Genomic DNA, 55828 nt, shown 5'->3' with positions numbered 1-55828 from the left:
AACAAGAAACCGGGTGTCATGTGACTTAAATCGGCGATCTGTCCCCCTAGGTGCGTCGTCTGTACTCGGGGGCGAACCCACCCCGAAAAAGCCCGAAGGCCTTGATGTCCAGCTGCGATGGCGCGCCGCCTATAAACGTGAAGATATTGCGAAGTTACGGAAAATTGCTCGGAATTCCTCATATCGCTCATGGCCCACGGACGGTTGCGCTTGAGCGCGTTGGCGATTGCGAGATCAACATGTTCGAAACGCTTGAAGCCGGTTCAGCTGCGGCGCCCCTGTTCTGGATGGAGCTGTTCGATCTTCGCGTTCACGCCTCGCGCGACAGCCGCGGATGCCGCAACATGAGCGACGCAGTCGCAGCGTTCAACGATTTTGCTTCGCAGGCGAGCCGCCTGGCGGAGGTGCCGCCGTGCGACACCGGCGAAGCCGTAGGCTGACAATTGCCGCGTCCACCGAGAGTATCCCCAGCGGAAAACGCAGCGCTTCTGACGCGCGGCCAGATTCTTGGCTACGACACGGAGCGGATGGCGTTTCTGTTTACGATGACGTATGGCGCCAGCATCGTCGACTGCGAGATAAGCAGCGTCGCGCTGGACGACCTTCACGGCTCGAAGGGCACGCGTCCCGACGAAAGGGAGACCCAATTCAGGTGTCTCCGCGACGCGGTCGAGCGCCTTGCATCATACGCTTTCGAACAGCAGGGCAGGCGGCAGCGCGAGCGGCTCCGCATCTTCTCCAAGCACGTCAAGGCGCTCTGACGACCGCCAAAGCAAGGCCGCCGCCGCAACGGCAACGCATATGCAATTTGTGCCACGTGAGATGCTCGACATCTCCCTCTTAAACATTTCACTCGACCATGGTCTGCAAGACCGGGTTCCGCAGTTGTCGCCGGCTGGGTGTTGCCGCGCCGTGACATCCAGGCACGCTCAGCCGGTATAGACTGGTCGATATCCGGTGCCCCTTCCGTTGCCCGGATGGTGAGTTATCGCGCTCTTGCGTCCAGTTGTGAGTGTTGCCGGTGGTCCGGACGAGTCGCATCAGTGCTCCAGCAGTTTTGTTGGCTTTGTCGATCGCAGCAGTCCTGGGCGGCTGTGCAGGACGTCCGTCGCAGGGCGTGCTTGTTCCGACAGCGCAGGTCGCCCCCGGAAACACAAATGTCCCGATCTACGTCGTCACCAATCGCAAGCGATCCGACGTCGATCCCGGTGAGATGTTCAGCGGGGACCGTTCGGACGAGCTGTCCTTTGCCGAGGTGACTGTCTCGATCCCGCCAGATGCCGCGCGGAAGATCGGCGAAGTGCAGTGGCCCGCGAGCCTGCCCGGCGACCCCCAACGGGATTTCACGACTGTGTCGGCCGACTATCTCGACAAGACGCATTTCGCTGCGTCTGTCGCCGCGGCGATGAAGCAGTCCGGTCGCAACAAGGTGCTTGTCTTCGTCCACGGCTTCAACAACCGCTTCGATGATGCGGTCTATCGCTTCGCGCAGATCGTGCACGACTCCAAAGTGCCGGTCGTTCCCGTGCTTTTCACCTGGCCATCGCGCGGCGAGCTGAGGCTGCGCGCGTATACCTATGACCGGGAAAGCGCCAATTTTTCGCGTGACGCGCTCGACAATCTGTTGAGCACGCTCGACGCCTCGTCTGCCGTCGGCGAAGTTTATCTTCTGGCTCATTCGATGGGCAATTGGATCGCACTGGAAGCACTGCGAACGCGGGCGATCCGCGCCCCGGCTGTCGCGTCGAAGCGCAGCAAGCTGAAGAATGTGATGCTGGTGGCACCCGACGTGGATGTCGATGTCTTCCGCTCGCAACTGAACCGGATGAGCGGCGCGCGGCCCCCCATCTCGTTGTTCGTCTCGCGTGACGACGGCGCGCTCTCGCTGTCGAAGACGATCTGGGGAGACGTCGCCCGCCTGGGCGATATCGACCCGACCCAGGAGCCTTATCGAACTGAGCTCGCGCGCGACCGGATCGACGTCTACGACCTGACGAAACTGGCGGTCGCCGGCGACGACGCCCACGACCGGGCTTTCGAGCAGGTAGGCCCGGTTGTCGCAATGATCCGCCAACGCATGGCCCAGGGCCAAGCGCTGGGTGAACAGAAGGCGGCCGCGGGCCCGCTCGCGCGGCTTGCGGAGTAGCGCGAGAGGCAGGCCCTGCCTGGCTTCTTCATGGCGACGTGTCGACGAGGCCGTGACGTCTCAGGCGTAGGCGACCCAGCCGCGGAACGTGAAGCCGATGTAGAACAGGGTTGGGACGGAGAAGCCTGCGTCGCGCAAAATTGCTTCGTCTCGCGCGGGCGCCAGAATGCTCAACTGGCCGTCGACCGCCTTTCGCGCGGCGGCCGCCTTGTCGGGCTCGACTCCGGCTGCGGCGAGAAAGGCGGAATAGCGCGAGAGCCAAAGCGGCCGTTCATCGTCGTCGCCGGGGATGCTGAAATGGGCCGCGACGAACGGCGCGCCGGGCTTGAGGCGGCGGCGGATTTCGGACGCTATTCGCAGCCGTTCCTCGACATCGACGAAGTGCAGGGTCAACAGGCACGTCGCGCCGTCGAACGGCCCCTCCGGTGCATCGTCGATATAGCCTTGGTGCAGACGCGCGCGCGACGCGAGCGGGCCCAGCGTCTGCTTCGCGAGATTCAGCATCGCAGCGGACGGGTCCACGCCGTCGAAGGTCCAGCGCGGCTGCGCTTGCGCAAAGGCATTCAGCTCCAGGCCGCCGCCGGCGCCAAGAACGAGTATTCGCGCATCTTCACGCGCACGCTCGCCCAAAAGGATCGCCGCCATGGACAGCATCGAATTGTAGCCGGGAACAAACCGTGGCGGCCCTTCGGTGTACTTCGCCACCATCTGCGGATCGGAGAACGCGTTTTGAATGTCGGTCACGATGTTGTCCTGCTGAGGGGAATGGGTCACGCGTGATGCGCGCTCATGCTGTGAAGCTTTCGCGCACCCAGGCGCTTGCGCAGATCGTCGCTCAGCATCGCCAGCGTCACTTCGCCAAAGCGCGACAGCAGCAACGCCTCTGCATCGTCAAAGGCCTGATCGAGCGCGGCATTGACGGCCTGCTCGACGAGGCAGCCAGGCGCCTCGGTCCGGTTGCCCATGGCCAGAATCGAGGGGCTGCCGAGCGCGGTGTAGACGTCGCGCAGCGTCACCCTCGACAGATCGCAAGCCAGCGTCCAGCCACCGCCGTGCCCCTTCTCGGAGCGGACGTAACCGAGGTCGCGCAGGCCCGCCATGATGCGGCGGATCACCACCGGGTTGGTGTCCATGGCCTTCGCCAGGGTCTCGGAGGTGAACGGGCCAGGCTGCTGCGCCATGTGCAGCAGGACGTGGAGAACCCCTGATAATCGGCCGTCTCGTTTCATGTAACTTCATATGTGACATGATGGCGCCGAGGTCAACTGGTTTCGGAGCGTGCGTTAAGGAACGCGCGCCTCATCGGCCGGCGCGTCGATTGGATTCGAATCGATGGAAGATGCCGTTTCGAGCATGATCCGCACAGCGCGCGCGGAAAAAGCTTGCGTGCGGGACGCGATGTGAAGCTTTGGGATATCGATACGGAGGAGCGTCGGGGACTTGCTCAGCCAACGCTGCCGAGGATGCCATCCAGCGCCTGTTTTGCCCGACGGGTCAACGTCGCCGCAGACCGCCTAAGCCATTGATCCCGCTCATGCCGTCTACTGTGCATGGGGTTGTTTTCGACATTTTATTTTGGAGCACAACTGCCGCAGGCCGAACCGGACCTCATCCGGCTCTGCCGCTACTTCATCACCCGCAGACCCTTGGTCGTGAACCGCTGCGTCTTGCCGCCGGGGCGCACCGGTCGCCGTGTGCCGGCGGCCTTGCCGGTGCCGGGCGGCTGATGCGCGGGCACGAGCTGGTCGGGACGCGAGCCGATCAGGTCGCGGCGGCCCATCTCGATCAAGGCCTCGCGGAGCACCGGCCAATTGTCGGGGTCGTGATAGCGCAAAAACGCCTTGTGCAGCCTTCGCTGCCGCAGGCCCTTGATCGCCTCGACCTTGTCGCTGCCGCCGCGGCGTACGCCGCGCAGCGGGTTGACGCCGGTGTGGTACATCGCGGTCGCGGTCGCCATCGGCGAGGGCAGGAAGGTCTGCACCTGATCGGCGCGATAGCGGTTCTTCTTGAGCCAGAGCGCGAGGTTCATCATGTCCTCGTCGGTCGTGCCCGGATGCGCCGCGATGAAATACGGGATCAGATAGTATTTCTTGCCGGCCTGCTCGGCCGCGGCATCGAACATCCGCTTGAACTGGTTGTAGGCGCCGATGCCCGGCTTCATCATCTTGTCGAGCGGGCCGCGCTCGGTATGTTCGGGCGCGATCTTCAGGTAACCACCGACGTGATGGGTGACGAGCTCCTTGATGTATTCGGGGCTCTCGACCGCGAGGTCGTAGCGCACGCCCGAAGCGACCATCACCTTCTTGATGCCCTTGGTCTCGCGCACCTTGCGATAGAGCCGGATCAGATCGTCATGCGAGGTGTTGAGGTTCGGGCAGATCTCGGGGAAGACGCAGGACGGCCGGCGGCACGCCGCCTCGACCTTCGGATCCTTGCACGCCATCCGGTACATGTTGGCCGTGGGGCCGCCGATGTCGGAGATCACGCCGGTGAAGCCCGGCGTCTTGTCGCGGATCTTTTCGATCTCGCGCAGAATAGAACCCTCAGAGCGGTTCTGGATGATGCGGCCCTCATGCTCGGTGATCGAGCAGAAGGTGCAGCCGCCAAAGCAGCCGCGCATGATCGTCACCGAGAACTTGATCATGTCCCAGGCGGGGATCTTTGCCTCGCCATAGGACGGATGCGGCGCGCGTGCGTAAGGCAGGTCGTAGACCGCATCCATCTCGTCGCTGGTCAGCGGGATCGGCGGCGGATTGAGCCAGAGGTCGCGGTCGCCATGACGCTGCACCAGCGGCCGTGCATTGCCGGGATTGCTCTCCCGATGCAGCACGCGTGACGCGCGCGCATAGGCTTCCTTGTCCTGCTCGACCTGCTCCAGCGCCGGCAGCCGGATGACGGTCGCACCCTTCTGGCGCGTTGCGCCCTCGTCGGCGGAATCGAGATCGTCGGCGTGCAGTTCGCTGTAGTCCTCCGGGACGCGGCGGAACAGCGCGACGCCTCTGATGTCGTTGAGGTCGCGCGGTGCCTCGCCGTCAGCGAGCCGCTGCGCCACTTCGACGACGGCGCGCTCGGCATTGCCGTAAAGCAAGAGGTCGGCCTTGGCGTCGGCCAGCACCGAGCGGCGCACCTTGTCGGACCAGTAATCGTAATGCGCGATCCGGCGCAGCGAGGCCTCGATGCCGCCGAGCACGATCGGCACGTCCTTGAACGCCTCGCGGCAGCGCTGCGCGTAGACGACGGTGCAGCGGTCGGGCCGCTTGCCGCCTTCGCCGCCGGCCGTATAGGCGTCGTCGCTGCGGATGCGCCGGTCCGCGGTGTAGCGGTTCACCATCGAGTCCATGTTGCCGCCGGTGACGCCGAAAAACACTTTTGGCTTGCCGAGCACCTTGAACGGATCGGCCGAATGCCAGTCGGGCTGGGAGATGATGCCGACCCGAAAGCCCTGCGCCTCCAGCAGCCGGCCGATGATGGCCATGCCAAAGCTCGGATGGTCGACATAGGCATCGCCGGTCACCAGCACGATGTCGCAGGCGTCCCAGCCGAGCGCGTCCATCTCGGCGCGGCTCATGGGAAGGAATGGCGCCGGCTTGCGCGGGCGCGCCTGCGCCATCAGGGGCTTTTCGGCGGTGATGATCTGGATGTCCATGGCGCCTACGCATAGGACTCCGGGCGTACGAATACAACCGACGGACGCGTGAAGATTTGCGGTTCCGCCAGGGGCTATCCGGCTTGCGGGAGTGCGTTAACCGTTCGCGAACCCTTGCCGGACCTCGGCAGTCGTGGCCGGCTCGCCGCCATGCTGGCGGACCATCGGTACGGCGTCCTCGACGAGGCGGAGATTGGTTGCCGTCGAGCCCGGCAACGCCGCTTCGATCCAGACCTTGCGCATGGCGCGCATCGCCTCGCCGCCCGGAACAGTGCGCGTGCCCCATATGCACATGAGCGATCCCTCTTCCGGGTTCTCACCGCGGCCGACATCGGATATCCGATTGCTCCATGGGCAAGGAAACTTCTGACGGCGGTGATGACGCCGGCGCGGCGCCGTCCACCGAGGCCTGGCTCGGTGCGGTTGCGTTGATCGGCTTCATCCTGGTGGCGACCGCGCAGGCCTCAAATCAGATTCTGGCGCGCGGGCTTGCGGGCTCGGTCCCGCCCTTCGCGCTCGCCTTCTTCCGCTGGAGCATCGTTGCCATCGGGCTCGCGCCGATCGCGTTCGCCGAGATCCGCGCCGGCCGCGTGCCACTTGGCAAGAACATCTGGCCGATCCTCGCCGCCGGCTTCATGGGCATGTTCCTCTGCGGCGGCCCGGTCTATGCCGCGGGCATCTCGACGACGGCGATCCACATCGCGTTGATCATGGCGCTGTCGCCGGTCACGGTGCTGATGATCTCTGCGGTGCTCGGCATCGAGCAGGTCGGCCCGCTGCAATGGCTCGGCACGGCGCTTGCGCTCGCCGGCGCCTTGCTCATCATCTCCGGCGGTCATCCGGAGACCTTGTTCGCACTGGAGACGGCAGCGGGCGACGGCCTGGTCGTGATCGCGATGCTCGGCTGGTCCGGCTACACGCTGCTGCAATCGCGCGCGGCGCCCAAGGCGTCGCTGCTGGCGCGCATGAGCCTGTTCGCAGGCGCCGGCGCGCTGTTCTCGCTGCCGCAGGCGCTGATCGAGATGTGGACCACGCCGGCGCAGGTCTTCAGCACGAAAGCGGTGTCGGCTTACGTCTTCGCCGGGATCGTTCCCGGGCTGCTCGCCTATGCCGGCTTTGCCTGGCTCGGCGGCAAATTCGGTTCGGTCCGAACCTCGCTCGTGCTTTATCTCGGACCGATCGCGAGCGCCCTGCTGTCGTTCGCAATTCTCGGTGAACCGCCAAAACTGATCCATCTGTTCGGCGGTGTGCTGATCCTCGGCGGGGTCTGGGCGAGCCTGCGCAAATAGTTCCATCGATCGGAGTTGTGGTTCATTCGCAGGAACCAACCGCCTCCGCGAACATTCTGATCAAGGGACCGGTGCGAGCCATGCTCGCGCGCGCCCCGACCATCCCGGCGCCAGTGCCGTAACCGGATTTTGCCTCGACGTTTCGTTTCGGGGCGATGGGGGACTTGTGAGTACGGTCATAGAGAACTTGTTGTCACGGAAGCAGAAGCTTGTGGAACAGCTCGAGAAGGCGCAGTCGGTCGACGATCGCGACAAGATCGAGCACCAGCTCGAACAGATCAACACCGCGCTGGATTTTCTGGACAGGCCGGGATCGAAGGACGCGGGGTAGAGGCGCTCAGTCCACCTTCAGCGCCTCCACTTTCAAGGCCTCCACTTTCAAGGCCTTGGCGTAGACCAGGCCGGAATTGGTGATGTGCGTCGTCATCAGCGCTTCGAAGGCCGCGAACTCGCCGCGCGCGAACAGATCGAGCAGCTTGCGATGCTCGTCGAAGGACGAGCGGGTGCGCACGTCGATCGGCGACGTCAGGTTGGTGCGCAGCGCGGCGACGCGGCCCGAGACGAGCTGGTAGGATTCGATGAGATAGCGGTTGCCGCAATGCGCGAACAACCCTTCGTGAAAGCTCGCATCGGCGCGGCCATAGGCGATGTTGTCCTTCGCCGCGATCGCCGGCTCCATCGCCGCGATTGCCTCGCTCATCGTCGCAATTGCGCCGTCGCGATCGTGACGAAACGCGAGCTCGGCGGCCTTGGGCTCGAGCGCGATCCGGAAGGTGCAGAGCGCAGTGATGTCGTCCGCGCTCGGCGTGAACACGAAGCTGCCGACCTGCGGCCGGATCACGACCAGGCCCTGCGCCTGCAACTGGCCCATCGCCTCGCGCACCGGCGTGCGGCTGACGCCGAAGGAATTCGCCACCATCTCCTCGGAGATGGCGGCGCCAAGCGCGAACTCGCCGTCGATGATAGCCTGGCGCAGCCGCAGCACCACCCGCTGCGACAGCGATTTCGGCGTATCGAGCTTGAGCGATCGCATCTGCTGTCTCAGATCACCTTGCCGGGATTGAGCAGGTGATCGGGATCGAGCGCGGCCTTCAGCGTCCGCATCAACGCAATCTCGGCTTCGCTCCTGGCATGGCCCAGCCACTTCTTCTTCAGCGTGCCGATGCCGTGCTCGGCGGAGACGCTGCCGCCCAGTTCACGCACCAGACCGTAGATGATCGCGTCCATCTCTTCCTTCGGCTGCTGCGCGACGGAAAGACCGGTGACCCAGGACACGAGATGCAGATTGCCGTCGCCGATATGGCCGTAATAGACGCTCTCGCATCCCTTGATGCCGGAGGCCAACGCGGCCTTGCAGCGGGTGACGAACTCGTCCATCCGCGCCACCGCAAGCCCGATGTCGTAGGAGATGTGCGGACCCAGCACCTGGCCGAACTCGGCGCAGATGTCGCGCACGCGCCAGAACGCCTGCGTCTGCGCCAGCGATTGCGCCACGGCGGCATCTGCGAGCAGCCCGCGCTCCATCAGCTCTTCGAGCCAGGCCTGGAAACGCGGTGCATCCAGGCTCTCGTCGGTGCCTTGGGCCTCGACGAGCACGTAGAGACCGTGGCCTGCGGCGACCGGCGGCTTCACCCCGGCGCGATTCGTGATCACGTCCCAATAGTCCGGCCACATCACCTCGAATGCCGACAGCAGCGGTCCGAGCCCGCTTCGCGCGGCATCGAGCAGGGCGATCACCGCGGCATAGTCCTTCAGCGCGCACAGCGCCGCCATGGTCGAGCGCGGTTTCGGGAACAGCCGCAACACCACGCGGGTGATGATGCCGAGCGTGCCTTCGGAGCCGATGAAGAGATGCTTGAGGTCATAGCCCGCGTTGTTCTTCATCAGCTTGTTGAGGCTGGTGATGATGGTGCCGTCGGGCAGCACCACCTCCAGGCCGAGCACCAGTTCGCGCGTCATGCCGTAGCGGATCACGCGGTTGCCGCCGGCATTGGTGGAGAGATTGCCGCCGATCGCGCAGGAGCCGCGCGAGCCGAGATCGAGCGGAAAGAAGAAACCGGCTTCGTCGGCGGCCTTCTGGATCGTCTCCAGCGGCGTGCCCGATTTCACCGTCATCGTCATTGACGCCCGATCGATCTCCTCGATGCCGGTCATGCGCTCGAGCGAGATCGCGACCCAGCCCGCTTCGGGCGATGCGCCGCGGCACAGCCCGGTCAATCCGCCCTGCGGCACGAAGGGCAGCCGCGCCTGCCGGCAGGCCGCAATCGCATCGGCGACGCCTTGCGCATCGACCGGCCGGATCACCGCAAGCGGCGTTTGCGGCAGGCTCGCGCTCCAGTCGTTGCAATTGCGCGTCGGCACCTCGGTGCCCATCAGCACGGCGGCCGCGCCGAGCTTGTCGCGCAAGGCGCCAAGCAACTGATCGGGACGCTCAATGGGGCTCAACATGTTCATGCGAGACCTCCTCGGAATCTGGCTGCGTCTCATGCGCGCCGTGATGGTGGAAAGGATTTGCGTCCGTCTTGTATGTAAGGTACAACATAAAAAGTAAAGCAAAAACAAGGCTCGGAAGGCCTCCTAAGATCGTTCGAGATCAGGGGCTTAGTCCGGGACCGCAGCTAATGGGTGGTGAGATGACGGAGGCAATTCGCGGGTTCTGGGTGGCGTCGGCGACGCCGCTGGCGACTGATGGCAGCGTGGACTCCGCCAAGCTCGCCGCTCACGCCAGGCAGCTCTTCGGCAAGGGCGTCGACGGCGTTGTGCTGTTCGGTACCACCGGCGAGGGCACCTCCTTCAATGTCACCGAGCGTGTCGCGACCATCGAGGCCGTGCTCAAGGCCGGCGTCGCGCCCGAGCGTATCGGCATCGGCGGCGGCTTTCCCGCCATCACCGACAGCATCGCGCTGACGCGCACCGTGCTCGGCCTCGGCCTGCGCCACCTGCTGTATCTGCCGCCCTATTTCGACCGTGGTGTCACGCCCGAAGGCATCGAGGATGCTTTTGCTGCGATCATCGACGGCGTCGCCGACGATCGCCTGCGCGCCTCGCTCTATCACATCCCGCAGGTCTCCGGCGTTGCGATCCCGACCGGTGTCGCTGCGAACTTGCGCAAGCGTTACGGCAAGGTGGTTGCGGGCCTGAAGGACTCCAGCGGCGACTTCAAGCAGTTCCAGGCATTCCGTGCTGCCGCGCCGGATCTCGCCATCACCGTCGGCAACGAAGCCGACATCACCCGCGCGATCGTCGCCGGCGGCGCCGGCACCATCTGCGGCATGGCCAACGTCGTGCCCGAGCTGGTCAAGGGCATGGTTGACGGCAAGGACGTCGAGGCGCGCATGCAAGCCGCGACCGATGTCGTGCTGAACACGCCGTCGTTCCTCGCGACGCTGAAGGCAATCCTCGCCGCACAGACGGGCGACGCCGGCTGGCTGCGCGTACGCCCGCCGTTCCGTGCTTCGTCCGATGGTGCGGCGCTCAAGCGAAAGATTGACGAGCTGATTGCTCCTGCCATCGCGTGAGATGCGAAACTTTCGTGACACGTTGCCGCGGATTCGCGTGCAGCGTGTTGCGATCCCTGCGACGTCAATCGGTGATTGCCGTTCGGTGCGCCGATGCGCTTAGAACGATTCAACACTAGAGCGATTCAAGCTCGCCTACGGTTCTCTTCGATCCCGCCGACTGTTACAGGCGCACACTTCAATGTTCTTGACTTGAAGTGGAATGAAAGTGCGTGCCCTCGTGGATGGCCAACGCGTCAGCGGCCATCGTCATCATGCCGGCAAGAGCCGTGCAGGTCTTCTCCTCGGCGCAGCGGTGCTGCTCGTCGAATCCCCCTCGAACACGACGACCGCGCAGGCGCAGTCAGCGCTGCCGCCGGTGACAGTGGAAGCGCCGGTGCAGCGACCGAAGCCGGCCCGCGCATCTGAATCGCCCCAGCGCCGGACGCAAGCCGCCGCGCGCCAGCGCAGCCGGAATGCCGCCACACCAGCAGCACCGACAATATCGGAACGTGCTGCAGCCGCGGCCGCCGCGCAGCAAGCTGCCAAGCTCGGTTACCGCGCGATGCCGAGTTCGACCACACTGCGCAGCGGCGCCTCGCCCCTCGATACCTCGCAGGCGGTCAACATCGTGCCTGAACAGGTGTTGAAGGACCAGCTCCCGCGGAACATCGACGATGCGCTCATCAATGTCTCCGGCATCACTCAGACCAACACGCTCGCCGGCAGCCAGGACGCGGTGATCCGCCGCGGCTTCGGCGACAACCGCGACGGTTCGATCATGCGCAACGGCATGCCGCTGGTGCAGGGCCGCAGCTTCAATCCCGCGGTCGAAAGCGTCGAGGTGCTGAAGGGGCCGGCCTCGCTGCTCTACGGCATCATGGATCCCGGCGGCATCGTCAACACGATCAGCAAACGCCCGGAGCTCTATCAGCACGGTTCGGTCACGCTGCTCGGCTCGGCATTCAGTGCCTCGAAAACCGGCGCTGACGGCCTGCTCGACGTTACCGGTCCGATCGGCGATCAGGGCCTTGCCTATCGCTTCATCGGCTACGGCGTCAGCGAAGATTACTGGCGGAATTTCGGCCGTCACCGCGAAATGCTGGTCGCACCGTCGCTGGCCTGGTACGGCCAGGACACGACGGTCCAGCTCAATTACGAGCACCGTGAATTCATCTATCCGTTCGATCGTGGCACGGCGTTCAATCCGGTGACCAAGGCACCGCTCGCAGTGCCGTCCACGCGCCGGCTCGATGAGCCCTTCAACAACACCTGGGGCACCTCGGACTTGATGCAAGCCTCGATCGAGCATCGCTTCAACCAGGACTGGAAGCTTTACGCCGGCTACAGCTACAACACCGAAACCTTCAGCGCCAACCAGCTCCGCATCTCCACCCTCAACTTCACGACGGGCGTCGAGACGCGCAGCAACGACGGCACGCAGGGCTCGCTCAGTAATGCCAGCTATGGAACGTCGTACATTTCCGGCGGCTTCTGGCTCGGCAATATGCGCAACGAGGTGGTATTCGGCGGCGACGGCCAGTATCGCACCATCTATCGCGACAATCTGATACGGCAGGCGACTCCCGCCATCAACGTCTACAATCCAGTCTACGGGCTGGTCGGACCGGGCACGACGGTGTCGAACAGCGATAGCGCACAGACAGACAAGCTCGGCCAATGGTCGCTGTTCTTCCAGGACACCCTGCATCTCACCGAACGGTTCGCGCTGGTCGGCGGCGTCCGTTACATGGACTACGACCAGATCGCCGGGCGCGGGAAACCGTTCGTCACCAATACCAACGTGTCGCAAGACAAGGTGCTTCCCCTCGGCGGCGCCATCTTCAAGCTGACCGACGAGATCTCGCTGTATGCGAGCTACACCGAATCGCTGAAGCCCAACTCGACCATCGCGCCGATCGGCATCGTGATCGATTCCAACGTCGCGCCCGAAGAAGGCGTGTCATATGAGACCGGCGTGAAGTTCGATCTGAACAAGCGTATCTCCGGTACGCTGGCGCTCTACGATCTCGACAAGAAGAACGTGCAGACGACGAAGACGAACAGCGCTGGCGTGGTGGAACTCCATACCGTCGGCCGCGCCCGCTCCCGGGGCGTCGAGCTGGACGTGACCGGCAGGCTTACCGACAGCTGGGCCTTGATCGGCAGCTATGGCTATACCGACGCGCGGGTGACGGCATCCGAAGATCGGTCGCTCTACGGCATGAAGCTGCAGAACGTCGCGCTGAACACGGCCTCGCTCTATCTGGTCTATGATTTCGGTACAGCTTTGCCGGGCCAGCTCCGCCTCGGCGGCGGCGCGCGCTATGTCGGCGACCGTCCCGGTGATGCGATCAACAGCTTCTTCTTGCCGTCCTATGTGGTCGCCGATATTTTCGCGACCTATGAGACGAACTACCAGAACACGCCGGTGATCTATCAGCTCAACGTCAAGAACCTGTTCGACACCGTCTATTATCCCTCCGCCGTCAACAATCTGAACGTCGCGATCGGCGATGCGCGCCGCGTTTCGCTGTCGGCAACGGTGAAGTTCTAGCGATGGCGGTGCGGCACAAAGCCATCGCGGTCCTGATCGCGGCGGCGTCTGCCTGCCTTGCTGCCACAGGTGCGAGCCGCGCCGAGGAGATCACGCTCTATTCGACCAGGGAGGTTGCCCTGGTCGAGCCTGTCGTTGCGGCCTTCACGGAAGCCAGCGGCGTCAAGGTGAAAATCGTCTTCGTCGAGGACAGTCTCGTCAAGCGCTTGGTATCGGAAGGTGACGCGTCGTCTGCCGACCTATTGATGACGATCGGGCTGGACAAGACGACCCAGCTCTCCACCCGCGGTCTGACGCAAGCCTTCACGCCGTCGCGTCTCGACCAGGTGGTCCCTCCAAATCTCCGTGGTAACGGCGCGCAATGGCTTGCGCTTTCCGTCCGCCCGCGCGTTGCCTTTGTGCGCAAGGACAGCGCGCTTGCTTCGATCGACTATGAAGACCTCTCCGATCCCAGATGGCGCGGCAAGCTCTGCATGCGCTCGCCGCTGCATCAGAACAATGTCGCGCTGGTTGCGGCCTATCTCGTCCATCACGGCGAGGCCGCGACGGAGGCCTGGCTCGCCGGGCTGAAGGCCAATCTCGCGCACAAGCCTGATGGCAAGGACAACGACGTGATCCGCGAGATCGCGCAAGGCGCGTGCAAGATCGGCATCGGCAACACCGTGGCATTGGCGCAATTGCGCGACGGACGCGAAGGGGCCGACTGGCGTGCCTGGGCGATGGAGGTCAAGGCGGTGCCATCGACCTTCAAGGGCGGCGGCACGCATGTGAACCTCACCGGCGCGGCCATCGCGAAACAGGCGCCACATCCGGCGTTGGCGCGACAATTCCTCGAATTCCTTGTCACGCCGGCAGCGCAGCGGATCTTTGCCGCTGCCGAGTTGGAATACCCCGTGCTTGCAGCAGCGGAGCGTGCACCGATCGTTGCCGAAATGGGCACGTTCATCGCCGATGCAATTTCGATCGACCAGATCGCCGCACGTCAGCAGGCCGCGATCTCGCTTATCAAGAAGGTTGGCTTCGATGAGTAGGGTGGGGCATCACATCAAGGCCGCTCTGCACCAGATTCACTCGATCGCGGGCCTCGTGCTTGCGCTGCTGCTGGCCTTGATCGCGCTGACCGGCGCGATCATGAGCTTTGAGGACGAGATCGGCGATCATCTGAATAGCGGTATCATGCAGGTCGCGCCGCGCCAGGCGCCGGCGCTGATGCCGGACGAACTGGTGGCCCGGCTGAAGGCGGGGCAGGACCTCGGCAAGGTCTCGGCCGTCACGCTGTCGAGCGATCCGGCCGCGGCGGTGCGTGTCCGCTTCGCGCGTGACGAGCAGGGCGCGCGGCCGACATCGCTCTATGTCGATCCCTACGACGCGCGCGTGCTGGGTGCGCCGCGTGGCGAGGAGTTCTTCGCGACCGTGCGCAGGCTGCATCGATGGCTGTTGATCCCCGGCGATGCCAAGGGGTGGGGACGCCAGATCACCGGCATCGCCGCGCTCGGCCTGATCGTCATGCTCATCTCGGGCCTCGTGCTGCGCTGGCCGCGCCGCGCCGGCAGCGTGAAGATGTGGCTGAAACCCAATCTCGGACTCAGCGGGCGCGGCCTGCACCGCTCGCTGCATGCCGTCATCGGCACCTGGGTACTGCCGGTCTATCTGGTGATGACGCTGACCGGGCTGTGGTACTCGTTCGACTGGTACAAGGACGGGGTGGTCTGGCTGCTGTCGCGTCCAGAGGTCGCTGCTGCGAAGATGCAGCCGAAGATGTCCGCAAAGGTGCCGCGTCCGTCCGCCCGGCCCGAGCCGGCCCAGCCGATCGGATTCGATCAGGCATGGACGACGCTCCAGCATGAGGAGGGGAAACATTTCTCCAGAGCGTTGCTGACGCTGCCCGCCGGACCCGGCACGGTCATCCGGATCCGGTCGTGGCCGAAGGATTCGACGCTCGATACCACGCGCGACGAATTCCGCGTGGATGCGGTCACGGGGCAGGTGATTTCGGCGGAGCGCTATGCCGACAAGACGCTCGGCCAGAAGATCATCGCGAACGTGCTCGACATCCATCGCGGCGCGTTCCTGGGCTGGCCGGGCAAGCTCGCCTTCATGATTGCAGCAGCGTTGATGCCGCTGTTCTCGGTCACCGGCATTTTGCTCTATCTGTCGCGCCGCAGGCTGCGGCGTCCCGCGCAGCCGCCGCTCGGGCGGCTGGTTCCGGGCGAGTGAACGGCCGCGAAGGCTAGCCAAGCGCGCGACAATCGTTCAAAAGCCCTTGGCCGTACTTGCCAGGGTTCACGCCATGAAGCTCTTCACCGTTACCCCCGCCGATATCCGCCGCGCGCTGCTGCTCCGCGAGGAGATCGCGCTGCTCGATCTCAGGTACGAGGCCGGCTTCGCCACCGGGCATCCGCTGTTTGCCGCCAACATGGCCGCGGACCGGATCGCGATCGAGGCCGAGCTGCGGTTGCCGCGCAAGGACGTCGCGATCGTGCTCTACGATGATGGCGAGGGACTTGTTGCAACCGGCGCCGAGCGGCTTGCCGCGCTCGGCTACACCAATGTCAGCGCGCTCGACGGCGGGCTGAAGGCCTGGCGCGATGCGGGCTATCAGGTGTTCGAGGACGTCAATTCCTATTCCAAGGCATTCGGCGAGCTGGTCGAGGCCCGCCGCCACACGCCGTCGTTCAGTGCCGACGAAGTGGCAAAGCTGATCGCGGACAAGGCCGACATCGCCATCCTCGATGTTCGCCGCTTCGACGAATATGCGACCATGAACATTCCGGGCTCGGTCAGCGTGCCCGGCGCTGAGCTGGTGCTGCGCGCAGGACAGGCCGCGCCCGACCCTGAGACCACCATCATCGTGAATTGCGCCGGGCGCACGCGCTCGATCATCGGCACCCAGTCGCTGATCAACGCCGGCGTGCCCAACAAGGTGCGGGCGTTGCGCAACGGCACGATCGGCTGGACGCTGGCGCGGCACACGCTCGATCATGGCGCGGACCGGCGTGGCGCGATCGGGCCATTCGAGGGGGGCCCGGCCAATGCGCGCGACGTCGCCTATCGCGCCGGTGTTCGCCATATCGGCGCGAGCGAGGCGAAGGCGCTCGCAGCTCAGACCGATCGCACGCTCTATCGTTTCGACGTGCGCGACGCAGAGGAGTATGCGGCCGGCCATCTCCCCGGCTTCCGCCATTATCCCGGTGGCCAGCTCGTCCAGGAAACCGACATGGCCGCGCCCGTGCGCGGCGCGCGCATCCTCCTGACCGACGACAAGGGCGTGCGTGCCGACATGACGGCATCCTGGCTCGCGCAGATGGGCTGGGAGGTCTACGTCCTCGAAGGCGGTTACGAGGGTGAGCTCGAGGTCGGCCCGCCGCGCGTGCTGCCGAAGCCCGATCCGGCGCACCGCTACCGCCGGCCCTATGAGGGCACTGACGTCGCCGAGCGCGCGATGCAGGCCTATCTCGACTGGGAATATGGCTTGGTCGAGCAGCTGCGTCTCGACGGCACGCATGGGTTTTACGTCATTTGACCGGGCGGCCACCGTAAACACTTACCGCCCCGCCATCTTCTCCCCATATCCAAACCCTATTGTGCTGCATCTCCCCCGCGGTCTATGAGCTGCGGCAAAGCTGTGACCTACGGAGATTCCATGCCAGCCCCAGGCCAAAGCCCCGAGCGGAACGCGAAGGCGCTGTTGCTCGAAGGCGTCAATGACAGCGCTGTCGACCTGTTCCGGAGCGCGGGCTTCACCAATGTCGAGCGGTTGACCAAGGCGCTGGACGGCGAAGACCTGCGGCGCGCGCTGAAGGGCGTGTCGCTGCTCGGCATCCGCTCGCGCACCCAGATCACCGATGAGGTGCTCGCGGCCGCGGACGGGCTTCTCGCGGTTGGCTGCTTCAGCGTCGGCACCAACCAGGTCGATCTCCTGGCGGCCCGCAAGCGCGGCATTCCCGTGTTCAACGCGCCGTTTTCCAACACGCGCAGCGTCGCCGAGCTCGTGATCGGCGAGATCGTGATGCTGCTGCGGCGCATCTTCCCGCGCTCGGTGTCGGCCCATGAGGGCGGCTGGGACAAGTCGGCGACCGGCAGCCGCGAGGTGCGCGGCCGCACGCTCGGAATCATCGGCTACGGCAATATCGGCTCGCAGCTCTCGACGCTGGCCGAAGCGATCGGCATGCGCGTGATCTATTTCGACCGCACCGACAAGCTCCGCCACGGCAACACCGAGCCGGTCGAGAAGCTGGAAGAGCTGCTGGCGCAGAGCGATGTCGTCAGCCTTCACGTGCCCGAGACGCCGGAGACCGCGGGCATGATCGGCGAGACGGAGGTGCGGGCGATGAAAGCAGGCTCGTTCCTGATCAACAACAGCCGCGGCACCGTGGTTGATCTCGATGCGCTCGCGGGCGCCCTGCGCGACGGCCATCTCGCCGGCGCAGCCATTGACGTGTTTCCGGTCGAGCCGTCCTCGAACTCGGATCGCTTCAAGAGCCCGGTGCAGGGCCTCGAGAACGTCATCCTCACCCCGCATATCGGCGGCTCGACCGAGGAAGCACAAGAGCGCATCGGCGGGGAAGTCGCGCGAAAACTGGTCGACTATTTCATCACGGGATCGACCATGGGCGCGGTGAATTTCCCGGAGGTGCAACTGCACTTGCGTCCCGCCGGTGCGCGCTTCAGCCATGTCCATCGCAACGTGCCGGGCATGCTGCGGCGGCTGAACGAGGTTTTCCTCCAGCGCGACATCAACATCGTCGCGCAATATCTGGAGACCGCCGGCGACCTCGGCTACGTCGTGCTCGACGCCGACCTCGGGGGCGAGGATTCAGGCGCGCTGCTTGCGCAGATCCGCGCGCTTGAGGGCACGGTCGGCGCACGGCTGGTATTCGAGCACTGAACCGCCCTACGTTCCGGTTGCATCTTGCGGTCACAGCTCCCACACTGCTGTCATCCTCGGCGTGCTACAATCACGTCGAATTTGAGCTTCAGTTGCGTGAGTGTCCGCCATGGAACGAGACGCCGTACTGATTGATCTCGCGCTTCAGGGCGGCGGTTCGCACGGCGCCTTCACTTGGGGTGTGCTCGACCGCCTCCTGGAAGAGAGATGGCTAGAGATCGCAGCGATCTCCGGAACCTCCGCAGGCGCGATGAACGCGGCCGTGCTGGCGGACGGCTGGACGGCCGGTGGCGCCGAGGGCGCGCGCGACGCGCTCGAAAAATACTGGCGCCGCGTTTCGAAGGCTGCCGCCTTTAGTCCGCTCCAGCGCTCGCCGCTCGATCGATTGATGGGGCGCTGGACGCTCGATACGTCGCCCTTCTACATTCTCACCGATTTGATGTCGCGCGTGCTGTCGCCCTACGATCTCAATCCGACCGGCTACAATCCGCTGCGCGCCGTGCTGGCCGAGAGTATCGATTTCGAGCGGCTCGCGAACTCGCCAATAAAGCTGTTCGTCACCGCGACGCGGGTGCGCACCGGCCGTGGACGGATCTTCCGCAATGCCGAGATCACGGCGGACGTGCTGCTGGCGTCGGCCTGCCTGCCGACCATGTTCCGCGCGATCGACATCGACGGCGAACCCTATTGGGACGGCGGCTTCGCCGGCAACCCCACGATCACGCCGCTTATTCGCGAAAGCGATGCGCACGACACGATCCTGGTGCAGATCAATCCGACCGAAACGCTCGAAGAGCCGCGGACGGCTGCGGAGATTCTCAATCGATTGAACGAGATTTCGTTCAATTCGCCCCTGATGAAGGAATTGCGCATGATCGCGCTGCTGCGCCAGGCGGCCGACCCCGGCAGCGGCGAGGGCGCGCGCTGGGCAAAGATGCGGACCCACCGCGTCAAGAGCGACATGCTGGCGAAGTTCGGCGCGTCATCCAAGCTCAACGCCGAATGGGAGTTCGTCTCGATGCTGCGCGCCGAGGGGCGCCTGGCCGCGGACGCGTTTCTCGCCGCGCACGGTGCCGACATCGGCCGGCAATCGACCGCCGATCTCGACGTCCTGCTGTCGGAGTGCTGAGGCATGGGTCTTCTCGGCCTCCTCGTCGGGCTCGCCCTGCTCGTCCTGTTCGCTTTTCGCGGCTGGAGCGTGCTTCTGCTGGCGCCGTTTGCAGCGCTCGTTGCCGCGTTGTTCGGCGGCGAGCCGCTGCTTGCGAACCTGACCCAGGTGTTCATGGTGCATGCGGCGGGATTTCTGGCGCAATTCTTCCCGATCTTCCTGCTTGGCGCGGTCTTCGGCAAGCTGATGGACGATAGCGGTGCGGTCACGTCGGTCGCCGCCTTCATGGCGGAGCGCCTCGGCGAGCGTCGCGTGATCCTGGCGGTGGTGCTCGCCGGTGCCGCGGTGACCTATGGCGGCGTCAGCCTGTTCGTTGCGTTTTTCGTCATCGTTCCCATGGCCCGCTCGCTGTTTCGCGCGGCTTCGATCCCGCGTCGCCTGATCCCGGCTGCGATCGTGCTGGGAACGTCGACCTTCACCATGTCGGCCTTGCCGGGCACGCCGTCGATCCAGAATGCGATCCCGATGCCGTTCTTCGGCACGACGCCGTTCGCAGCGCCAGGTCTCGGTATCATCGCCTCCCTCATCATGCTCGTGACAGGATTGTGGTGGCTGCACCGCGCTGAAGCCGCAGCGCGCCGTACCGGAGAAGGCTATGGCGACGACATCGAGGGCGCGACCGAGCGCGCCGCCGCCGACGAGCTCGTGCGCGAGCGCGCCACGACCGCGCGCGAGTTCGATCCGGCGGAACTCCAGCACGGTCAGCGCAGCGAGCGGCCGTCGCCCGTGTGGAGTGCGATCGCGCCGCTGATCGTGGTCGTCATCGTGAATCTGGTGATGTCGCTCGTAGTGCTGCCGCGGCTCGATGTCAGCTATCTCGCCGAGCAGCGTTTTGGTGAAACCACGCTCGCGGCCGTCGCAGGCGTGTGGTCGGTCGCGGTCGCGCTGACTGCGGCCATCGTCACGACCATCGTGCTGAACCGGGCTCGCCTGCCGGCGCTTCGCCGCACCATGGACGCCGGAGCCAATGCATCCGTCCTGCCTGCGTTCAGCGTCGCGAGCCTCGTCGGGTTCGGCGCGGTCGTCGCCTCGCTGCCGGCGTTTACGATCGTGCGCGACTGGGTGCTGGCGATCGAAGGCGGACCGCTGGTCTCGCTAGCGGTCGCGACCAACATCCTGGCCGCTCTGACCGGGTCGGCGTCAGGCGGCCTGACCATTGCCCTCGACGCGCTCGGCCAGACTTATGTCGAGCTCGCCGCGCGCACCGGCATAGCCCCTGCGCTGATGCACCGCGTGGCGGTGATCGGCTCGGGGACGCTCGACATCCTGCCGCACAATGGCGCGGTGGTCAGCCTGCTCGCGATCTGCGGCCTGACGCATCGCGATAGCTATTTCGACATCGTCATGGTCGGCATCGTGACCTCGCTGCTGGCGCTGGTGGCTGTGATCGCCCTGGGCAGCGCGCTGGGATCGTTCTGAAGGAAGGCCAGCGCAAGCGATTGACGGAAGGGCGAAGGTTGCATTGAATGCGGCCAACCGTCGGATACAAAAATAGGGAAAGCCAGGGTGGAAACGATGACGCGAAAGAACGCGAAGCGGTGTGCATTGCTCGTGGGTGCGGCGGTCGCGCTGAGTGCGAATGCCGTGTCGGCGGCGACGCTGGCGGAGGATGCGGAGATGGTCTGCAAAAGCCTCGCTGGCGGCGCCGATGCCGTGAAGATCGTTTCCGCGACATTGCTGGCGCCGTCGCAACTGGCTGTCGCCGAGCGCGGGCCGACGCCGTCTGGGCGCATCACGCCGGCCAATCCCGGTTTCTGCAAGGTGCTGGGTCACATCGACCCAACCGATCCCAAGGCGCCGCCGATTAAATTCCAGGTCAACCTTCCCGTCGAATGGAACGGGCGCTCCGTTCAGTATGGCGGTGGGGGCTTTAACGGCGTGCTGATCACCGGCCTTGGGCTGCCGCCGGCCTATCCGTTCGACAAGCCGTCGCCGCTGGCGCGCGGCTTCGTCACCTACGGCACCGATTCCGGCCATGAGTCCAAGCCAGGCGAGCCGCCGCAACTGTTCGCGCTGAATGACGAAGCCTTCGAGAATTTCGCCCACCGTGCCTACAAGAAGGTGCGCGACGCCGCGGTTGGGCTGATGGAGCGCACATACGGCAAGAAGCCGGAAAAAATGTACTTCATGGGCTCGTCCGAGGGCGGCCGCGAAGGCCTCACCATGGCGCAGCGTTACCCTGATGATTTCGATGGCATCTTCGCCCGCGTGCCCGTGATCAACTGGGTCGGCCTGCAGCATGCCGGCACGCGCTCGGGGCTCGCGACCATGGGCGAGGGCTGGATCAATCCGGCGCAGGTCAAGCTCGTGGCCGATTCCGTGCGGCAGGCTTGCGACAAGGCCGACGGCTCCGATAATGCGCTGGTGCAGGACCCCGTAGCCTGCAAGGCAGCGTTCAAGGTCGAGACGCTGCGTTGTGCGGCGGGCCAGAGCGGCGATCAGTGCCTCACCGATGCACAGATCAAGGCCGTGAACACGCTGCACGGGACCTACAAATTCCCGTTCGCGCTCGCCAACGGGCTCGACGATTATCCGGGCTGGGGCGTGTCGGGCGAGGATGCGGCGGCGATCGGACCGACCGGTGGCTGGGTGGCGTGGTGGCTTGGCACAGCGCCACCCGCGCAGCCGCCTGCCCCCAACAACGGCATCGCCTGGATCTACGGCGCCGGCGGCATTCAACATGTGTTCGCACGCGATCCCAAGCTCGACGTCACCACCTACAAGGTCGAGGAGCACAAGGCGCGGCTGCTAGAGGTCTCGAGCCTGATGGATTCGACCGATCCGGATCTCAGCCGTTTTCGCGGACGCGGCGGCCGGCTGATCATGCTCGAGCACATGGCCGACTACGCGCAGAGCCCCTATGCCGGCATCCGCTATTTCGAAAGCGTCGAGCGCAAGCTCGGCAAGGCCGAGACGGCGGAATTCGCGCGGCTCTACACCGCCCCCGGCGTCGACCATGTCGGCTCCGGCGCGCCGGCCAATGTCGACATGCTGAGCGCATTGGTCGACTGGGTCGAGAAGGGCAAGGCGCCCGGCGATCTCGAAGTTAGCGAGCAGAAGGTCGAGGCGCCGTCGTTTGCCGTGTTGCGCGCGATGCCGCTGTGCCGCTGGCCGTCCTGGCCGCGTTACAAGAGCGGCCCGGTCACGGAGGCGTCCAGCTTCACCTGCGCGCCGTGAGGCGGCTCTTCACCTCTCCCGCTTGCGGGGAGAGGTCGGATCGCTCTTGCGATCCGGGTGAGGGGGTACAGGTCCCTCGACGATCTCACGTGTGGAGAGAGGCCCCTCACCCCGACCTTCTCCCCGTAAGAACGGGGAGAGGGGGAAGAAGAGCCTAATGCACCGGCCCACCGGCCGCCTTCACGCGCCGCGTCAGCAGCACCGCGATCGCGGCGATCACCAGCACGATGCCGATCACGGCAAAGGCGTCGGAATAGCCCATCACCAGCGCCTGGCGCTTGACCGTCTTGCCGAGCGCGATGATGGCCTGCTCGCGCGCGGCGTGGGGGTCGGGCACGCCGTGGGCCATGAAGTAATCCGTCATCTGCGCGATGCGGGTGCGGACTTCCTCGCGGCCGAGCGTGACCGACTGGCCGATGATGTTGGAGTGGAACTGCTCGCGCTTGGTGATGATGGTCGCGAGCGTCGCCGTGCCGATCGCGCCGCCGAGATTGCGGAACATGTTGCTGATGCCGGAGGCCGCGGCCGCGTCCTGCGGCGCGATGCCGCCCGTCAGCACCGAGGTCAGCGGCGTCAGCACCATGGCCTGTCCCACGGCACGCACGATGTTCGGAATCCAGAGCTGGTCGCCGGCATAGTCCGGCGACATCGCCGTGTTCATGAAGCAGCTATAGGCGAAGATCAGAAGGCCGGTGATCGCGATATAGCGCGTGTCGAAGCGTTGCATCAGCTTCGGGATCAGCGGGATCAGCACGAGCTGCGGCAGGCCGGTCCAGGCCAGCACATTGCCGATCTGCTCGGCGTTGTAGCCCTGCGCCTGGCCGAGATAGGCGGGCAGGATATAGACCGAGCCGAACAGCGCGAAGCCGACCATCGTCATCGCAATGGTGCCGAAGCCGAAATTACGCTGCGTCAGGAGACGCAGCCGGATCAGCGGCTTCTCGATCGTGAGCTCGATCGTGACGAACAGCGTCAGGCTGACGGCCGCGATCACGGCGAGCTTGACGATGAAGGGCGAGGAGAACCAGTCGTCCTTGTTGCCTTCCTCGAGCACGGCCTGCAGTGCCGACAGCCCGATCGCCATGGTGAAGATGCCGGCCCAGTCGCCTTCCTTCAAGAGACCGAGCTGCATCTTCTGCTTCTCCAGCGTCAGATAGAGCGCCGCCACCATCACCGCGGTCGGGATCACGTTGACGAAGAAGATGGTACGCCAGCCGTAGTTCTCCGTGAGATAGCCGCCGATGGTCGGGCCGATCGCGGGTGCGAAGGTGACGGACAGCGCGAAGATCGCAAGACCCACCGGCTGCTGCGGCTTCGGCAGCTTGGTCAGCACCAGCGTGAACGCCATCGGGATCAGCACGCCGCCGGCAAAGCCCTGCAGGCCGCGCATCGCGATCATCGACGGCAAATCATGTGTGAAGGCGCAGGCGACCGAGAACGCCGCGAACAGCGTCGCGCTCGCCAGCATGTAGCGGCGGAACGAGAACACGCGGCTCAAATAGTCGGTCAACGGGATCACGATGATCTCGCCGATCAGATACGACGTCGAGATCCAGGAGCCGTTGTCGGCGCCGGTTCCGATGCCGCCCTCGATGTTGGCCAGCGAGGCGTTGGTGATCTGGATGTTCAGGATCGCCATGAACGAGCCGATCATGGCGGCGAGCACGGCGATCCAGATCGCGGCACTCGCGCGGTTCGGGTCGGCTATTGCCGGATCAGGCGTCGCGGCCGGTGTTGCTGGCGTCGAAAGTGAGAGGCTGTTTGACATAGCACGACCCTCCGGAAACGAGCTTCGCCTTTACGTTTGTCTTGGGCGTCACGGCCGCATTCGCGGTCGGCGCGGTCGAACGTGTTGCAATAGTCGGGATCACCGACATGCCCGGCCGTAGCGCGATCGCGGGACCGTGCGCGGCATCGAGCGCGATCTTGACGGGGATGCGCTGCACCACCTTGGTGAAATTGCCGGTGGCGTTGTCGGGCGGCAGCAGCGCGAACTCCTGGCCGCTCGCCGGCGCGATGGAATCGACGTGGCCGTGCACGACCTGGCCCGGGAAGGTGTCGACCTCGATATCGACGGCCTGGCCGGCCTGCACGTGGGTGAGCTGCGTCTCCTTGAAGTTGGCGACCACATAGGCGCCCTCGGCCGGCACGATGGCCATCAGCTGCGTGCCCGCCTGTACGAACTGGCCGACGCGCAAGGAGCGGTTGCCGACCACGCCGTCGATCGGCGAGACGATTGTGGTGTAGCCGAGATTGAGCTCGGCCTGACGCTGGAGTGCGGCCGCGCGTGCGGCGGCGGCCCTGGCTTGCAATATCTCGGCGTTGAGGAGATCGACCTGCTTCAAGGCGGAGGTGAGATTGGCGATATCGCGCTGGATCGCCGCGTCTGCGCCGGCGTCGCGCGCTTGCGCCTGCTGCGCGTTCTGCACGCTGCCGAAACCCGTTGCCGCGAGATCGGTGTAGCGCTTGTTCTCCTGCTTCGCGAAAACCTTCGCGGCATTGTCGACATCAATGGTCGCTCTTGCCGCCGCGATCACGGCCTCCTGGACCTCGAGCTGCGCTTGCTTGCTTGTCACCGTCGCATTCGCGGCGGCGACGTCGGCCTTGGCCTGGTCGAGCGCGACGCGGAAGTCGCGATCGTCGATCCTGGCGAGCACCTGGCCGGCCTTCACATGCTCGTTATCGCCGACCAGGACGCGGTCGAGGTAGCCGCTGACCTTCGGCGCGATCGTGGTGTTGTCAGCCTTCACATAAGCGTCATCGGTGGAGACGAGGTACTGCCCGACGGTCCAGTAGTCGTAGCCGTACCAGCTCGCGCCGGCCAGCGCGACGATCGCCGCACCCATCAGCAACAGCTTGCGGAGATTGATTTTTTGCCGGCGGACGCCGGTCGGTGCGGTGGGCAGCACGCCCTCCGGCACGGTTGCTGGAATAGCGGTTTGGGTCGCAGCAGATGGGGTCGTGTGGACGGACATGGCCGGCTCCCCTGAATTAGGAAACTTGACGATTTCCAAAATGAGACTAGCTTTGGAATTGTCAATGGAATGACAGGCGTCATTTAAAAGCATGGCTCAGGCAAAGCCATCAGGTGAATGCCGCCCCCGCGGGCGGCCGCAACTGCGCAGCGACGAGGAGACGAGGCAGATCGTCTTCGACGCCGGGCGCCACGCCTTCGCCGTCGACGGCTATGCCGCGACCAGCACCGAAGAGCTGGCACGCCGCGCCGGCATCTCGACCAAGACGCTCTATCGCCTGTTTCCGGGCAAGGCCGCGCTGTTCGAGGCGATGTGCGCGGACAGGCTCGAGCGGCTGCTCTCCGCCGTCGATCTGCAAGGAAGCGACGAGGTCGATATCGAGACGGGCCTGCGTGCCGCGCTGCTGGCCTGCGCCGATCTCGCGCTCGATCCTGAGGTCGTGGCGCTGCAGCGCATGGTGCTGCAGGAATCCGCCGCGTTCCCCGAGCTCGCCGCCAACTTCTACAGCAACGGCATTTCCCGCACCGTCAGTACGCTCGCGGGCTGGCTGCGTGTCCAGGTCAAGCGCAAGCGCATCGCCATCGATGATGCGGAGGAAGTTGCCGGCATGCTGATCGGCATGGTCGCATCGGCGCCGCAGCGCGCGGCGATCTATGGGGGCATGCCGCTGCCGTCACGCAAGCAGATCGAGCGCCGCGTGCAAACCTGCGCGGCGCTGTTCCTCGATGGCTGCCGCGCCGCGTAGCCGTCTCCCTTTGACAATCCGGTTCGGCTCGGCTATCTATTTCGCATGCGAAATAAAGAAGCCGCAGCGAGGCATCATCGGCTTATTTACCTCCTGAACGTCGCGCAACGCCGTTTGCAGCGCTGGATGGCGGCGCAGCCGCAGAACGAGGTCACGCCGGCGCAGGCGGGGCTGTTGTTCATCCTCGGCAAGCAGGACGGCGTGCTGATGGGCGAGGCAGGCGCGGCGCTCGACATGGGGCCGGCCGGCATCTCAGGCCTCGTCGATCGCAGTGCTGCGGCGAGGCTGGTCGAGCGGCGGGCCGATCGCGAGGATGGCCGGGCCTGGCGCGTATGGCTGACGCCGAAGGGGCGCACCGTGCTGACGCAGGCGAAGACTGACGCGGCGCAGATCAACGCCGCGTTGACGGACGGATTTACCAGCGCGGAGATCGACATCGTCGCGCGCTGGCTGACCAGCATTCAGGACAAGTTTCCAAGACCTTCAGACGACTAAAGGAGAGACCCATGACCGAGCACGTCCGGATCGAGAACAACAACGGAATTCTCACCCTCACGCTGGCGCGCCCCGACAAGAAGAACGCGCTGACGGATGCGATGTACGGCAAGCTCGCCGACACCATCGAATCCGCCGAGTTCGATCCGTCCGCCCGCGTGATCCTGATCCGCGGCGAGGGTGACATGTTCACCGCCGGCAACGATGTCGGCGAATTCGCCGCCGTGGCAGCCGGCAAGTCCGAAGGCAGCCGTAACGTCGTGCGCTTCATCCAGTCGCTGGCGCGCTGCACCCGGCCGCTCGTCGCGGCCGTGCAGGGCCGCGCCGTCGGCGTCGGCACCACGATGCTGCTGCATTGCGACCTCGTCGTGCTCGCCGACAACGCGCAATTGTCGACGCCCTTCGTCAGCCTCGCGCTGGTGCCGGAGGCCGCCTCCAGCCTGCTGATGCCGGCACGCATCGGCTACGCCCGCGCCTACGAGATGTTCGCGCTGGGCGAGACCGTACCGGCGAGGTCGGCGTTGGAATGGGGCCTTGCCAACCGTGTGGTGCCGCTCGACAAGCTCGATGCCGAGGCGCTCGCGCTGGCGCAGCGGCTCGCTCGCCAGCCGGCCGGCGCGCTTACTGCGACCAAGAAGTTGATGCGCAACGGCGAGGCGCTGGTCGCACAGATGCAGGCCGAAGGCGAGCAATTCGCGCAGCGTTTGCGCACGGCGGAAGCACGCGAGGCCTTCACCGCCTTCGCCGAGCGCCGGCCGCCGGATTTCACCAAGGTTGCCTGATTTCGCTAGTCTTAAAGCGCTTACAGACCGGGCACTTCCGGCAATTTGACTAAAACCTTAACCGATCCTTGGCATGTCGCGATGCAGGGTGGCCGGCAGTACAATGCAGGCCCCCTGACTCATGGCAATGTTTAAGAAATCGGTAAGCTCGCTTCTCCTGACCTTGATGGCTCTGCTGGCCGCCGGTGCGCTGGCCTCTACCGCGATCCAGATGTTCGGAGCGTTCGGTCGCTACAGCGACAGTCTCGAGACGGCGCGGCTCGCCGCTGCCGACAAGGCGATCTTCCATGGCGTGCTCGCGTTGCGCAACAATCGTGGCGATGCCCAGAGCGCCATCCTTGGCGAGGACGATCCCAAGGCAAAACTCGCCGAAGCCGAGAAGGCCGAGCAGGGCGGCTATGAAGGGATCAGCGCTGCACTCCCGACCGTCGATTTCGCACGCCGCGACGAGCTCGCCGGCACGCTGAAGCAGCGCTGGAACGAAGCCGCGCCGCAATTCCAGCTGTTCTACGACGAGGCCAGGCTTCCGCGCGCCGAGCGCAAGATGGAGCGAACCAATTCCTGGTACGATGCCGTCACCAAGGTCATCGACACTGCGAACCTCGCCTCCACCGCGGTGTCGAACCGCGCCTGGATGAACGATCCCTACATCGCCCGCATGATCCAGGTCCGCCGCTTCGCCTGGCAGGTGCGCGACCGCTATGGGGTCCATTGTTCGTCGCTTCGCTCGAACATCAACAGCAGCAAGCCGCTCGACGACGTTCAGAAGCGGTCGGTGGCGCAATGGGACGGCACGATCGCCTCCGGCTGGGCGGGCATGGCCGAGTTGCTGGCCGCGCCCGACGTGACGGCGGAGCTGGTGACGGCAGCGTCGGACGCGAAGACCAAGACCGATGGCGTCCTGAAGCAGATCGGCGATCTCACCAAGAATCTCGACGGCAGCGGCAAGCCCGCGATGCCCGCTTCGGAGTGGAATACGCTCTGCCAGTCGCCGTTCCCGCTCATTGTCGGGGTCGCGACCAAAGCGCTGGATCAGTCGATCGCGCGTGCCGAGGCCGTGCAGACCAAGGCGCTCACCAACCTCATCGTGCAGTCGCTCGCGTTTCTGCTCGCGCTCGCCGTGACCCTCGCCGGCGTCTACGTGGTGCGCAATCGCCTGATGCGCCCGGTCCGCGCCATCCTCGACGCCATCGCGCGAATCGGCGCCCGTGATTATGCGACGCCCGTGCCGCGATCCCGATATCCCGACGAGTTCGGCACCATGGCTGCCGCGCTCGAGAGCCTGCGCGAGAGCGCGGCGACCGCCGAGCGGCTGGGCCAGGAACGCGAATCGCAGCAGGCGTTGCAACTCGCCCGCTCCGGCACCGTGGACGACGCATGCCGCAGCTTCGACGACACCGTGCAGGCGGTGATCCACAGTGTCGCGGCGTCGGCGAGGGAGCTCGATGCCACCGCGACCGATGTGCGCACGCTGGTATCAGAGTCGACCAGCCAGACCGCGGCAGTCTCTTCCGCAGCCGAGCAGGCCACCAACAATCTCGAGACCATCGCGGCCGCGACCGAGGAACTCTCCGCATCCGTCGGCGAGATCTCCGCACAGGTGCAGTTGAGCGCCCGCGAGGCGCGCGAGGCGGTGTCGCAGGCCGAGCGGACCAACGCGACGGTCGAGATCCTCGATCAGACCGCGAGCCGGATCGGCGAGGTCGTGAAGATGATCAACGCCATCGCCGGCCAGACCAATCTCCTGGCGCTGAACGCGACCATCGAAGCGGCGCGTGCGGGCGAGGCCGGCCGCGGCTTTGCCGTGGTCGCCGGCGAGGTCAAGAGCCTCGCCGCGCAGACCGCAACCGCAACCGAAGAAATCTCGCGCCAGGTCGAGGAGATCCAGGGCGCGACGGGCCAGGCCGTGACCGCCATCCGTTCGATCGGGGGCGCCATCAGCGGCATCGACGAGAAGATGACGGCGATCGCAGCCGCCGTCGAGGAGCAGCGCGCGGCCACCACCGAGATCTCGCGCAACTTCCAGCAGGCCGCCCAGGGCACCCGCGAGGTCACCGACACCATCGGCAGCGTCGCGAGACTCAACCAGGAAACCGGCAACGCCGGCACGGTGCTGTCCGAATCCGTGAAGAAGATGTCGGGCGATGCCGATCGTCTTCGCGTCGCGGTCGAGGGCTTTTTGGGGGCCGTGAAGACCGCATAACCTCGATCGTCATCCGTCTGGGCGTCGCGCGAACGGCATTGCCGCCGCTTCACGCGGCGGGTACATCTGTGGCGCTGCGGGAGTGCCGCAACAGACGTATCAAGGATGGAGAGTTCGATGCCGGCCACCCCACACAACGCCCAGCGCCCCTATCGCGGCGTGTTCCCGGTCGCGCCCACCATCTTCGACGAGCGCGGCGAGCTCGACCTCGAGGGCCAGCGCCGCTGCATCGATTTCATGATCGATGCGGGCTCGAATGGTCTCTGTATCCTCGCCAATTTCTCCGAGCAGTTCGTGCTCACCGATGCCGAGCGCGAAACCGTGATGCATGCGGTGCTGGAGCATGTCGCGGGCCGGGTTCCCGTGATCGTCACCACCACGCATTTCAGCTCGGCCGTCTGCGCGGCGCGCAGCCAGCAGGCGGAGGCGGCGGGGGCCGCGATGGTGATGGTGATGCCGCCCTATCACGGCGCGACCTTCCGCGTGCCCGAGAAGGGCATCGTCGAGTTCTTCAAGGTGCTGTCCGGCGCGATCAACATTCCAATCATGATCCAGGACGCGCCTGTTGCCGGAACGCCGCTGTCGGTTGAGCTGCTCGCGCGGCTGGCGCGCGACTTCGCCAACATCCGCTATTTCAAGATCGAGGTGCCGGGCGCGGCGGCAAAGCTCCGCAGCCTGATCGAGGCGGGCGGCAAGGATATCGAGGGACCGTGGGACGGCGAGGAAGCCATCACGCTGCTCGCCGATCTCGACGCCGGCGCCACCGGCGCGATGACGGGCGGCGGCTATCCCGACGGCATCCGCCAGATCATCGATCCCTATTTCGCCGGCAAGCGCGAAGAGGCAAAGGCCGCCTATGAGCGCTGGCTGCCGCTGATCAACTACGAAAACCGCCAATGCGGCCTGATCGCCTGCAAGGCCATGATGCAGGCCGGCGGCGTGATCAAATCGGACGCCGTGCGGCATCCGCTCCAGCCGCTGCACCCGGCAACGCGGGCAGGGCTGCTGGAACTCGCGAAGGAGCGGGATGCGCTGGCGTTGCGGTGGGGGAAGTAGCGCCGCACCCACTCGGTTGTCGCTAGCTCTCTCGGCAGTCCCCGCCTTCGCGGGGGCGACGCCGAGTGTGAGGTGCGCGCTGGCCTGATCCCGCCGGCTTCCGTCTGGCTGAGGGCGTCGAATTAGCGCGGTTCGGGCGGTTTTCCGCACGCCGGCGATGACATATTGTACGCTCCTTGCACGCTCGCCAACCAGGTCCGCGGAGCTTCTCAAGACGTCGCTGAGCAGCTCTTCATTATGCCGCTATTCCGAGCCAGGTTGGAGCGAGCCGACGAAACAGGGAGGCAGTGCCATGACGATGAGGCCGGATCCCACCTTTCACGCATCGCCTAAGCTGGCGATGGAAGCACCTGCAGAGAACTTTGCCTACACGCTGCTGCTCAGTCCGGATTTCTCAAAACCGGATGCTCTCGCGGTCATCGACGTCAAGCCGGGATCGCCGACCTACAGCCAAATCGTCCACACGGTGACGATGCCCAACAAGGGCGATGAGTTTCATCACTTCGGCTGGAATGCCTGTTCCTCCGCCTTGTCTCCGCTCGCCGGACACGCCTTCATCGAGCGGCGCTATCTCATCATCCCCGGGATACGCTCGTCGCGGATCTACATCATCGATACCAAGCCCGATCCGACCAAAGCCAAAATCCACAAGATCATCGAGCCCGAGGAAATCTTCAAGAAGACCGGCTACTCGCGGCCGCATACCATCCATTGCGGGCCGGACGGCGTCTATGTGAGCACGCTGGGCGGCGGCGGCAAGGACGGCACCAACGGGCCTCCAGGCGTTTTCATCATGGATTGCGAGACGTTCGAGGTCCTTGGACGGTGGGAGATCGACCGCGGTCCGCAGACACTGCATTATGATTTCTGGTGGAACCTGCCGCGCGACTACATGGTGACGAGCGAATGGGCGTTGCCGCCGCAGTTCGAGAACGGGATCGTCGCGGAAGATCTGCTGGCGAACAAATATGGCCATCGTCTCCACTTCTGGGATCTCCGCGCCCGTCGCAACGTGCAGACCATCGACCTCGGCGCCAATCATCAGATGGCGCTGGAGGTGCGGCCCGCGCACGATCCGGTTCGCGAATACGGCTTCGTTGGCGTTGTGGTCGACACCACCAACCTCGAAGCGTCGATCTGGACCTGGTGGCGCGAAGGCGGAAAATTCCATGCGGAGAAGACGGCGACGATCCCGCCCGAGCCCGCGCCAAAGGAGAAGCTCCCGCCGCTGCTGCAGGGATTTGGCGCCGTGCCACCGCTGGTGACCGACATCGACCTGTCGATGGATGACCGGTTTCTCTATGTCTCGTGCTGGGGCACTGGTGAGATGCGCCAGTACGATGTGAGTGATCCGCGAAAGCCGAAGCTCGCGGGCTCGGTTCACATCGGCGGCATCGCGCGCCGCACGCCCCATCCGAACGGCAAGGCATTTGCGGCCGGTCCGCAGATGGTCGAGATCAGCCGCGACGGCAAGCGCGTGTACTGGACCAATTCGCTGTATTCCACCTGGGATGATCAATTCTATCCCGATGGGGTTCCGGGCGTCGAAGTCATGGCCAATGTCGGCCGCGACGGCGGCCTCGAGCTCGCCAAGGACTATTTCGTGAGCTTCCCCGACGGATATCGTGCGCACCAGATCAGGCTGGAGGGCGGCGATTGTTCGACGGACTCCTTTTGCTACCCGTCGGCCTAGGCTGGCAGCACGGGAGTTGGCCGCTCGGCTGGCTGTGGCTCGCTCTTGTTGCGAGCGGTCTCTATCACGGCGTCAATCCGGGAATGGGATGGCCGCTCGCCGTTTCGGCTGGGCTCATGGACAAGAGCCCGCGCGCGCTGTTCCGCGCGTTGTGGGCTCTGGCGGCCGGACATCTCCTGGCAACACTTCTCGTGCTGCTGCCATTCGCGTTCCTGCTCGTGCTGGCCGAGTGGCAGCGTTCGATCCAGCTCGGCGCGAGTCTTCTCGTCATCGGCTTCGGCGTCTATCGGCTGATCGAGCGACGCCATCCGCGCACGCTGGCACGAATTCCGCCAACGCAATTGGCGCTCTGGTCATTCGCCGTTGCCATTGCCCACGGCGCGGCCTTGATGCTCGTGCCGATCTATCTCGGGCTCTGCCAGGCCTTCGAGCTCGATGCCGGCCATGAGGCGGCGGGCGCGCTGATGAAGGCAAGTCTTCTGAAGACAAGTCTCGGGATGGCGGTGCTGGTGTCCCTGGTGCACGTTGTCGCCATGGTCAGTGCCGGCGGATGTCTGGCGTGGCTGGTCTACCGCTATCTGGGATTGAGGTTCGTCGCGCGAAGCTGGTTCAATCTGGATGCAATCTGGGCGACCAGCCTCATTCTGGTTGGCGCCGTGGCGCTTGCCTTCAATCTCGCGAGCTGGCGCTGAGGCCTACTTCGCCAACGCCCACTCGCCGACAAAGCGGAAGCGCGCCCTGGCATCATCCTGCTTGAACAGCGCGATCCGGTCGATCACCAGCGTCTCGAGGCCGAGCGTCGCAAACCTCGCGCGCAGCATCTCCAGGATCGGCCCGCGCCGTTCTGCATCCAGGCGTCCCGTCAGCGTCATGTGGAAGCGGAATTCTTCCATCACGTAAGGGTAACCCCAGCGGTCGAGATAGTCGCGCTGCCGCTCAGTGAGCTTGTCGGGCTTGCGCCGCGCGCGGTCTTCCGCCGTCATGGGCGCGCGGAAGTCGTCGAATTCGCGGACGCAATCGGCGGCAAGTTGCTGGAGCGCGCCCACCGGCTCGGTCGGAATCACCGCAATGAAGCCGCTGATGGAGTCGACGACCGGACGGATTGACGGCATCGGCCGCGCCTTGCCGGCAAAGGCCGCGCAGGCTGCGACGAGCTCGGCTTCAGTCCTGCCTGGCGCCAGCGACATCGGCGCCTTCAGCGTGCCGTGGAAACCGTATTTGCGGGGATCGGCCGTGACGTCGCGCCAATCCGGCGCAACACGCGATGCGTCGGCAGGGAACGGCATCTCCTCACCGGTGTAGACATCATAGCCGAGCAGCTTGGCGCCGAAGCGGGAGAGGGCGCTGTCGGCGCCGGCTGCGAAGTAGATCGCGTAGCGGGGAAAATCTGTCATTGCCCGAGCATAACCGGTTCAGGCCGCAACAACAGCCTCGCGCGGCGTCGCCGCCGCAGCGAGCAGTCGCGTCGCATCAGTGAGATGCACGAGCTTTCCGCCTGATACCACCGCGATCAGCCGCGGCCGCAGCGGCACGCTGTCGTCGACCAGCAGCATGTCGGCGCGGCATCCTTCTGCGAGCACGCCGCGATCGGCAAGGCCGGTCGCGCGCGCTGGTCCCGCAGAGACCAGATCCCAGGCCTTCGGCAGCGGCAGCACACCGTCGGCGGCGAGGCGGAACGCGGCGAGCAGTTGCGCGGGATAGTAATAGTCCGACGCCAGCACCGAGCAGAGCCCCTTCGCGATCATGTCGGATGCCCGGGTCCAGCCGGTATGGCTGCCGCCGCGCACGACGTTCGGCGCACCGTAGACGATCGCATCGCCCGCGGCCGCGGCCGCTCGCGCGGTCTCCTCGCTGATCGGAAACTCCGCGATGTCAGCGCCCAGCTCGCGAAACTCCTGCCGCATCGCCGGCGTCGCATCGTCATGCGAGAGCATCCGCACCTCGGCCGCGCGGGCAGTTGCGGCAAGCCGCGACACGGAAGCCGGCACTTCACTGGCGCGCGAAAGCACACGCTCGACCAGCCGGTCGAATTCCTCGCCCGAGAGGCCGGTGCGCTCCACCATGCGGTTGCGCTTGCGCGGCTTGGCCATGTCGGCAACGGTGCCGTCCATGTGGTCGTTGAAGGCGAACAGGTCGACGCGGCCCTCGGCGAGCCACTGGCTTATCTCGGCCTCGGCCTCGAGATTGTAGGTCTCGTGCCGCAGGTGGAAACGGGTATCGGCGGCGAATTGCGGGCGCTGCCGCTCGATCGCCTCCATCAGGGCGCGCGCATTGCCGGCGCTGCGCAGGCCCGGCTCCCACGAACAGGTCGTGGCGTGAAAGACGGTGGTGATGCCGTTGCTGATCGCCTGGCGGTCACTGTCGGCGAGCGCGACGTCGATCGGGAAGTCGACGCCGGCGCGCGGCATCATCTGGCGCTCGAAGGCATCGCCATGCAGATCGACGATGCCGGGCAGCACCAGCAGGTTGCGCGCATCGATCGCCAGCCGCGCACGGCCGCGAGAGGCATCGACCTGCGCAATGTCCGCGCCGGACACCAGAATGGAAGTTTCGACGAGCTCGGAGCCGATCAGGGCCCGGCCGCCCTCAAGGAAGATGTCTGTCAAGCGACCGCGCTTCGTTTGCTGGCAGGGGAACGGGTGAGGGAGCTTGCCCGTGCTTCATATGCCGAGAGGAAATCTTCAATCCCGAGCTTGCGGAAATCGGGCAGTGCTTCACGCAATTTGTCGTGATCCCAGTCCCACCAGGCGAGTTGGGCCAGCCGTCCGGCGACGTCTTCCGAGAACCGCCGCCGCACGATGCGCGCCGGATTGCCGGCGACGATGGTGTAGGCCGGCACGTCCTTGGTGACGATGGCGCCCGCCGCGATCACCGCGCCGGTGCCGATGTTGCGGCCGGGCAGCACGATCGCGCCATGGCCGATCCAGACGTCGTGGCCGATATGAACGTGATGCTGGCGCCGCCAGTCGAAGAACTCGGTGTCGTCGCTCTCGCCTTCGAAGTAGGCGCTGGAACGATAGGTGAAATGCGCCTGCGTGGCGCGATGCATCGGATGATTGCCGGGATTGATGCGCGTCATCGCCGCGATCGAGCAGAATTTTCCGATCGTGGTGTAGGTGATCTGGGCGTCGTTCACGACATAGGAGTAATCGCCCATCGTGACTTCAGTGAGGATCGTGCGCGCACCGACCTCGGTATAGGTGCCGAGCCTGGTCTCATGCAGCTTCGCCGAAGGGTCGATGGTCGGTTGAACCGAGAGCGTTTTGCCGGCCATGCTACATCCGATAGGTCGAGGGCGGGCGTACCTCTTCGAGTGCCCTGATGACAACGTCATGACGATGCGATGACAGGGGAAGAGGTGTGTAGGATCGCCGCAGCGCGATCCGCGTGTCACACAAGTGTCAAGTGCCGGCGCTAGCGGTGGCAGCCAGCTACTCTGGAGCCCTCTATGCTGGTGGTTGAAGGTCTGACGTGCCGCTTCGGCGCAAAAGCCGCGGTGGACGACGCTTCGTTTCAAATCTCCCCCGGCGGCTTCGTCGGTGTGATCGGGCGCTCCGGCGCCGGCAAGTCGACCATGCTGCGCATGATCAATCGCCTGGCGACGCCGACGCAGGGCCGCATCCTGTTCGACGGCCTCGACGTCACCGCGTTGCGCGGCAAGGAATTGCGGCAGTGGCGGGCGCGCTCGGCGATGATTTTCCAGCAGTTCAACCTCGTCGGCCGGCTCGATGTGCTCACCAACGTGCTGATGGGGCGCCTCGCGACGATGCCGGCCTGGCGCTCGCTGACGCAGACCTGGCCCGAGCACGACAAGGCGCTGGCGATGTCGGCGCTCGAACAGTTCGATATCGCCTCACTCGCCGCCCAGCGCGCCGACCAGCTCTCCGGCGGCCAGCAGCAGCGTGTTGCGATCGCCCGCGCACTGGTGCAGCAGCCCGACATCATCCTCGCCGACGAGCCGATCGCCTCGCTCGACCCGCGCAACACCAAGATCGTGATGGATGCGCTGCTGCGCATCAACAAGCATTTCGGCATCACCGTGCTCTGCAACCTGCATTCGCTCGATCTGGCGCGCAGCTATTGCGATCGCCTGATCGGCATGGCGCAGGGGCGCGTGGTGTTCGACGGCGCGCCTGCCGAATTGACCGACCACGTCGCGCGCGAGCTCTACGATCTCGAAGCCTCCGACGTCATGGGCGGAATGCCCGTGCCGGTGCCTGAGGGTGTGCCGGCGCTCGGAACGGCCGCGGCTGCCTGAGCTGCGCCTGTAGTTGCCAATTTTTGCGTCAACCGACCCCAACCGATGAAGAGGGTATCATGATCACTCGCAGACTGGTTCTTGCCGGCGCCGCCGCGCTCGCGTTCACGACTTCGGCCTCCGCCGACGACTGGAAAGCCAAATACCCCGAACTGACCTTCGCGGTCATTCCGGCGGAAAACGCCTCGGGCGTGACCGAGCGCTGGGCGCCGTTCATGAACTATCTCTCCAAGGAATTGGGCGTGAAGGTCACGCTGCGCATCGCCAACGACTACGCCGCCGTCATCGAGGGCCAGCGCGCCGGCAACATCCATATCGCCAGCTACGGCTCGGCGTCATTCGCCCGCGCCCGCCTGACCGGCGTCAAGACCGATGCCTTCGCCAACGACATCAACGCCGACGGTTCGACCGGCTACTACTCTGTGTTCTTCGTCAAGGCGAGCAGCCCCTACAAGAGCGTCGACCAGCTCAAGGGCAAGAACCTCGGCCTCGTCGATCCGAACTCGACCTCCGGCAACAACGTGCCGCGCTTCGAGCTCGACAAGATGGGCATCACGGATGCCGACACCTATTTCAGCAAGGTCGTCTTCACCGGCAGCCACGAGAACGCGATCCTGGCGCTGGCGCAGGGCACGGTCGACGTTGCGGCCAACCAGTGGACCAGCGATGACGATTCCACGCTGGCGCAGATGCTGACCAAGGGCATGCTGAAGAATGCCGACGGCTCGCCGATGAAGAAGGACGATTTCCGCATCATCCACAAGTCGGCGCCGATCATCAACGGCCCCTACGCCTACAATTCCGACCTGCCGGAAGATGCCAAGGCGGCGATCGCCAAGGCGTTCTTCGACGCGCCGGCCAAGGACAAGGCGGCCTTCGATCGCCTCCAGGACGGCCAGAAGAAGGGTTTTCATCCCGCCACCACCAAGGACTGGGATGGCACGATCGAGCTGATCAAGTTCGTCGATGCACTGCGTAAGAAGAAGGCGTCCTGAGTTTCGGGACGATAGCACTGGAGCCGGGTCGATGGACCCGGCTCTTTCTCTTTGATCGACTACCTTCCCTGGCCAGATGACCGTCGCGGTTTCGATCCTCCCCGAGCAGCAGCTCGCCGTGCTCAACGCGGCCTATCGCCAGGCGGTCGCGCGCAAGCGGCTCCGACTCCTTTTGGGGCTGGTGATCTTTGCCGCAGCGCTGTTTCTTGCCGCGATCGGCGCGGAAGTGAACCTGCGCACCTTCTTTGCCCATTTCGGCAATTTCATCAGCTATTTCGACCGCATCCTCACGCTCGATAGCGGCCAGCGGGTCTGGACCGATGCCGGCGAGTGGCTGTGGGGCTGGCGCAAATGGCTGAAGATGCTGGGCGAGACGCTGCTGATCTCCTACGTCGGCACGCTGATCGGCGCGACCTTGGCCTTCGCCTTGAATTTCTTCGCGGCTGAGAACACCTCACCGTCGCCCTGGCTGCGCTTCGTGGTGCGTCGCCTGCTCGAATTCGCCCGCACCGTGCCGGGCATCGTCTTCGCGCTGATCTTCGTGATTGCCTTCGGGCTCGGGCCGATGGCCGGCGTGCTCGCGATCGCGATCCACTCCACCGGCGCGCTCGGCAAACTGTTCTCCGAGATCGTCGAGAATGCCGACATGAAGCCGGTCGAGGGCATCCGTTCGACCGGCGCGAGCTGGCTCTCCTGCATGCGCTTTGCGATCGTGCCGCAGGTGACGGCGGGGTATGCCAGCTACGCGCTGCTGCGCTTCGAGATCAACGTCCGTGAAGCCTCCGTCATGGGCTTCGTCGGCGCCGGCGGCATCGGCCAGGAGCTCGTCGTCGCCATCCGCAAGTTCTATTACTCCGACGTCAGTGCCATCCTGCTCACCATCATCATCACGGTCTTCATCATCGACATCACTACGGGCTGGCTACGCGGCCGTCTGTTCGGCAAGGAGGCACGGACGTGACGAGACCGCAGGAGGTCGACACGCGAGAGCTTCGCGCGCGCTACCCCGATGTGTTCGATCGCCCCGCCTCGGCGCGGCTCGCGATGCCGGCGATGATCGTCGCGGCGTTTGCGATCCTGGTTTACGGCCTCGTCGATCTCGACTTCTCGCCGTCGCGATTCTTCGCAGGGCTGAGCCAGCTCGGCTGGATCGGCCTGATGATGATCCCGCCCGATCCGGGCTCTTCGCTGCCGGTCTATCTGAAAGCGCTGGGTGAGACGCTGTCGATCGCGCTGCTCGGCACGACGCTCGCCGCGCTGTTCGCGCTTCCGGTCAGCCTGCTGGCCGCGCGCAACGTCATACCTTCGCAGATCCTGCGTTTTCCGGTCCGCCGTTTCCTGGATTCGATCCGCGGCGTCGACACCCTGATCTGGGCGCTGGTGTGGATTAACGTCGTCGGGCTTGGTCCGTTCGCCGGCGTGCTCGCCATCGCCGTGTCGGATTTCGGCGCGTTCGGCAAACTGTTCTCGGAGGCGATCGAGGGCGCCGACCAGAAGCAGGTCGAAGGCGTCCGCGCCTCCGGCGGCAGTGCTTTGCACGAAATCCGCTTCGGCCTGCTGCCGCAGGTGCTGCCCGTGATCGCCGGCCAGGTGCTCTATTTCATCGAATCCAACACGCGCTCGGCCACCATCATCGGCATCGTCGGCGCCGGCGGCATCGGCCTCCAACTCGCCGAGCAGATCCGCGTGCTGGAATGGCAGCGGGTGTCGTTCCTGATCCTGATGATTCTGGTCGCCGTCGCCGCGATCGATTTTATTTCGAGCAAGTTGCGGTTTGCGATCATTGGGCGGCGAGCTGTCGCCTGATCGCCGGCGCCGTAGGGTGGGCAAAGCGAAGCGTGCCCACCACTTCTGCTTAGATATCGGGGAGAGATGGTGGGCACGGCGCAAGTGCGCCTTTGCCCACCCTACGAGCCCTGCGTGGTCGCCCGCTCACCCGTTCTCCACCAGAAACTCCACCCGCTCCGCTGCAAAGCGCGAGTGCTTGGTCACCAGCGGCTTGCCGGCGAGATCGTGGTCGGTCGCGTCGACCACCAGGATCGGCCGTCCCAGCGGCAGATCGAGCCGCGCGGCATCGGTTGCGTCCACGATGCCGGCGGTGATCCGGGTCGCGCCGCGGCTGTAGTCGCGGACGCCGTAATGCTCGAGCAGTTTCGTCATCGAGCGCGTCGCGGCGAATACCTCACCCGCGCCCGGAAACAATTCCGCTGACAGCCAGGTGGTGGAGACGCAGATCGGCGTGCGGTCGGCGAGGCGGATCGCCTCGATCCGCACCAGCGGCGCGCCGGCCTTCAATCCCAGTTCGCGCGCCAGTTCGCGGGTCGCGACGTCGTCGGACGCCTCGATCAGCCGGCCATGCGGTTCGCGGCCGTCGGCGCCGACGATCTCGGAGAAGCGGGTGCGCGAGCGCAAGGGATAAGCGAGGCGCTGCGCCTCGACATAGGTTCCGCTGCCGCGTTCGGCGCGCACGATGCCGCGCTCGGCAAGTGCGGCCAGCGCGCGCCGCACGGTGTGGCGGTTCACGCGATAGGTCTCGGCGATCTCCATCTCGCCCGGCAGCTTGTCGCCGGCTGCAAAGCGGCCGTCGGCGATGCCGCGCTCGATGCCGTCGGCAACGAGGCGCCACAGCGCGACGCCCGAAGAGGCTGTGTCCTGCATGCTCATGTCGCCGAGAAGCCTACTTCAGAAATCACACGTTTGTCACGAAACAGTCATGGCGCTTCCGTATCAAGTTGTCTATTATCATAGACAACTTGGATTCGGCAAGTTCTGTCAAAAGCTCGGTGGATTGGGTGACCCAGCACAACAACCAGCAAGTCCAGCGCAAGGCCGCGATGGCCGTGCTGGCGCACGCGGAGGCGGGCGAGATCGCCGCTCGCCTCCGCGCTCTCGCCCTGCCGGCGCATCAGGAGCTACGCGCGCCGGAAAACGGTCTCGTCATGCTGCGCGGCCGGGTCGGCGGCGACGGCGCGCCGTTCAATCTCGGTGAAGCCACGGTGTCTCGCGCAGCGGTCCGGCTCGCGAGCGGCGAGGTCGGCTTCGGCTACACGCTGGGGCGCGATGGCGAAAAGGCGCGGCTGATCGCGCTCTGCGACGCGCTGGCGCAGTCCAGTGATTTCGGTGAGGCGGTGGAGCGTGACGTTATCGCGCCGTTGCGCGAGCAGCTTATGATCCAGCGCAAGCAGGCGGCGGCCGAGACCGCCGCGACGAAGGTTGATTTCTACACCATGGTGCGCGGTGAGGGGTGAGGCCATGACCACGATTGCGGAACTGCCGCCGGGTTTCGTCGACAAGGTCTTGTCGGCGCAATCGACCTTTCGTTCCGTGATGGACGCGATGGCGCGACCGGGCTCGGTCCAGCGCATCGTGCCGATGGCGGGAGCGCCCGCGCCAACGATGCGCGGCACTGCCGCGATCGCGCTGACGCTGTTCGATCACGACACGCCGCTCTGGCTCGATGAGCGGATGACGGAGCGATCGGACGTGGTGAAATGGCTCAAGTTCCACACCGGCGCGCCGGTGGTGCAGGACTCCTCGATCGCGAGTTTCGCGCTGATCAGTGACGGTGCGGCGCTGCCGTCGCTCGAGCGCTTCGCACTGGGCACGAACGAGTATCCGGATCGTTCGACCACGGTGATCCTTCAGGTCGAGAGCCTGAATTCGGGGCGCAGTTTCGAACTGCGTGGCCCCGGCATCGACGGTGTCGCGACGCTTCAGGCCTCGATCAGGCCTTTCGACCTGTTCGAACGGCTGCAGTTCAACGAGGCGCTGTTTCCGCGCGGCATCGATTTGGTGCTGGTCGCCGATGATGCCGTGGTTGCGATCCCGCGCACCACGCGTGTCGTGAACAAGGGAAGCTAGTCGCATGTATGTCGCAGTCAAAGGCGGCGAGCGCGCCATCGAGAACGCCCATCGCCTGCTCGCCAATGCGCGGCGTGGCGACCAGAGCATTTCCGAAGTCACGCTGGATCAGATCTCGGAGCAGCTTGGCCTCGCCGTGGACCGCGTCATGAGCGAAGGGTCGCTCTACGACCGCGAGCTCGCGGCGCTCGCGATCAAGCAGGCGCGCGGGGATCTGATCGAGGCGATCTTCCTGGTCCGCGCCTTCCGCGCCACCCTGCCGCGCTTCGGCGCCAGCGAGCCGGTCGACACCGGCGCGATGCGCGTGCAGCGGCGGGTGTCGGCGACCTTCAAGGATATTCCCGGCGGCCAGATCCTCGGGCCTACCTTCGACTACACGCACCGCCTGCTCGATCCCTCGCTTGGCCAGGGCTTCGTGCCTGAAGTGCCGGCGACGGCCGAAGCTTCGACGGCGCCCACGCCGCGTGTGACCGACATTCTGGGCCGCGACGGGCTGATCGAATCCTCGCCGCGGGCCGAAGACGGCGCCAGCGTCGGCGACCTCACGCGCGAACCGCTGAACTTCCCGGCCGATCGCGACCTGCGCCTGCAAAACCTCGCGCGCGGTGACGAAGGCTTTCTGCTGGCCATGGGTTACTCCACCCAGCGCGGTTACGGCCGCAACCATCCCTTCGTCGGCGAGATCCGCTTCGGCGAGGTCGAGGTCGAATTTTTCGCGGAGGACGTCGGCTTCGCCGTGCCGCTCGGCTCCATCGAGCTCACCGAGTGCCAGATGGTGAATCAATTCAAGGGTTCGGCGACGGAAGCGCCGTGTTTCACCCGCGGCTATGGTCTCGCCTTCGGCCAGAGCGAGCGCAAGACCATGTCGATGGCGCTGGTCGACCGGGCGCTGCGTGCCCGCGAGCTCGGCGAAGAGGCCGTGGCCCCGGCGCAAGATGAAGAATTCGTGATGTCGCATTCGGACAACGTCCAGGCGACCGGCTTCGTCGAGCATCTGAAGCTGCCGCACTATGTCGACTTCCAGTCCGAGCTCGGGCTCCTGCGCAAGCTGCGCAAGGAATTTGCCGAGGCCAATGCGCCCGATGCCATGAAGGAGGCCGCGGAATGAACGCGCCCGCCTACAATTTCGCCTATCTCGACGAGCAGACCAAGCGGATGATCCGCCGCGCGATCCTCAAGGCGATCGCGATCCCCGGTTATCAGGTGCCGTTCGCCAGCCGCGAAATGCCGATGCCCTATGGCTGGGGCACCGGCGGCGTGCAGGTCACGGCCGCGATCCTCGGGCCCCAGGATGTGCTGAAGGTGATCGACCAAGGTTCCGACGACACGACGAATGCGATCTCGATCCGCAAATTCTTCGCCAAGACCGCGGGCGTCGCCACGACCACGGCAACAGAAGATGCAACCGTGATCCAGACGCGTCACCGCATCCCGGAGACGTCGCTGCACGCGAACCAGGTGCTGGTCTATCAGGTGCCGATCCCGGAGCCGCTGCGTTTCCTCGAACCGCGCGAGACCGAGACGCGGCGCATGCATGCGCTGGCCGAATACGGCCTGATGCATGTGAAGCTCTACGAGGACATCGCCCGCTTTGGCCACATCGCCACTGCCTACGCCTATCCGGTGAAGGTGAACGCGCGCTACGTGATGGACCCGTCGCCGACGCCGAAATTCGACAATCCCAAGATGGACAATTGCCCGGCGCTGCAATTGTTCGGCGCCGGTCGCGAGAAGCGCATCTATGCGATCCCGCCCTATACGCAGGTGGTGTCGCTCGATTTCGAGGATCACCCGTTCGAGCCGTACCGCTTCAACGCGCCCTGCGCGCTGTGCGCGGCGGAAAATTCCTATCTCGACGAGATTGTCACCGACGACAAGGGCGGGCGCATGTTCGTGTGCTCGGACACCGACTATTGCGAGGGCCGCCAGGCCGCCGGACATCACGGCAGCATGAGCGCCGCGCCGTACAAGGAGAAGGCGCAGGAGGGATCAAATGGCTGAGGAGATGCTGGAGAACGATCAGCCGCTGCTGGTCGCGGAGTCGCTCAGCAAGTCCTATGGCCGCATCGCCGCGTGCCGCGACGTGTCGTTCTCGCTCTACCCCGGCGAGGTGCTGGCGATCGTCGGCGAGTCCGGCTCGGGCAAGTCGACACTGCTGCAAATGCTCTCGGGCCAGCTCGCGCCGAGCGCCGGCCAGGTGTCGTACCGGATGCGCGACGGCGTCACCCGCGATCTCACGAGCCTTGGCGAAGCCGAGCGACGCTTCCTGTTCCGCACCGACTGGGGCTATGTGCACCAGGATCCCGCGCAGGGCCTGCGCATGGCGGTCTCGGCCGGCGCCAATGTCGGCGAACGGCTGATGGCGGTCGGCTGGAATCACTACGGCCGCATCCGCGATACCGCGTCGGACTGGCTCACCCGTGTCGAGATCGACATCGCGCGCATCGACGATGCGCCGCGCACCTATTCCGGCGGCATGCGCCAGCGTCTCCAGATCGCGCGCAACCTCGTCACCGAGCCGCGGCTGGTGTTCATGGACGAGCCGACCGGCGGTCTGGACGTGTCTGTCCAGGCGCGCCTGCTCGACCTCGTGCGCAGCCTCGTCGCCGAGCTGCACCTTGCCGTCATCATCGTCACCCACGATCTCGCGGTGGCGCGACTGCTGTCGCATCGCGTGATGGTGATGAAGGGCGGCCGTGTCATCGAGACGGGTCTCACCGACCAGGTGCTCGACGATCCCCGCGAGCCCTATACCCAGCTCCTCGTTTCCTCGATTCTGCCGCCATAAGCCTTCCAAGATGAGTTTTCCGATGACCGCCATGATCGACATCGCCGCCGCGAAAAAGACCTTTACGATGCACCTGCAGGGCGGCATCGAGCTGCCTGTCGTCAGCGGCGTGACCTTCCACGTCAACCCGGGCGAATGCGTCGTGCTCTCTGGCCCGTCCGGTGCCGGCAAGTCGTCGATCCTGAAGATGATTTTTGGCAATTACCGCTGCGACTCCGGCCGTATCGGCATTCGCCATCGCGGCGCGGTTGTCGATCTCGCCACCGCCGAGCCGCGGCAGGTTCTCAACATCCGCCGCTCCACCATCGGCTATGTCAGCCAGTTTTTGCGGGCGGTGCCGCGTGTTGCGACCATCGACGTCGTCGCGGAGCCACTGATCGTGAACGGCACGGCCCGAGCCGACGCGCAGGCACGCGCCGGCGAGTTGCTGCACCGCCTCAACATCCCTGAAAGACTCTGGCAGCTGCCGCCCGCGACCTTCTCCGGCGGCGAGCAGCAGCGCGTCAACATCGCGCGCGGCTTCATCTCGGACCTGCCGATCCTGCTGCTGGACGAGCCGACCGCCTCGCTCGATGCCGCCAACCGCGCCGTCGTGGTCGAGCTGGTCGCCGACAAGAAGCGCCAGGGCGTCGCCATGGTCGCCATTGTCCATGACGACGAAATCCGCCATTTGATTGCCGACCGTATTGTTGACGTCACCAGCTTTGCCGCCGCGGCCTGAAGGAAATGGAAATGAATGCCAAGCCGAAGGAAACATTGATCGCCAACGCCAGGATCGTGCTGGCTGACCGCGTGATCGAACAGGGCTGGCTCGCTCTCGCGGACGGACGCATCGCCGAGATCGGCGAGGGCAGGGCCCCCGCGGGTGCGGAGGATGCCGGCGGCGACCTCATCATGCCCGGCCTGATCGAGCTCCACACCGACCATCTCGAAGCGCATTACGTGCCGCGCCCGAAAGTGTTCTGGAATCCGGTCGCCGCCGTCATCTCCTATGACGGCCAGCTCGCGACCTCAGGCATCACGACCGTGTTCGACTCGCTCCGGGTCTGGCGTGAGGACGGCGCCGAGGAAGTCGATGGCCGCGCCGGCGTGCTCGCCGCCGCGATCACGACCGCGCGCGATGCCAGCCTGCTGCGCGCCGACCACTTCCTGCATCTGCGCTGCGAAATCCCGATGCCGAGCGTGGTCGAGGAAGCCAAGGAGCTGATCGACCGTCCCGACGTCAAGCTGATGTCGCTGATGGACCACACCCCCGGCCAGCGCCAGTTCCGCGACGAGGTCAAGCTGCGCGACTATTATCGCGGCAAGGGCGGCGGCAAGACCGATGCCGAGCTCGACGAGCTGTTCGCGAAGCGCTTCGAGTATCAGAAGCTCTATGCCGCGACCAACATGCGCGAGATCGTATCGCTCGCGCACAAGTACAACATTCCGCTGGCGAGCCATGACGACACCACCGAGGAGAACGTCGCGGACGCCGTGCGCGATCGCGTGTCGGTGGCGGAATTCCCGACCACGCTCGAGGCCGCGCGCGGCCTGCATCAGGCCGGCATCGACATCCTGATGGGGGCGCCGAACGTCGTGCGCGGCGGCTCGCACTCCGGCAACATCGCCGCGGTCGATCTCGCCCGAGAGGGCCTGCTCGACATCCTGTCGTCGGACTACATCCCGTCCAGCCTCCTGATGGCCGCGCTGCAATTGCCGGAGCATGTGCCTGCGATCAGCCTTCCGGCGGCGGTTCGCACCGTGACCAAGGCGCCGGCCGAGGCGGTTGGCCTGTCGGATCGTGGCGAGGTCGCGATCGGCAAGCGGGCCGACCTGATCCGCGTGCATGTCGCAGGCGACGTTCCCGTGGTCCGCAGCGTCTGGCGCGAAGGAAACCGCGTCGCATGAGCGAGACCGCGACCATGGCACACGATGAGGCCAGCGGGATCGGACCCGGGCGGCTCGTGCTCGTGGTCGGTCCCAGCGGTGCGGGCAAGGACACGCTGTTGCGGCTCGCACAGGCGGCCTGCGTCGATGATCGCGACATCGTCTTCCCGCGCCGTGTCGTGACGCGCGAATCCTCCGAGGCCGAAGACAACATCGCGATGAGCCAGGACGAATTCCGCCGCGCGCGCGAGCACGGCGATTTCGCCGTGCACTGGGAAGCGCATGGCCATTCCTACGCTCTTCCGCTCGAAATCAACGATGACATCCTCGCCGGCCGGGCCGTCGTCGCCAATGTCTCGCGCACAGTGATCGGCGCGCTCCGCCAGGCCTATGCCAACGTCGTCGTGGTCGCGATCACGGCGCCGCCGGACGTGCTGGCGCAGCGGCTTGCTGCCCGGGCCCGGCACAGCGACGGCAATATCGCAGATCGCCTCGCGCGCAGCGTCGACGACGCATCGGCCAATGCCGATGTCACTATCCTCAACGCGGGCAGCGCGGACTATCACAGTCGCCAGCTCGTGCGCGTGATCAGGAACGAAGGCTGGCACGAATAGCCGGCGCAACAAGGAGAACGGAATGTCGGTGATTGAAACGGTCGAACAGCTGGAGGCCATCTACGGTGCCGTTGGTGATGCCTCGACCGTGAAAGTCGCCGACCACGTTACCCCGCTCTACCGCATCTTCATCGAGAAGGCGCCGTTTGCCGCGCTCGCCACCATCGGACCGGAAGGGATCGACTGCTCGCCGCGTGGCGATCTCCCCGGCTTCGTCCGCATCCATGATCCGAAGACGCTGATGCTGCCGGATCGCCGCGGCAACAACCGGGTCGATTCCTTGCGCAACATCGTGCGCGATCCCAGGGTGTCGCTGATGTTTCTGATCCCCGGTTCCGGCAACGCGGTGCGGGCCAACGGCCGCGCTTGTCTCTCCGTCGATCCCGAGCTGCTCGCCTCGTTCAAGGTCGAGGGCAAGGCGCCGCGCAGCGTCATGGTGATGAATGTGGACGAAATCTATTTCCAGTGCGCCCGCGCCATCGTCCGCTCCGACCTCTGGAATCCCGACAAGCGGATCGATCCGAAGACGCTGCCGACGCCGGGCCAGATCCTGGCCGAGATGAGCGAGAACAAGGTCGGCGGCGCGGAATATGATCGCATCTGGCCGGAGCGCACTGCGGCGACGATGTGGTAGCGCTCTCTTGCCCTCTCCCCCTGTGGGAGAGGGTGGCTCGCCGCGAGACGGGTGAGGGGTATCTCTCCTCACGAAAAGGAGCCGTAGGGTGGGCAAAGGCGCACTTGCGCCGTGCCCACCACCTATCCAACACCGCGATAGAAATGGTGGGCACGCTCCGCTTTGCCCACCCTACGGCTCACGAAGAGCGGTGCGCGCGGAGAGATACCCCTCATCCGGCGCTTCGCGCCACCTTCTCCCACAAGGGGAGAAGGAAAGGCGGCACCATCTTCGCTCCTAGTTAAACGCCATCCCGCCGCTCAGCGCGATGGTCTGCCCGGTCATGTAGGCATTGTCGACCGGCAGCATCACGGCTTTCGCCACCTCATCGGCCGTGCCGAAGCGGCCGAGCGGGATGCGGCTGACGAACTGGGGCTGGCCGCTCATCATGTCGGTCTCGATCAGCGACGGCGCCACCGCGTTGACGGTGATGCCTTCCTTCACCAGCCGCGCCGCATAACCGCGCGTAAGGCCCTCCATGCCGGCCTTGGATGCATTGTAGTGCGGGCCGATCGAGCCGGCACCGCGCGCCGCGCCCGAGGAGATGTTGACGATGCGGCCCCATTTCCGCGCACGCATCTCCGGCAGCACCGCCTGCGTGCACAGGAAGGCAGATTTCAGGTTGACCATCATGGTGCGGTCGAAATCCTCTTCGGTGAGATCGTCGACGCCGCGCGTGATCGCGATGCCGGCATTATTGACGAGGATATCGATCGGCCCGAGCCCGGCCGTGGCGCGCTCGACCATTGTAGCCACGGCGTCGCGCTGCGAGACGTCGGCGGCAACGACAATCGCGCGACCGCCTTGCTTGCCGATCTCGCCTGCCAACTGCTCGGCCTGCCCGATCTGCTCCCGGCAGTTGATCGCCACCGCCGCGCCTGATGCGGCCAGGGCGCGACAGACGGCTGCGCCAATCCCGCGCGAGCCGCCGGTGACGAGCGCGGTGCGCCACTTCAGATCATTCGCCATGTCCGGATCTCCCAGATTGTCTGTTTTTACGTTGCGCGAGCGTACCACGCCTGCCGCCCGCGCCTGCTGAACTCATCGCGAGATGAATCCGTCTGTCGGTACTTGCGCCGGGAGAAGCGCGCCAGCGCGCCGGTGCCAAATATGGATAGCCATTTCATTGACCGAGCTCACCAATCGCTCGATATTCGGAGCATCGAAACTGCTCCTCGAGCTTGATGCCGCGATATGAGAACCGATCACCAGCGTAATCCCAGCGACATGCACGCGTGCATGACGCGGCGCTGTTTCTCGGCGGCAACCGGCGCCTGTTGTTGTTGCTGATCGCCTCCTAGCAACCTCCCACAGCACAAATCCCACGACAGGAACGCCGACATTCCGGCGAACGAGCAGTCATGTCCCAGACCCAGTCGAACGCCTACATCATTGAAATCCACGACCGCGCCGCCGGCATCATCACAAGAGATGAGCGCGGCTTCCGCTTCTTCTCCTCCGAACGCCTGTTCGACAGCCTCGAAGGCCGCCAGTTCCGTTCGGCGCGCGAGGCCGAACGCGCAGCCCGTGCGGTGTTTTCGGAGCGGAGCCGCCGCGCCAATTCCTCACTCTTCGCTAACTGAACCTGACGCAAAGGACCGCAACATGATTGCACGACGACATATCCTGACCGCAGCGCTTCTCCTTGCAACCGCCCTGGCCGCACCAGCACGCGCCGAGGACAAGCCGGCGGAAATCCGCATCGGCACTCAGAAGGGCGGATTCTTCCCGGCGGTACGCCAGCGTCAAACGCTCGAAAACGCCTTCAGGCCGCTGGGCATCGAGGTCAGATGGATTGACTTCCAGTTCGGTCCGCCGCTGCTGGAGGCCATCAACGTCGGCAGCGTCGATTTCGGCTTCGTCGGCGACACGCCGCCGATCTTCGCGCAAGCCGGCGGCGCAAAAATAAAATATGTCGCGGCCGTGAAGTCCGAGGGCGACAACCAGGCGATCATCGTGCCGAAGGATTCAGCCATCAAGACGCTCGCCGATCTCAAAGGCAAGCGCGTCGCCTTCGGCAAGGGATCGAGCGCGCACAATCTCCTGGTCGCCTCGCTCGAAAAGGCCGGCCTGTCCTGGTCCGACATCACGCCCGCGCCGCTGGCGCCGGCCGATGCGACGGCGGCCTTCGTGAAGGGCTCGGTCGACGCCTGGTCGATCTGGGATCCCTATCTCGCGCTCGCCGAATTGAAGGAGAACGCGCGCGTTCTCGTCTTCGACAAGGACGTGCACAAGCCGAACGCCTACTACATCGCCAACACCGACTTCGTCGAGAAATATCCATCGCTGGTCGCGAAGCTCAACACGACCTTTGCCTCCGAAGGCAAGTGGGCGGAGCAGTATCACGAGGAGGTCGCAAAGGCGCAGGCCGAGGCGACCGGCGTCGACATCGAGGCTGTCAGGCGCTTCGTCAACCGCTCCGTCTACAGCGTGGTGCCGCTCGACGCCGAGGTGATCAGGACGCAGCAGGCCGTGGCCGACCGTTTTGCAAAGCTCGGGCTGATCCCGAAGCCGGTCAATGTCTCCGATATCGTCTGGAAGTGGACGCCGGGGTCGTAAGGCGGGGGCACTGGCAAGATGTCGTCATGCCCGGGCTTGTCCCGCCTGCGCGGCCGAAGCTGCTTCGGCGAGGCGAAGGCCCGGGCATCCACGTACTTCGCGCGCGCGGCCAGGCGTGGATGGCCGGGACTAGCCCGGCCATGCCGCCCGTGGCGGCTATCTGCGTCCAAACTTTCAAGTCGGATGCGGCTCAGCCCCTCAACGCCGCCAGCAATTCATCCGGGCGCTCGGCCATGATCATGTGGCCCGCGCCCGGCACCACGACGGTCTTCGCATGCGGGATCGCCGTGGCGAGCGCCTTGCCCGCCTTCGCCGGCGTCATCATGTCGCGTTCGCCGAGGATGAGGGTAGCAGGCACTTTCACGCTCGCCGCAGCGGTGAGTGCATTCGCGTAATCATTGCAGGCCGACAAATCCCTGAACAGCACGCCGGGCTCGCAAGACTTCAGCACCGCCTGCGCGCCGCCATGCATCCACAGGCCCGGCGCGAGGCTGCCGCCGAGCTCGGCGTTGAAGCCGAGGCCCCAAATCGACACCATGTCGTTGGCGTCCTGCGAGTTGGCTTCGGCCGCTTTCAGGAGATCCGGGCCGACTGTCATGGTCGCGGCGGTGCCGATCAGGCTCAGCGCGGAGACCTTGTCGGGATGACGCGCCGCCGTCTCCAGTGAGATCAGCGATCCCATGGAATGGCCGATCAGGTGCGCCTTCGCCACGCCGGCCGCGGCGAGCAATGCCGCCGTCCAATCCGCCATCTCGGCGATCGTTGACAGCGAAGGTCCGGCCGAGCGGCCGTGGCCGGGCAGATCGGGCGCCAGCACGGAAAATCCGTGATGGGCGAACCAGCGCGTATGCAGTGCCCAGGTCGAGTGATCGAAGCCGGCGCCGTGGATGAAGGCGACCGCGGGCAGGGACTTGTCGAACTCGCGGCCGCCGTTTGCGACAAACACCTCGGCGCCGTTGACAGTGAGCTTCATGGTGTCAGACCTTTTGCGAGATGCGCAGCGCCTGCGCAAGATCGTCGATGATGTCGCTTGCCGTCTCGATGCCGACCGACAGCCGCACCAGCTCCTCGCCGATGCCGGCGGCCTTGAGCTGTTCGGCATCCATCTGCTGATGCGTGGTCGAGGCCGGGTGGATCACCAGCGTCTTGGCATCGCCGACATTGGCGAGATGGCTGATCATGCGCAGCGCTTCGATGAATTTTCGGCCGGCGGGTCGCCCGCCCTTGATGCCGAAGGAGACGATTGAGCCGGCGCCGCGCGGCAGCAGCGTTTTTGCGAGCTGATAGTCGGTGTGGTCCTCCAGCGAGGGATGCAGGACCCAATCGACGGCCTTGTTCGACTTCAGCGCCTCCAGCACCAGATGTGTGTTCTGGATATGCCGGTCCATGCGCACGCCGAGCGTCTCCACGCCCTGCAAGAGCTGGAACGCGTTGGTCGGGGACAGGCAGGCGCCGAAATCGCGCAGGCCTTCGGTGCGCGCGCGCATGATGAAGGCGCTCGTGCCGAACTGTTCGTCGAAGACGATGCCGTGATAACCGCCATAGGGCTCGGTCAGCACGCCGAATTTGCCGGAGCCGCGCCAGTCGAACCGGCCGCCGTCGACGATGGCGCCGCCGATCGCGATGCCGTGGCCGCCGATCCACTTCGTCGCCGAATGCATCACGATGTCGGCGCCAAGCTCGATGGGGCGGCTGAGATAGGGCGTGGCAAACGTATTGTCGATCAGCAGCGGAATCTTTGCCTCATGCGCGATTCCCGCGACCTTCGGGATATCGAGCACTTCGAGCCCGGGATTGCCGATGGTCTCGCCGATCACGAGTTTCGTGTTCGGCTTGATCGCCGCGCGGAACGCGTCGAGGTCGCGCGGCTTGACGAAGGTCGTGGTGATGCCGAAGCGGGGCAGCGTGTGCGCCAGCAAATTGATGGTGCCACCATAGAGCGAGCTCGACGCCACGATATGGTCGCCGGCATTCAAGAGCGTCGCGATGGCCAGATGCAGCGCGGCCATGCCGCTCGCAGTGCAGATCGCGCCGACGCCGCCTTCGAGCGCCGCGAGCCGCTCCTCCAGCACACCGGTGGTCGGATTGGAGATGCGCGTATAGATGTGGCCGGCGCGCTCCAGATTGAACAGCGCGGCGGCGTGGTCGGAATCCTGGAACACGTAGGACGTGGTCTGGTAGATCGGCACCGCGCGGGCGCCGGTCGCGGGATCCGGATGCTGGCCCGCATGCAGGCTCAGGGTCTCGAAGGCAGGCGGTTTCGGCGCGGGCATGCGTGGCCTCGTTGGTCGGTCGGCGGAGGCGGCTCTTGTGCCACAAAATGGTGCGCGAAGTCAGCCCATTGACAGCGCCGCCTAACCCCGGATCGCCTGCTCGATCGTGCGCGCCTCCCGCAGCAGGATCTCCACGACTTCCTGCTCGCGGCGGGGGCCGAGCCTCGTCCGAACGGCGGAGACCGTCATCGCCGCGGCAGGCTGTCCGTCCGGGGTCTTGATCCAGGTGGAGATCGATTTCGTGCCCTGCACGAGGCCGATCTCCCTCATGCCGTACCCCAGCCGTCTCGCGGCGGTGACCTGGCCGAGCACCGACGCGACGTCGGTCCGGTAGGCCTCGAATCGCTTCTCGTTGGCCGCGACGATTTTTCGCGCGTCCTGAGCCGGCATCGCGGCGAGGATGGCGACGCCTGCGCTGCTGACGCCGAGCGGCCGCCGCGCGCCGACCTCGATCGACAGCACCTGGATCGGATAGATTCCGATCCTGCGATCGACGCACAGCGTGTCGTTGCCGGTCCGCACCGTCAGGAACAGCGTGTCGCCGATCTCGGTGGAGGCACGCCGCAGCGACGGATTTGCCGCGACCAGCAGCCGCGACGGCCGCGGGCGCGCAAGTGCGAGCTCCGGCACCTGGTTGCCGATCGCGTAGCGGCCGGTTCGCTCGTAACGTTCGACGATGCCTTCCTCGATCAGCACGTGGACGATGCGATGCACGGTCGGGCGGGTGAGGCCCGTCGCGCGCACGACCTCGGCCAGCGGCACGCCGTCTTCGCGCCCTGCGGCAAGAATACGCAGCACCGCGAGCGCGCGCCGGATGGTCTGCGCGCCCTGTCGCGGCTCTGCCGTTCCGCGGGCGGATCTTGCGGAGTTCGTCTTGTCCATATTATGGACAAGAACGCCACAATTCTCTCGACAGGTAAAGCGCTCATCTGGAGATTGCGCCGCGATCGAGCGCCATGCGCGACGTCACGGCACTCGATATGGAATTGGAAGCGCCGCCGGGAGGTTAACATGAGATTAATCTGGATTGCCATAGCTGCCGCAGCCGCGATGCTGGCGGGACCCGCATCGGGCCAGCAATGGCCGGCGCGCAGCGTCAAGCTGATCGTGCCCTATCCGGCCGGCGGCAATGTCGACAGCGCCGCGCGCATCGTCGCCGACAAGCTCCAGGAAAAGCTCGGCCAGCCCTTCATCATCGAGAACAAGGCCGGCGCCGGCGGCATGATCGCGGGCGAAGCCTTCGCGAAATCCGCGCCCGACGGCTACACGCTGTTCGTCGGCGCCAACGGCCCGGTACTGTTCGCGACCGAGATCAACAAGCGCGAGGCCTATAACTGGAAGAAGGATTTTCTTCCGATCTCGACGATCTCGATGACGCCGCTGGTGCTCGAAGTGCACCCGTCCGTGCAGGCCACGACGTTCAAGGAATTCATCGAACTCGCCAAGCGCGAGCCCGGCAAGCTGACGATGGCCTCGCCCGGCCCCGGCACCACCAACCATCTGCTCAGCGAGCTGATGCAGTCGAGCCTCGACCTGCAATGGGTCACCGCGCATTACCGCGGCAACGCGCCGGCGATCAACGATCTCCTGGGCGGCCAGGTGCAGTTCGCATTCGACCAGCTCACGGTCAGCCTCCAGCACATCAAGGCCGGCCTGTTCCGCGCGCTCGCCGTCACCAGCCCGCACCGCCTGAAGTCGTTGCCTGATGTCCCGACCTTCACCGAGCTCGGCTACAAGGATTTCGACGGCCAGACTTTTACGGGCCTGTTCGCGCCTGCCGGCACGCCGGCGCCGGTCGTCGACAAACTTCACGAGACGCTGGTTGCGATCCTGAAAGATCCCGGTGTGATCGACAAGTTCGAAAAGCTTGGCGGAGAATCCACCCCGATGACGTCGGACGAGTTCAAGGCCTATCTCGCGCGCGAGGACGCCAAGTGGATTCCGGTCGTGCGCAAGGCCAACATCAAGGCTGACTGAGCGATGCGGATCGACCCCACCGAGCTCGGCGCGGAGCGCATCTACCGGCTGATGACCGGCATCGTGGTGCCGCGCCCGATCGCGTGGGTCACGAGCCTGTCGCGCTCGGGCGTGCTCAACCTCGCCCCCTTCAGCGCCTTCACCTTCGTCTCGCAGAAGCCGCCGATGCTCGCCATCAGCGTCGGCCGCAAAGGTGCCGACTACAAGGACACCGCGCACAACATCCTCGACACCGAGGAATATGTGATCCACATCGCCGATACCCCGCTGATGTCCGCGGTGCACGACAGCTCGGTCGAGCATCCGCCTGAAATCAGCGAGGTCGAGCATCTCGGGCTGGAGACGATCGCGAGCGAGTGTATCAAGGTGCCGCGGCTTGCCGCAGCACCCGTCGCGATGGAGTGCCGTTTCCGGCTGTGCCTCGAATTCGGCGAGGCTCGCAGCCGGCTCATCGTCGGCGAGGTCGTGATGTTCCACATCCGCGACGGCCTCGTGAACGACGGCAAGGTCGAGACCGCGGCGCTCGACCCGATCGCGCGCATCGGCGGGCCCCGCTACGCGCGCCTCGGTGAGATCGTGACGCTGAACACCGTCTTCCAGACGCCCAAATCCAAAGACTGAGCGCGCAGCCCATCGCGCCGGCCTATGTGCCTGAAGACCATCGGAGAACACGACAATGCGACTCGTAAGCTATCTCTTGGACGGAGAGCTGCGCTATGGCGCGGCGGTGGATGGCGGTGTCGTCGATCTGACCAGGCGGATCGGCCGCGACTTCTCCGACGTGAAAGCGTTGATTGCAGCCAACGCGCTGGCCGATGCGCAGGAAGCGGTGGCCGGACAAAAACCCGACTACGCGCTGGAAAGCCTCGTCCTGCTTCCGCCGGTGCTGGCGCCGGAAAAGCTCTGGTGCATCGGCGTCAACTACGCCGAACGCAATGCCGAGTATAAAGACAGCTCGGACCTGCCCAAATATCCCAGCCTGTTCGTGCGCAGCATCTCGTCGATGACCGGCGCCGGCCAGCCGCTCGAGAAGCCTCATGTATCTGAGCAGCTCGACTACGAGGGCGAGCTCGTCATCGTGATCGGCCAGGGCGGCCGCCACATTCCGCGCGACAAAGCCTGGTCGCACATCTTCGGCATGACCCTGTGCAATGAGGGCACGATCCGCGACTGGCTGCGCCACGGCAAGTTCAACGTCACCCAGGGCAAGAATTTCGATCGCTCCGGCAGCATCGGGCCGTGGATCGTCACGTCTGACGAGCTCGATCCGCGCGGGCCTCATGACATCATCACGCGCGTCAACGGCGAGGTGCGGCAGCAGGACACGACCGAGCGGCTGCTGTTCCCGTTCGATTTCCTGATCTCCTATCTCTCCACTTTCGCCACCCTGAAGCCCGGCGACATGATTGTAACAGGCACGCCGACGGGCGCGGGCGCGCGTTTCGATCCGCCGCGCTGGCTTAGGGTGGGCGACGTCGTCGAGGTCGAGTCGAGTCGTATCGGCGTTCTGCGCAACACCGTCGCCGCGGAGCAGTAAGCCATGCTCGATACCGCCACGATCGAACGCCTCGCCGCGCGCCTGGATGAGGCCGAGCGCAGCAAGACGCTGATCCCGATGTTCTCGAAGGAGTATCCCGATTTCGC

56 protein-coding genes (1 of these 56 running past the window's edge) are annotated in these 55828 nt (G+C 65.3%); 40 read left to right on the top strand and 16 right to left on the bottom strand.

The genetic code is table 11. From position 1 onward, the window contains the following. The first annotated feature begins 239 nt into the window (after positions 1 to 239). From AB7531_RS40340 to AB7531_RS40330, 3 genes are all read left to right on the top strand, one after another. Positions 240 to 440, top strand: a complete 201-nt coding sequence (locus AB7531_RS40340; protein WP_224516821.1) for a hypothetical protein — start codon at positions 240 to 242, stop codon at positions 438 to 440. A gap of 3 nt (positions 441 to 443) precedes the next feature. Next, the gene (locus AB7531_RS40335; RefSeq protein ID WP_256376441.1) at positions 444 to 761 is read left to right on the top strand and encodes a DUF1488 family protein; all 318 of its coding nucleotides are present in this window, start codon (positions 444 to 446) and stop codon (positions 759 to 761) included. Positions 762 to 1012: 251 nt separating this feature from the next. Next, positions 1013 to 2146, top strand: a complete 1134-nt coding sequence (locus tag AB7531_RS40330) for an alpha/beta hydrolase (RefSeq protein WP_063979790.1) — start codon at positions 1013 to 1015, stop codon at positions 2144 to 2146. 60 nt (positions 2147 to 2206) lie between these two features. Here AB7531_RS40330 and AB7531_RS40325 read toward each other — a convergent pair whose 3' ends face one another. The 4 genes from AB7531_RS40325 to AB7531_RS40310 form a co-directional block, all read right to left on the bottom strand. After that, positions 2207 to 2920 carry a class I SAM-dependent methyltransferase gene (locus tag AB7531_RS40325; RefSeq protein WP_063979789.1) on the bottom strand — a complete coding sequence of 238 codons (714 nt, stop codon included), beginning with the start codon at positions 2918 to 2920 and terminating at the stop codon, positions 2207 to 2209. Further along, on the bottom strand, positions 2917 to 3375 hold the full coding sequence (locus AB7531_RS40320) for an Rrf2 family transcriptional regulator (protein ID WP_063979788.1): 459 nt from the start codon (positions 3373 to 3375) through the stop codon (positions 2917 to 2919). Before AB7531_RS40320 ends, AB7531_RS40325 begins: the two co-directional genes overlap by 4 nt. 395 nt (positions 3376 to 3770) lie before the next feature. Further along, positions 3771 to 5792 carry a YgiQ family radical SAM protein gene (locus AB7531_RS40315; protein ID WP_063979787.1) on the bottom strand — a complete coding sequence of 674 codons (2022 nt, stop codon included), beginning with the start codon at positions 5790 to 5792 and terminating at the stop codon, positions 3771 to 3773. A 96-nt stretch (positions 5793 to 5888) separates the two neighbouring features. Continuing rightward, positions 5889 to 6086 carry a hypothetical protein gene (locus AB7531_RS40310; RefSeq protein ID WP_063979786.1) on the bottom strand — a complete coding sequence of 66 codons (198 nt, stop codon included), beginning with the start codon at positions 6084 to 6086 and terminating at the stop codon, positions 5889 to 5891. 56 nt (positions 6087 to 6142) lie between these two features. On the opposite strand from AB7531_RS40310, the gene AB7531_RS40305 reads away from it, so the two are divergent. Beyond that, positions 6143 to 7081, top strand: coding sequence for a DMT family transporter (locus AB7531_RS40305; RefSeq protein ID WP_063979785.1), 939 nt, complete (start codon positions 6143 to 6145; stop codon positions 7079 to 7081). 190 nt (positions 7082 to 7271) lie between these two features. Then, positions 7272 to 7412, top strand: a complete 141-nt coding sequence (locus AB7531_RS40300; RefSeq protein WP_162131457.1) for a hypothetical protein — start codon at positions 7272 to 7274, stop codon at positions 7410 to 7412. Positions 7413 to 7418: 6 nt separating this feature from the next. Here the strand turns inward: AB7531_RS40300 and AB7531_RS40295 are convergent, their stop codons facing one another. After that, the gene (locus AB7531_RS40295; RefSeq protein ID WP_063979784.1) at positions 7419 to 8114 is read right to left on the bottom strand and encodes a GntR family transcriptional regulator; all 696 of its coding nucleotides are present in this window, start codon (positions 8112 to 8114) and stop codon (positions 7419 to 7421) included. A gap of 8 nt (positions 8115 to 8122) precedes the next feature. Further along, positions 8123 to 9535, bottom strand: a complete 1413-nt coding sequence (locus tag AB7531_RS40290) for an FAD-binding oxidoreductase (RefSeq protein WP_063985910.1) — start codon at positions 9533 to 9535, stop codon at positions 8123 to 8125. A gap of 179 nt (positions 9536 to 9714) precedes the next feature. On the opposite strand from AB7531_RS40290, the gene AB7531_RS40285 reads away from it, so the two are divergent. The 9 genes from AB7531_RS40285 (at position 9715) to AB7531_RS40245 (ending at position 22368) form a co-directional block, all read left to right on the top strand. After that, a complete protein-coding gene (locus tag AB7531_RS40285) occupies positions 9715 to 10599 on the top strand; it encodes a dihydrodipicolinate synthase family protein (protein WP_063985917.1) in 885 nt (294 codons plus the stop codon). Positions 10600 to 10801: 202 nt separating this feature from the next. Next, positions 10802 to 13135 (top strand): TonB-dependent siderophore receptor, encoded by a 2334-nt coding sequence (locus AB7531_RS40280; protein ID WP_063979783.1) that lies wholly within the window; start codon positions 10802 to 10804, stop codon positions 13133 to 13135. 2 nt (positions 13136 to 13137) lie between these two features. Further along, a complete protein-coding gene (locus tag AB7531_RS40275) occupies positions 13138 to 14166 on the top strand; it encodes an extracellular solute-binding protein (RefSeq protein ID WP_063979782.1) in 1029 nt (342 codons plus the stop codon). Next, positions 14159 to 15352 (top strand): PepSY-associated TM helix domain-containing protein, encoded by a 1194-nt coding sequence (locus AB7531_RS40270; RefSeq protein ID WP_063979781.1) that lies wholly within the window; start codon positions 14159 to 14161, stop codon positions 15350 to 15352. Before AB7531_RS40275 ends, AB7531_RS40270 begins: the two co-directional genes overlap by 8 nt. A 73-nt stretch (positions 15353 to 15425) precedes the next feature. Continuing rightward, positions 15426 to 16658, top strand: coding sequence for a rhodanese-like domain-containing protein (locus AB7531_RS40265; protein ID WP_063979780.1), 1233 nt, complete (start codon positions 15426 to 15428; stop codon positions 16656 to 16658). A gap of 120 nt (positions 16659 to 16778) precedes the next feature. Continuing rightward, positions 16779 to 18023, top strand: coding sequence for a phosphoglycerate dehydrogenase (gene serA / locus AB7531_RS40260; protein WP_063985916.1), 1245 nt, complete (start codon positions 16779 to 16781; stop codon positions 18021 to 18023). Between the two features lie 109 nt (positions 18024 to 18132). Continuing rightward, positions 18133 to 19152 (top strand): patatin-like phospholipase family protein, encoded by a 1020-nt coding sequence (locus AB7531_RS40255; RefSeq protein WP_063979779.1) that lies wholly within the window; start codon positions 18133 to 18135, stop codon positions 19150 to 19152. Positions 19153 to 19155: 3 nt separating this feature from the next. Further along, entirely contained in the window at positions 19156 to 20610 is a 1455-nt protein-coding gene (locus AB7531_RS40250) for a GntP family permease (protein WP_063979778.1), read from the top strand. A gap of 96 nt (positions 20611 to 20706) precedes the next feature. Continuing rightward, the gene (locus tag AB7531_RS40245) at positions 20707 to 22368 is read left to right on the top strand and encodes a tannase/feruloyl esterase family alpha/beta hydrolase (protein WP_085400028.1); all 1662 of its coding nucleotides are present in this window, start codon (positions 20707 to 20709) and stop codon (positions 22366 to 22368) included. A gap of 154 nt (positions 22369 to 22522) precedes the next feature. On the opposite strand, the gene AB7531_RS40240 is transcribed toward AB7531_RS40245, so the two are convergent. Both AB7531_RS40240 and AB7531_RS40235 read right to left on the bottom strand, forming a co-directional pair. Then, positions 22523 to 24136 carry an MDR family MFS transporter gene (locus tag AB7531_RS40240; protein ID WP_063979777.1) on the bottom strand — a complete coding sequence of 538 codons (1614 nt, stop codon included), beginning with the start codon at positions 24134 to 24136 and terminating at the stop codon, positions 22523 to 22525. Further along, entirely contained in the window at positions 24084 to 25343 is a 1260-nt protein-coding gene (locus tag AB7531_RS40235) for an HlyD family secretion protein (RefSeq protein ID WP_063979776.1), read from the bottom strand. Before AB7531_RS40235 ends, AB7531_RS40240 begins: the two co-directional genes overlap by 53 nt. A gap of 91 nt (positions 25344 to 25434) precedes the next feature. On the opposite strand from AB7531_RS40235, the gene AB7531_RS40230 reads away from it, so the two are divergent. From AB7531_RS40230 to AB7531_RS40200, 7 genes are all read left to right on the top strand, one after another. After that, a complete protein-coding gene (locus AB7531_RS40230) occupies positions 25435 to 26088 on the top strand; it encodes a TetR/AcrR family transcriptional regulator (RefSeq protein WP_441280266.1) in 654 nt (217 codons plus the stop codon). A 45-nt stretch (positions 26089 to 26133) separates the two neighbouring features. Further along, positions 26134 to 26583 carry a MarR family winged helix-turn-helix transcriptional regulator gene (locus tag AB7531_RS40225; RefSeq protein WP_063979774.1) on the top strand — a complete coding sequence of 150 codons (450 nt, stop codon included), beginning with the start codon at positions 26134 to 26136 and terminating at the stop codon, positions 26581 to 26583. A gap of 11 nt (positions 26584 to 26594) precedes the next feature. Then, positions 26595 to 27365, top strand: coding sequence for an enoyl-CoA hydratase (locus AB7531_RS40220; RefSeq protein WP_063979773.1), 771 nt, complete (start codon positions 26595 to 26597; stop codon positions 27363 to 27365). A 121-nt stretch (positions 27366 to 27486) separates the two neighbouring features. Next, a complete protein-coding gene (locus AB7531_RS40215; protein ID WP_063985908.1) occupies positions 27487 to 29568 on the top strand; it encodes a methyl-accepting chemotaxis protein in 2082 nt (693 codons plus the stop codon). 117 nt (positions 29569 to 29685) lie between these two features. Continuing rightward, positions 29686 to 30624 (top strand): dihydrodipicolinate synthase family protein, encoded by a 939-nt coding sequence (locus AB7531_RS40210; RefSeq protein WP_028148940.1) that lies wholly within the window; start codon positions 29686 to 29688, stop codon positions 30622 to 30624. Positions 30625 to 30916: 292 nt separating this feature from the next. After that, a complete protein-coding gene (locus AB7531_RS40205; protein WP_028159106.1) occupies positions 30917 to 32317 on the top strand; it encodes a selenium-binding protein SBP56-related protein in 1401 nt (466 codons plus the stop codon). A gap of 83 nt (positions 32318 to 32400) precedes the next feature. Then, entirely contained in the window at positions 32401 to 33009 is a 609-nt protein-coding gene (locus AB7531_RS40200) for a hypothetical protein (RefSeq protein ID WP_085965313.1), read from the top strand. A 3-nt stretch (positions 33010 to 33012) separates the two neighbouring features. Here the strand turns inward: AB7531_RS40200 and AB7531_RS40195 are convergent, their stop codons facing one another. From AB7531_RS40195 to AB7531_RS40185, 3 genes are read right to left on the bottom strand one after another with little or no spacing between them, the layout of a single operon-like run. Further along, positions 33013 to 33711, bottom strand: coding sequence for a DUF1045 domain-containing protein (locus tag AB7531_RS40195; RefSeq protein ID WP_063979771.1), 699 nt, complete (start codon positions 33709 to 33711; stop codon positions 33013 to 33015). 18 nt (positions 33712 to 33729) lie between these two features. Next, on the bottom strand, positions 33730 to 34923 hold the full coding sequence (locus AB7531_RS40190) for an alpha-D-ribose 1-methylphosphonate 5-triphosphate diphosphatase (protein ID WP_063979770.1): 1194 nt from the start codon (positions 34921 to 34923) through the stop codon (positions 33730 to 33732). Then, positions 34920 to 35591, bottom strand: a complete 672-nt coding sequence (locus tag AB7531_RS40185) for a chloramphenicol acetyltransferase (RefSeq protein ID WP_063985907.1) — start codon at positions 35589 to 35591, stop codon at positions 34920 to 34922. The genes AB7531_RS40190 and AB7531_RS40185 overlap by 4 nt, the downstream gene beginning before the upstream one ends. Positions 35592 to 35765: 174 nt before the next feature. Between AB7531_RS40185 and phnC the strand changes: the two genes are divergently transcribed. From phnC to phnE (AB7531_RS40165), 4 genes are all read left to right on the top strand, one after another. Beyond that, positions 35766 to 36575 carry a phosphonate ABC transporter ATP-binding protein gene (gene phnC / locus AB7531_RS40180; RefSeq protein ID WP_063979769.1) on the top strand — a complete coding sequence of 270 codons (810 nt, stop codon included), beginning with the start codon at positions 35766 to 35768 and terminating at the stop codon, positions 36573 to 36575. Positions 36576 to 36634: 59 nt separating this feature from the next. Continuing rightward, positions 36635 to 37570, top strand: a complete 936-nt coding sequence (gene phnD / locus AB7531_RS40175; protein WP_063979768.1) for a phosphonate ABC transporter substrate-binding protein — start codon at positions 36635 to 36637, stop codon at positions 37568 to 37570. A gap of 76 nt (positions 37571 to 37646) precedes the next feature. Beyond that, complete coding sequence (phnE, locus tag AB7531_RS40170) at positions 37647 to 38531, top strand: phosphonate ABC transporter, permease protein PhnE (RefSeq protein WP_231143682.1); 885 nt, start codon at positions 37647 to 37649, stop codon at positions 38529 to 38531. Next, complete coding sequence (gene phnE, locus AB7531_RS40165; protein WP_063985906.1) at positions 38528 to 39376, top strand: phosphonate ABC transporter, permease protein PhnE; 849 nt, start codon at positions 38528 to 38530, stop codon at positions 39374 to 39376. The genes phnE (AB7531_RS40170) and phnE (AB7531_RS40165) overlap by 4 nt, the downstream gene beginning before the upstream one ends. Before the next feature lie 126 nt (positions 39377 to 39502). On the opposite strand, the gene phnF is transcribed toward phnE (AB7531_RS40165), so the two are convergent. Then, on the bottom strand, positions 39503 to 40234 hold the full coding sequence (gene phnF, locus AB7531_RS40160) for a phosphonate metabolism transcriptional regulator PhnF (RefSeq protein ID WP_028151386.1): 732 nt from the start codon (positions 40232 to 40234) through the stop codon (positions 39503 to 39505). Between the two features lie 119 nt (positions 40235 to 40353). Between phnF and phnG the strand changes: the two genes are divergently transcribed. From phnG to AB7531_RS40115, 9 genes are read left to right on the top strand one after another with little or no spacing between them, the layout of a single operon-like run. Then, a complete protein-coding gene (gene phnG, locus AB7531_RS40155) occupies positions 40354 to 40818 on the top strand; it encodes a phosphonate C-P lyase system protein PhnG (protein ID WP_084795316.1) in 465 nt (154 codons plus the stop codon). Positions 40819 to 40822: 4 nt separating this feature from the next. Then, positions 40823 to 41431 carry a phosphonate C-P lyase system protein PhnH gene (phnH, locus tag AB7531_RS40150; protein ID WP_063985905.1) on the top strand — a complete coding sequence of 203 codons (609 nt, stop codon included), beginning with the start codon at positions 40823 to 40825 and terminating at the stop codon, positions 41429 to 41431. A 4-nt stretch (positions 41432 to 41435) separates the two neighbouring features. Further along, complete coding sequence (locus tag AB7531_RS40145) at positions 41436 to 42539, top strand: carbon-phosphorus lyase complex subunit PhnI (RefSeq protein WP_063985904.1); 1104 nt, start codon at positions 41436 to 41438, stop codon at positions 42537 to 42539. Then, a complete protein-coding gene (locus AB7531_RS40140; protein WP_063985903.1) occupies positions 42536 to 43432 on the top strand; it encodes an alpha-D-ribose 1-methylphosphonate 5-phosphate C-P-lyase PhnJ in 897 nt (298 codons plus the stop codon). The genes AB7531_RS40145 and AB7531_RS40140 overlap by 4 nt, the downstream gene beginning before the upstream one ends. Continuing rightward, positions 43425 to 44219, top strand: coding sequence for a phosphonate C-P lyase system protein PhnK (gene phnK, locus AB7531_RS40135; RefSeq protein WP_063985902.1), 795 nt, complete (start codon positions 43425 to 43427; stop codon positions 44217 to 44219). The genes AB7531_RS40140 and phnK overlap by 8 nt, the downstream gene beginning before the upstream one ends. A 22-nt stretch (positions 44220 to 44241) precedes the next feature. After that, a complete protein-coding gene (phnL, locus tag AB7531_RS40130) occupies positions 44242 to 44940 on the top strand; it encodes a phosphonate C-P lyase system protein PhnL (RefSeq protein ID WP_063986744.1) in 699 nt (232 codons plus the stop codon). Between the two features lie 11 nt (positions 44941 to 44951). Beyond that, positions 44952 to 46109 (top strand): alpha-D-ribose 1-methylphosphonate 5-triphosphate diphosphatase, encoded by a 1158-nt coding sequence (locus tag AB7531_RS40125; protein WP_063986743.1) that lies wholly within the window; start codon positions 44952 to 44954, stop codon positions 46107 to 46109. Continuing rightward, positions 46106 to 46702: a phosphonate metabolism protein/1,5-bisphosphokinase (PRPP-forming) PhnN gene (gene phnN, locus AB7531_RS40120; RefSeq protein ID WP_063985901.1), complete on the top strand. Its 597-nt coding sequence runs from the start codon at positions 46106 to 46108 to the stop codon at positions 46700 to 46702. The genes AB7531_RS40125 and phnN overlap by 4 nt, the downstream gene beginning before the upstream one ends. Before the next feature lie 22 nt (positions 46703 to 46724). Then, on the top strand, positions 46725 to 47336 hold the full coding sequence (locus tag AB7531_RS40115; protein WP_063985900.1) for a pyridoxamine 5'-phosphate oxidase family protein: 612 nt from the start codon (positions 46725 to 46727) through the stop codon (positions 47334 to 47336). Positions 47337 to 47612: 276 nt separating this feature from the next. Here the strand turns inward: AB7531_RS40115 and AB7531_RS40110 are convergent, their stop codons facing one another. Further along, positions 47613 to 48344, bottom strand: coding sequence for an SDR family NAD(P)-dependent oxidoreductase (locus AB7531_RS40110; RefSeq protein WP_063985899.1), 732 nt, complete (start codon positions 48342 to 48344; stop codon positions 47613 to 47615). Between the two features lie 392 nt (positions 48345 to 48736). On the opposite strand from AB7531_RS40110, the gene AB7531_RS40105 reads away from it, so the two are divergent. Both AB7531_RS40105 and AB7531_RS40100 read left to right on the top strand, forming a co-directional pair. Beyond that, positions 48737 to 48958: a hypothetical protein gene (locus AB7531_RS40105; RefSeq protein ID WP_063985898.1), complete on the top strand. Its 222-nt coding sequence runs from the start codon at positions 48737 to 48739 to the stop codon at positions 48956 to 48958. A 22-nt stretch (positions 48959 to 48980) separates the two neighbouring features. Continuing rightward, positions 48981 to 49934 carry an aliphatic sulfonate ABC transporter substrate-binding protein gene (locus AB7531_RS40100; protein WP_084795315.1) on the top strand — a complete coding sequence of 318 codons (954 nt, stop codon included), beginning with the start codon at positions 48981 to 48983 and terminating at the stop codon, positions 49932 to 49934. A gap of 190 nt (positions 49935 to 50124) precedes the next feature. Here AB7531_RS40100 and AB7531_RS40095 read toward each other — a convergent pair whose 3' ends face one another. From AB7531_RS40095 to AB7531_RS40085, 3 genes are all read right to left on the bottom strand, one after another. Beyond that, a complete protein-coding gene (locus tag AB7531_RS40095) occupies positions 50125 to 50907 on the bottom strand; it encodes an alpha/beta fold hydrolase (protein ID WP_063985897.1) in 783 nt (260 codons plus the stop codon). Positions 50908 to 50911: 4 nt separating this feature from the next. After that, positions 50912 to 52207: an O-acetylhomoserine aminocarboxypropyltransferase gene (locus AB7531_RS40090; RefSeq protein ID WP_063985896.1), complete on the bottom strand. Its 1296-nt coding sequence runs from the start codon at positions 52205 to 52207 to the stop codon at positions 50912 to 50914. 81 nt (positions 52208 to 52288) lie between these two features. After that, positions 52289 to 53089, bottom strand: a complete 801-nt coding sequence (locus AB7531_RS40085; RefSeq protein WP_063985895.1) for an IclR family transcriptional regulator — start codon at positions 53087 to 53089, stop codon at positions 52289 to 52291. A 129-nt stretch (positions 53090 to 53218) separates the two neighbouring features. Here AB7531_RS40085 and AB7531_RS40080 point away from each other — a divergent pair, with 129 nt between their 5' ends. The 4 genes in view from AB7531_RS40080 to hpaH are tightly spaced (at most 55 nt apart) and all read left to right on the top strand, a layout consistent with a single transcriptional unit that may run on beyond the window. Further along, the gene (locus tag AB7531_RS40080) at positions 53219 to 54184 is read left to right on the top strand and encodes a Bug family tripartite tricarboxylate transporter substrate binding protein (RefSeq protein ID WP_063985894.1); all 966 of its coding nucleotides are present in this window, start codon (positions 53219 to 53221) and stop codon (positions 54182 to 54184) included. A gap of 3 nt (positions 54185 to 54187) precedes the next feature. Then, positions 54188 to 54805, top strand: coding sequence for a flavin reductase family protein (locus AB7531_RS40075; protein WP_063985893.1), 618 nt, complete (start codon positions 54188 to 54190; stop codon positions 54803 to 54805). A gap of 55 nt (positions 54806 to 54860) precedes the next feature. Next, positions 54861 to 55721 (top strand): fumarylacetoacetate hydrolase family protein, encoded by an 861-nt coding sequence (locus tag AB7531_RS40070; RefSeq protein ID WP_441280265.1) that lies wholly within the window; start codon positions 54861 to 54863, stop codon positions 55719 to 55721. A gap of 3 nt (positions 55722 to 55724) precedes the next feature. Further along, on the top strand, positions 55725 to 55828 hold the 5' portion of the coding sequence (gene hpaH / locus AB7531_RS40065) for a 2-oxo-hept-4-ene-1,7-dioate hydratase (RefSeq protein ID WP_063985891.1). It continues 700 nt past the right edge of the window; only the first 104 of its 804 coding nucleotides appear in the window; it begins with the start codon at positions 55725 to 55727; its stop codon lies beyond the right edge, outside the window.

Origin of the sequence: Bradyrhizobium sp. 63_E2_N1_3 (assembly GCF_052076005.1) — a bacterium.
Taxonomy (GTDB): domain Bacteria; phylum Pseudomonadota; class Alphaproteobacteria; order Rhizobiales; family Xanthobacteraceae; genus Bradyrhizobium; species Bradyrhizobium barranii.
The sequence above is the reverse complement of the archived record's forward strand: the minus strand, read 5'-3'. Positions and strand labels throughout refer to the sequence as shown.

Excerpts from the sequence above, each read along its gene's own strand:
- AB7531_RS40340 (WP_224516821.1), top strand. The coding sequence starts at position 240 with ATGTTCGAAACGCTTGAAGCCGGTTCAGCTGCGGCGCCCCTGTTCTGG.
- AB7531_RS40125 (WP_063986743.1), top strand. The coding sequence starts at position 44,952 with ATGAATGCCAAGCCGAAGGAAACATTGATCGCCAACGCCAGGATCGTG.
- AB7531_RS40225 (WP_063979774.1), top strand. The coding sequence starts at position 26,134 with ATGCGAAATAAAGAAGCCGCAGCGAGGCATCATCGGCTTATTTACCTC.
- AB7531_RS40215 (WP_063985908.1), top strand. The coding sequence starts at position 27,487 with ATGGCAATGTTTAAGAAATCGGTAAGCTCGCTTCTCCTGACCTTGATG.
- AB7531_RS40185 (WP_063985907.1), bottom strand. The coding sequence starts at position 35,591 with ATGGCCGGCAAAACGCTCTCGGTTCAACCGACCATCGACCCTTCGGCG.
- AB7531_RS40115 (WP_063985900.1), top strand. The coding sequence starts at position 46,725 with ATGTCGGTGATTGAAACGGTCGAACAGCTGGAGGCCATCTACGGTGCC.
- AB7531_RS40285 (WP_063985917.1), top strand. The coding sequence starts at position 9,715 with ATGACGGAGGCAATTCGCGGGTTCTGGGTGGCGTCGGCGACGCCGCTG.
- AB7531_RS40145 (WP_063985904.1), top strand. The coding sequence starts at position 41,436 with ATGTATGTCGCAGTCAAAGGCGGCGAGCGCGCCATCGAGAACGCCCAT.
- AB7531_RS40245 (WP_085400028.1), top strand. The coding sequence starts at position 20,707 with ATGACGCGAAAGAACGCGAAGCGGTGTGCATTGCTCGTGGGTGCGGCG.
- serA (WP_063985916.1), top strand. The coding sequence starts at position 16,779 with ATGCCAGCCCCAGGCCAAAGCCCCGAGCGGAACGCGAAGGCGCTGTTG.
- AB7531_RS40095 (WP_063985897.1), bottom strand. The coding sequence starts at position 50,907 with ATGAAGCTCACTGTCAACGGCGCCGAGGTGTTTGTCGCAAACGGCGGC.
- AB7531_RS40100 (WP_084795315.1), top strand. The coding sequence starts at position 48,981 with ATGATTGCACGACGACATATCCTGACCGCAGCGCTTCTCCTTGCAACC.
- AB7531_RS40255 (WP_063979779.1), top strand. The coding sequence starts at position 18,133 with ATGGAACGAGACGCCGTACTGATTGATCTCGCGCTTCAGGGCGGCGGT.
- AB7531_RS40315 (WP_063979787.1), bottom strand. The coding sequence starts at position 5,792 with ATGGACATCCAGATCATCACCGCCGAAAAGCCCCTGATGGCGCAGGCG.
- AB7531_RS40220 (WP_063979773.1), top strand. The coding sequence starts at position 26,595 with ATGACCGAGCACGTCCGGATCGAGAACAACAACGGAATTCTCACCCTC.
- AB7531_RS40295 (WP_063979784.1), bottom strand. The coding sequence starts at position 8,114 with ATGCGATCGCTCAAGCTCGATACGCCGAAATCGCTGTCGCAGCGGGTG.
- AB7531_RS40205 (WP_028159106.1), top strand. The coding sequence starts at position 30,917 with ATGACGATGAGGCCGGATCCCACCTTTCACGCATCGCCTAAGCTGGCG.
- phnD (WP_063979768.1), top strand. The coding sequence starts at position 36,635 with ATGATCACTCGCAGACTGGTTCTTGCCGGCGCCGCCGCGCTCGCGTTC.
- AB7531_RS40235 (WP_063979776.1), bottom strand. The coding sequence starts at position 25,343 with ATGTCCGTCCACACGACCCCATCTGCTGCGACCCAAACCGCTATTCCA.
- phnL (WP_063986744.1), top strand. The coding sequence starts at position 44,242 with ATGACCGCCATGATCGACATCGCCGCCGCGAAAAAGACCTTTACGATG.
- AB7531_RS40200 (WP_085965313.1), top strand. The coding sequence starts at position 32,401 with ATGGGATGGCCGCTCGCCGTTTCGGCTGGGCTCATGGACAAGAGCCCG.
- phnE (WP_231143682.1), top strand. The coding sequence starts at position 37,647 with ATGACCGTCGCGGTTTCGATCCTCCCCGAGCAGCAGCTCGCCGTGCTC.
- AB7531_RS40270 (WP_063979781.1), top strand. The coding sequence starts at position 14,159 with ATGAGTAGGGTGGGGCATCACATCAAGGCCGCTCTGCACCAGATTCAC.
- AB7531_RS40230 (WP_441280266.1), top strand. The coding sequence starts at position 25,435 with ATGGCTCAGGCAAAGCCATCAGGTGAATGCCGCCCCCGCGGGCGGCCG.
- AB7531_RS40240 (WP_063979777.1), bottom strand. The coding sequence starts at position 24,136 with ATGTCAAACAGCCTCTCACTTTCGACGCCAGCAACACCGGCCGCGACG.
- AB7531_RS40090 (WP_063985896.1), bottom strand. The coding sequence starts at position 52,207 with ATGCCCGCGCCGAAACCGCCTGCCTTCGAGACCCTGAGCCTGCATGCG.
- AB7531_RS40140 (WP_063985903.1), top strand. The coding sequence starts at position 42,536 with ATGAACGCGCCCGCCTACAATTTCGCCTATCTCGACGAGCAGACCAAG.
- AB7531_RS40305 (WP_063979785.1), top strand. The coding sequence starts at position 6,143 with ATGGGCAAGGAAACTTCTGACGGCGGTGATGACGCCGGCGCGGCGCCG.
- phnF (WP_028151386.1), bottom strand. The coding sequence starts at position 40,234 with ATGAGCATGCAGGACACAGCCTCTTCGGGCGTCGCGCTGTGGCGCCTC.
- AB7531_RS40280 (WP_063979783.1), top strand. The coding sequence starts at position 10,802 with ATGAAAGTGCGTGCCCTCGTGGATGGCCAACGCGTCAGCGGCCATCGT.
- AB7531_RS40085 (WP_063985895.1), bottom strand. The coding sequence starts at position 53,089 with ATGGACAAGACGAACTCCGCAAGATCCGCCCGCGGAACGGCAGAGCCG.
- AB7531_RS40075 (WP_063985893.1), top strand. The coding sequence starts at position 54,188 with ATGCGGATCGACCCCACCGAGCTCGGCGCGGAGCGCATCTACCGGCTG.
- AB7531_RS40210 (WP_028148940.1), top strand. The coding sequence starts at position 29,686 with ATGCCGGCCACCCCACACAACGCCCAGCGCCCCTATCGCGGCGTGTTC.
- phnK (WP_063985902.1), top strand. The coding sequence starts at position 43,425 with ATGGCTGAGGAGATGCTGGAGAACGATCAGCCGCTGCTGGTCGCGGAG.
- AB7531_RS40265 (WP_063979780.1), top strand. The coding sequence starts at position 15,426 with ATGAAGCTCTTCACCGTTACCCCCGCCGATATCCGCCGCGCGCTGCTG.
- phnN (WP_063985901.1), top strand. The coding sequence starts at position 46,106 with ATGAGCGAGACCGCGACCATGGCACACGATGAGGCCAGCGGGATCGGA.
- AB7531_RS40310 (WP_063979786.1), bottom strand. The coding sequence starts at position 6,086 with ATGTGCATATGGGGCACGCGCACTGTTCCGGGCGGCGAGGCGATGCGC.
- AB7531_RS40250 (WP_063979778.1), top strand. The coding sequence starts at position 19,156 with ATGGGTCTTCTCGGCCTCCTCGTCGGGCTCGCCCTGCTCGTCCTGTTC.
- AB7531_RS40105 (WP_063985898.1), top strand. The coding sequence starts at position 48,737 with ATGTCCCAGACCCAGTCGAACGCCTACATCATTGAAATCCACGACCGC.
- AB7531_RS40110 (WP_063985899.1), bottom strand. The coding sequence starts at position 48,344 with ATGGCGAATGATCTGAAGTGGCGCACCGCGCTCGTCACCGGCGGCTCG.
- phnH (WP_063985905.1), top strand. The coding sequence starts at position 40,823 with ATGACCACGATTGCGGAACTGCCGCCGGGTTTCGTCGACAAGGTCTTG.
- AB7531_RS40290 (WP_063985910.1), bottom strand. The coding sequence starts at position 9,535 with ATGAACATGTTGAGCCCCATTGAGCGTCCCGATCAGTTGCTTGGCGCC.
- AB7531_RS40320 (WP_063979788.1), bottom strand. The coding sequence starts at position 3,375 with ATGAAACGAGACGGCCGATTATCAGGGGTTCTCCACGTCCTGCTGCAC.
- AB7531_RS40275 (WP_063979782.1), top strand. The coding sequence starts at position 13,138 with ATGGCGGTGCGGCACAAAGCCATCGCGGTCCTGATCGCGGCGGCGTCT.
- AB7531_RS40080 (WP_063985894.1), top strand. The coding sequence starts at position 53,219 with ATGAGATTAATCTGGATTGCCATAGCTGCCGCAGCCGCGATGCTGGCG.
- AB7531_RS40070 (WP_441280265.1), top strand. The coding sequence starts at position 54,861 with ATGCGACTCGTAAGCTATCTCTTGGACGGAGAGCTGCGCTATGGCGCG.
- AB7531_RS40195 (WP_063979771.1), bottom strand. The coding sequence starts at position 33,711 with ATGACAGATTTTCCCCGCTACGCGATCTACTTCGCAGCCGGCGCCGAC.
- phnC (WP_063979769.1), top strand. The coding sequence starts at position 35,766 with ATGCTGGTGGTTGAAGGTCTGACGTGCCGCTTCGGCGCAAAAGCCGCG.